Origin of the sequence: Acidiphilium sp. AL (assembly GCF_025499445.1) — a bacterium.
Classification (GTDB): Bacteria; Pseudomonadota; Alphaproteobacteria; order Acetobacterales; family Acetobacteraceae; genus Acidiphilium; species Acidiphilium iwatense.
In genome coordinates, this window is the sequence record NZ_JAIMBZ010000002.1 from 112516 (window position 1) to 169375 (window position 56860).

A 56860-nucleotide genomic window follows, 5' to 3' on the forward strand; every position below is an offset into this window, starting at 1 on the left:
CGAGTTCGCGGGACAGGAATTCCGGTCCGAGTATCTGCGGTCGTGAATCTGAAAGCCATGGCCTCTGCCGTCATCGGGTCGAGGTCGGATGAAACCGAACACAACGGAGGATTCAATGCGTAAACTTCTTCTGAGCAGCACGGCGGCCATTGCCCTTGGCCTGTTCGGCCTCGGCATGGCTCCCGCCATGGCCAAGAACGTCAACCACGGTAATGGTGGTGGTAGTACCAACACGCAGGCGCAGAACGGCGGCAACGCCAATACCGGTAGCGGCTCGGCCAGCAGCACCAAAAACAAGACCGTGACGGTCACGAAGACCAACGCGTCGGGCTCGAGCGCCAATGGCGGCGGCGGCGCGTCGGCGAGCCAGGACAGCGCGGCCAATAGCGGCACGCTGGGCAGCAACAACGGCAACGGCAACACCAAGACCGTGACGGTCGCGAAAGAAGGTGGCAACATCAATAGCGGCACGCTGGCGGAAAAGGGCGCCAACGCCAATAGCGGCGCCCAGCACAGCTTCAACACCCACATCAACACATCGGCTGCAACCGTCAATGGCGGCAGCGGCGCGGCGGCGAGCCAGGACGGCACGGCCATCGCGAACAGCTTCAACTCGGCTGACGCTGATGGTCTGGGCAGTGCTGCGGTCAGCAATGGCTCGCTTGCGGCGACCAGTTCCTTCAACCAAACCAGCATCGACGTGACCCTGGCCTCGTCCCATGCGGGCGGCAGCCTGGAAGGCCACACCAGCAACAACAACGATAACGACAACAATAACGCCGCGGCCGAGAGTTCCGCCGCCGGCAGCCATCAAAACAAAGGCAACCATAACAGAGGTGCGGCCGCCTCCTCCGCTGCCGCCGCCGCCGGCAACGACACGAACACCAACTACAACGGCTCGACGGTGGGCGGCAACAATGTCAGCGGCAATATCGGCGTGATCACCGCCGGCTTCAACGGCAACGGCCTGATGCAGCAGAACGTGTCGGTCGCCGCGACCGGCATCGACAATGGCGGGAGCATCCTGGGTAACCATTAACTCGGAACTTTTTCTCGAATTTCGGGAACCGCACCGTCCGGCCAAAACCGGGCGGTGCGGCCGATTATGATCGATGGCGTCCGGGAGCTGCGCCGGACGCGAGGGAGGAAGCGATGAGGAAAGCGAGGATCAGTATCGCCGCAACCGTTCTCGTGACGGCTGCGGCGTTCTGCGTGAACGGAACCGCTTTCGCGGGCGGGTCGGCGGGACCGGGCAAGGCCACCGACAATCCGTTCAGCGCGCTGGCGGGCAAACAGCTTTCGACGGCCAAGCTCGGCACCACGCGCGGCGAGGGCGGGGTGAACCTGACGAATGCGTTCAACACCACCAATAATCAGCTCAACGTGACATCCACGAGCAGCGGCACGCTGAACGGCAAGGTTTCGGGCGGTTCCACCACCGGCGCGGTGATCGGCGGCGAGATCGGCGGCAATACCGGGTTCACAAATGTGTTCTCAAACACCGGCAACAATGTTATGATGAACTCCAGCGTATCGATCTTCATCAGCGCCCAGTAGGGAGGGAGCGATGTGCCGCCAACCCACGACCCGCCGGTTCTGGCGGAGTGTCGGTTTGATCGCGGCGAGCTTGGCGGTCTGGCTCGGCGTGGGCGGACTTTGCCTGAGGGCGCGCGCGGCTCCGCTTCAGATCAGCGGCGCGATCGCGGGGCTTCCGGGGATTTCACCCCACATGCGGGTGCAAAGCTTCCAGGCGCGGCGGTTCGGCACCGTCATTCCACAGCATTTCGACTATTCGTGCGGGTCGGCCGCGCTCGCCACGCTGCTGACCTATAGCTACCACATGCCGGTCAACGAGATGACCGTGTTCCGCAGCATGGTCATTCACGGCAACAAGGCGCTGATCCAGAAATATGGATTCTCGCTGCTCGACATGAAGCTTTATCTCCAGCGGCACGATCTGGCCTCGGGCGGGTTCCGCGCGCCGCTTTCGAAGCTCGAGAAGGTTGGGGTGCCGGCGATCGTGCTGATCAACGAGTATGGCTACCGGCACTTCGTGGTGATTACCGGGATCGAGGATGGGCGCGTGCTGATCGCCGACCCGGCGGTGGGAATGCGCAGCGAACGCATCGGCGTGTTCGAACACCAGTGGAGCGGGATTTTCTTCCTGATCCTGGCGCATCCGGCGGTGGCGCGGGCAAGCTTCAACCGGGGGCGCAATTGGGCAACGTCGCCGGAAGCGCCGCTCTCGCTGTCGCGATTCATGGTCGATTTTTCGACCCTGCGCCAGATCGGCGCTGGGAATCCAACGTTGTTTTAAGATTTAGGGAGAACGCAGATGGATAGATGCGAGACGGGACGGCACCGGATGCCCGGTACCGCGCTCGCCGCGTTCCTGCTGGCGAGCGTGGCGTTTCCCATTCTGGCTTCAGGCCAGCCGGTCATGGCGGGTGCCGCTTCCGGCGGGGTCGGTGCTGCAATCGTGGCGCGTGCCGGCCTTCAGCCTTACGCGCTGAGCGATGCACAGCTCGGCACGATCCGGGGCGGGATGAGCCTGCCTGGCGGGATCAATCTGACCTTCGGGTTCCAGCAGCTCACCACCGTCAACGGCACGATGGTGCTGAGCATCATGGTGCCGCAAATCTCGATCACGAACAGTACGACCAGCCTTCCCGTCTATGTCTATTCGGCGACGAGCACACCGCAGGTTTCCCAGTCCGTCACCAATACGCCGAACGTGCCGGGCGGGAACGACCCGGCGACGACCACGACCAGTTCGACGAGCAATACGAATACGTCATTCCAGGAAACCAACAACACGCCGAGCGGCACATTGACCAGCACGCCGACCGGAACGCAGATCACCGTGCCGATTGCCACCCCGGCGATTACCAGCAGCACGCCGACCGGAAATAAATACTATGTGCCGGTCGCCGACCCGACGACGACCGTGCTGACCACCAGCACGAGCGGCAACGGGGCAACATCGGTCCAGACGATGTTCAGCGGAGGCGGGATCATCAATGGCATCAGCAACAGCCTGAGCAACCAGATCATCGAGCAGACCACGCTGATGAATATCGGGGTGACCGGGCTCGCCGAATCCAACATCGCGGCGCAGACGACGAACCGCGTTCTGAACAACGTGACGCAAGGGTTCGGGGTTCCCTGATTTCGCATCGGCTAGTGTGGTGGTGCGCGGGGCAGGAACAACGACGTAATCGGCTCGCCGACATGCACCGGCGGGTGGGTTTGTGCGCCATGAGGGCAGGAACCGATCCGCGGGCCGTTCGAAGCCCGCGTGGCCGATAAGTCACATGTTGCGAATTCCTGTTCGCCCATTCGGAATTCATTGCAGGCAAGCATTTAAAAAGTTTGTGATCGGGCGAGTGGATATGTTATCGTATTTTCAATCAGCGCCGAATGTTAGTGCCCCAGCGCACGATCGGGATGTTGATTGCTGCACCAATCCTGCAGGGAGGAACAGAATGCTCACCGAACGTCGCTTTCATGTCGCGGAAAGCATCGTCCTTCCAACCGGCAGCAGTCTCTCGCGGCAATCTTTCCGCTTATGGCACGCGGCACTTTTCGGAACGATCTGCCTCGCCGGACTGTCCGTGCCGGCCCATGCCCAGTCCGACACGCAAACCGCCGGGCAGTCGATTACGCCACAGGAAGCGGCGAGGCTGCGTGCCGAAATCCTGAAGCAGCAAGCGCAGATCAAGGAACAGCAACGGGAGTTGCGCCTTCAGAGCCTGCGGCTCAACGACGAGCAGAACCTGCTCGACACCGAACTCGGCAAGCTGCGCGGCACCGGCACCGGCACGGCGGCCAACGCGCCCGAACCGGCGGCCACACAAACCGGAACCAGTGTCGCACAAGCTTCGGCGGCAAGCGCACCGGAAGCCGCGCCGATTACCGGGCCGAGCCCGAGGAAGCAGGAAGCGCGGCGGGTGCTGCAAACCGCGCAGGAGCTTTCCAGCACGGGCGGCGTGCTGACCCCGAAAGGTGCTTTCGTCGTCGATCCGTCCTTCGAGTACGACTACTACAACGAGAACCAGGTCAATATCAGCGGTTTCACGATCATCCCCGGCATTACCTTCGGCAACATCAATGTCCAGCGCGTTCAAGCGAACTACGCGACCACGGCGATGACATTCCGCTACGGCGTCACCAATCGGCTGGAGCTGAACCTGCGAGTTCCTTTGGTCTACGCGACAGGTTCGACCACGACTCAGCCACTCGGGCCAAGTGCCCAGGTGTTTTCGCCCGGCGCGAACGCATTCAGCATCGGCGACGTCGTGGTCGGCGGAAGCTACCAGATCAACAGCGGCAATAATGGCTGGCCGATCCTGATCGGCAATCTCCTGTTCAAGACGACCACGGGCACCAGCCCGTTCTCGGTTCCGATCTATACGACCAAAGATCCGAACGGGATCTACATTGCCGGAATCGAGAAGAAACTACCGACCGGAACCGGCTTCTATACGCTGGAACCGAACATGACGATTCTGATCCCGACATCGCCAGCGGTCCTGTTCGCCAATATTCTCTACGGGGTCAATTTCGCGCGCGGGGTGCGAATCGCGAATCGCGGCGGCGGGCCTTCGACGCCGGCCACGATCGGTCCCGGCAACTACCTCTCGGGAACGTTCGGCGTCGGCTTCGCCGTGAACAACCGGACCTCGATGACGTTCAGCTACCAGCAGGAACATGTATGGCCCGCGACGGAGAATGGCGTGGGCATCGCTGGTTCGTCGTTCGATTTCGGCACGTTCAATTTCGGGGTGGGGCTCACGCTGACCAAGAACATCACCCTCAATATCGGTGCGGGGATCGGCGTCGGGCCGAACAGCCCGGTCGCGAAGGTTCTTTTCGAGGTGCCAATCCGGTTCCGGCCCTGATCCCGGCAGCGGATTTTCGATCCGCCGTTTCGGGGTGCCGCGAGTCATGCCAAATTCCGACGGCAAGAATCGTCATTGCGAGATCGTGCAACGATCGAAGCAATCCAGCGATCCGCATAGACCGGACAGCTTCATCCGCGCGTGCGAATCTACGCTTCGCGCGGCATGGCCAACAATGGCGCGCGGACGGGATTTATGCCGAATCCGACAAAAACCCGCTTCAGCGCGCCAGGTTGATGGTCAACGTCTCCGACGCCTGGGTCGTGATCACCCTCACGGTCGGAACTTCGTCCCAAAGTTTTATGGTTCCGTTGCCTGGTTTCGGCACCACGGTGCCCGGCACCTCGCTGGGTATGCCCTTGCCCGCCTCGCTTTGCAGTTGATTGGCCGAGAGCGGCACAAGCTCGAAGCTGAGAACCTTGACGGTTGCCTGCTGGGTGGGTGGCCCGTTCGCTCCGTAACCGGGCGACCGGGCAAAAGCCGTTGGCGGCAGCGCGAGAATCGCGATCAGGCCAGCCGCGATGCTCCATCGGCGCCTGCAACCCGCTGAGAAAACCACTGTGGAACGCATTGTCTCGATCACGATTGCCTCATGCCAACGATAAGTGAATGCGATTGTGGATTGCCTGACGATCTGGAGCAAGCGGTTTCATGGCCCGGCCTCCGGTTGCGCATGACCCTCCTGGCGACTTGCGGCAACGCGATCGACCAAGCCGAACTTTCTGACCATCCGGTATATCGAGACCCGCGTAATTCCGAGCGCCGCAGCCACCTGCGTCAGATTGCCGCCACATCGGTCGATCGCATCGATCAGCGCTTCGCGCTGGGTTCCTGCATTCTGCCTGCGCTTCGGCACGCGGGGCGCGATCACTTGCTTTGGCGTCGCCGACGGGTGGTCCGACAGATCGAGATCGTCGACCGCGATCCTGTCGGCATCGGTAATGACGACCGCACGCTGAATACAGGCCATCAATTCCCGGACATTTCCGGGCCAGCAATGCGAACATAGCCGCTCGATTGCCTGGGGCGCAAATCCCGTCAGGGTTTTTCCGGCTTCCGCCGCAAACCGGCCGAGAAAGAACCGGGCGAGCAATTCGATGTCCTCGGGCCGCTCACGGAGCGGCGGCAGATGAACCGTAAGGACATTGAGCCGGTAAAACAGGTCGGCGCGAAATGCCCCGACCGCGATGACATCGTCGAAGTTCACGTTGCTCGCGGCGATGATCCGAACATCGACCGGAATCTGACTGATCCCGCCGACCCGCTGAATCGTCTTTTCCTGCAGAAAACGCAGCATGTAGCCTTGCAGATCGCTTGGCAGATGGCCGATTTCGTCAAGAAACAAGGTGCCGCCCTTGGCGGCCTCGACAATGCCCGTCTTGCGGCCGACCGCGCCGGTGAACGCGCCTTTTTCGTAGCCGAACAATTCCGAGGCGATCAGCGTCGGCGGAATCGCCGCACAATTCACCGCCTTGAACGGTCCGCTCGCCCTGGTTGATTTCTGGTGGATCGCGTTCGCGACCAGTTCCTTTCCCGTGCCGGTTTCGCCGACGATGAGGACCGGCGCATCCGCGCACGCGAATTTGCGAATCGTCACGAACAGCTTGCGCATCGCCGGACTTGTGCCGACGACAAACCGATCTTCCCTGGGTGCTGCAAGGGCCGTGGCGAGCTTTGCCGCATCGGCGACAGATCGAGACCGGTCGTGCAAAATACCGTTGCCGGCGGCGTCATTCCGCCCCCCCGGCTCGACATGATTCCTGGACGGTTCACTTACGTTATGAGAAAACCGCCCGCCGCCGATGATTTTCAATGACTTTTGTGAAATCACGGAATTTCCTCACCTGTTCTGGAAAAGGAATTCTCTCAAACGAAGCAGTATTTGATAAGTATACAAACACGCTGACAAAATCAACGTACTTTTACTAGAGATTAATTTTGAGACTGCAACCTGGGCGCGCGAACAAACCATATCCAGACATCACTGCTTGCGAGCGAAGCAAAAAGAAATCAGTGCAGAAATCCTGACCATATCGCTTCGAGATTGCGCTCACCACAAAACCGAACCTCGTTAGCTATCCTCCCGCGGCACCCTGGGTATTCACATACAGCGCATAGACCGAATGGCTCGCCGCCATGAACAGCCGGTTGCGCTTCGCACCCCCGAAACAGATATTGGCGCAGCGCTCCGGCAATGCGATCCGGCCGATCGCCTCGCCCGCCGGATCGAACACGACCACCCCGTCCAGCTCCGGCGTGCCCATGCCCCAGCCGGCCCAAACATTGCCGTCGATATCGCAGCGTATGCCGTCCGGCGTGCCCGGCCCGGCATCGACGAATACCCGTCCGTTCGCGAGCTTCACCCCATCCACCACGTCGAACGCCCGGATCTTGCGGTTCGGCACGCCGCGCGATTCCACGATGTAGAGCAGGCTCTCATCGGGCGAAAACGCCAGCCCGTTCGGTCCCAGAACGTCGGCGGCCACAATCGTCGCCGCTCCGGTGCGTCCGTCGATCCGGTACACGTTCGCACCGATTTCCGGCTCGGCGATCGCGCCCTCGTAGTTCGACAGCAATCCGAACGGCGGGTCGGTGAACCAGATGCTGCCGTCCGATTTCACGACGACATCGTTCGGTGAATTGAGGCGCTTGCCCTCGAAGCGATCGAGCAGCACGGTGATCCGCCCGTCATACTCGGTGCGGACCACCCGCCGCCCGCCATGCTCGCAGGTGACCAGCCGCCCCTCACGGTCGCGCGTATTGCCGTTGGCATAGCCGGAGGGCTGGCGAAACACGCACACCTGCCCGCTTGCCTCGTCCCATCGCATCATCCGGTCGTTCGGAATGTCGCTCCACAGCAGATACCGGCCGTCGCCGAACCATACCGGCCCCTCGGCCCAGCGCATCCCGCTTGCCAGCCGCTCGACCGATGCGCTGAAAAGCCGATACTTCGCGAAGGAGGGCTGAAGTATCTCAATCGCCGGATCGGGGTAACGCTCGGCTTGCTGCCACATGAAACGGCCTCCCATTTGTCGTTCGCCGATTCATAGACGCCGATCCGTATCGCGAAAAGAGGCCACATTTCGGCCGAAAGATGGACTTGAGTATCCAATCGGTACTGCCTCTATGCGGAGCGCGAGCAAAAACCACGCCCGAACCTGGCTGCCAAAATATCGCCATCCTGTCGGCATTGATGATCCGCACCGGATGTGAATAGAACGCCTTGCGAAGGCGATGGGGGGGGGTTGGAGAATTCATGGTGATCATGGTCAAATATCGGTTGTTCGAACCGCGCTTGGCGCCTCGCCGGACCAAGCTCGAGGTCCCCGGCTGGGCAGGCGAGCCGCAGCCGCGCCGTGACGGTTCGCGCGAACAGGCCTGGCACTGCATGCCGTTCGTCGAAGGGGCGCAATACGGCATGGAACTCATCTATCCGTACGATAACGAGTTGCATGTATCCAAACGCGGCGGGCGCATTGTGCTTGAGGGAGATTTCGGCCCAGACCCCGCAACCGGCATCCAGTGGCCGCCATTCCGGTCTTTTGGTGAAAATTACTATACCTATCAGCTTCTCCTCGATCTCGATGCTGATGAGGATATCGCGGTGCGCACCGAACCGCACCCACGCTTTTACACGAGCGACGCTGATGACGTGCCGATCGCCGTTCCCGCATTGCTGCACACGAGTTGGTGGCCGATGATCTCCTTCGTCGTGTTCAAGGCACCGCCCGAGGGGCGCACGCACATCTTCAGGCCGGGCGAGCCCTTCATGCAATTGCTGTTCTTACCGGGTTCGTGCGATTTCGAATTGGCGCCGATGGCGGAAGACGAAGCCGCCGAACGCGAATTGCGCGGGCGGCGGATCCACGCCAGCCGGGAGACGCTGGGACGGGATTCCCGTTGGCTCTCGTCGACTAACACCGTGTTCGATGCGACCTATCGCCGCCTGCTGCGGGCCGCCAGGGAAAAGGCAAAAAAGCGGAGCGCCTGATTCCCCGGTGCATCGCCACATGTCACCGACGCCACCCCCCTGTCCCTGGGATCGGCCGCCCGTCGCCTTGCTACCCCTGGTAGTAGCCGTGGTGATGATGGTGATGGTGGTGATGATGGTGGTGGTGGTGGTGGTGGTGGTGGTGGTAATAGGGGTAGGGATAGGAATAGGGATACGGATAGGGGCTGGAGTAAGGCGGCGGCGGACCGTACTGGAATTGCAGATAGGCTTGCGCCAACTCGACATCCTGCGCCGGCGCCACCGTTTTTTGATCGGCGCGCGCGGCATCTTCCGCCCTGAGCATGGCGGCGGCATTCGGAATCGGTTCCAGCAGATCAGCGTAGGACGATGCGTCGAACGCGCTGCGTAAATCCGGCGCATGGGCCGTGGAGGCCTGCGCGGAATTGACCGCGGCGAGTCCTGCTATTGCGCCAAGCAAACCAACTGTCTTTTTGTCCATGATCTTCCTCCGTTCGAGGTCCGCATTCCAATGCACGCGCAAGCGCGGCAATTTTGTGGCCGGCCGTCGGCGATTTTGTGCAGCGGGACCTTGAGCTTGCGGTTCTCCTCCTCGAGGCTCTTCAGCCGCCGGGCGCCCGACACTTCCGTGACGCCATAGCGGTTACGCCAGTTGTAGAAGGTCGCGTCCGAGATCTGTGCTTGCGGCATAGCTCCGCAGTGGGAATCCTCGCCCGGTGCTCCCTCAGGACACCGAATGATCTGTTCCTCGCTGAACCGGCTCTTCTTCATCTCCGTCTCCTTTCGACGGAGTCCGGTTCAACCTGCAACCGCCGGCTGCCATACATCGGGAAAATATCGCACCATTAAAGTCCGGGATCAAACACCTAATTCACGGACTAAATCCAAAAATTAATCCAGGACGGATCATGCAAGTCCTTGAAAACAGTGGTGCTGTCAGAGGGAATTGAACCCTCGACCTCCTCATTACCAATGAGGTGCTCTACCCCTGAGCTATGACAGCGCCGAGTGCCGCGCGGGTATATCCAATGGGATTGGGCCGTGCAAGCGTGACCCCTCTTGACGCGGCACGAGCAAAGAAGCTTTGTCCGGCCATGGACGGCAAATCCCCCCACCGAACCCAGGACGCCAAGGTGGCGGCCGCGGCGCGGCGCGACCGCGAGGCCGAGGCGCTGCGGACGAATCTCGCGAAACGCAAGGCGCAAAACCGCGCGCGGGCCGAGGCGCCGAAACCGGAAAGCCCGGCAAAATCATGCCGGTAATGCCCGATCGGTGGATCCGGGAGCAGGCGCGTGACTTCGGGATGATCGACCCCTTCGTCGAGACCCAGAAGCGCGCCGGGGTGATCTCCTACGGGCTGTCGTCCTACGGCTATGACGCGCGGGTTGCCGACGATTTCAAGATTTTTACCAATGTCGATTCGGCGGTGGTCGATCCCAAGGATTTCTCGCCGACCAGTTTCGTCGATCGGACCGGACCGGTCTGCATCATTCCGCCCAATTCCTTCGCGCTGGCCCATACGATCGAATATTTCCGCATCCCGCGCGATATTCTGGTGATCTGCCTGGGCAAATCGACCTATGCGCGGTGTGGCATCATCGTGAACGTCACCCCGCTGGAGCCGGAATGGGAAGGTCAGGTGACGATCGAGATTTCCAATACCACCCCCCTGCCCGCCAAGATTTACGCCAACGAAGGCATCTGCCAGTTCCTGTTCCTGCAAGGTGCCGGCCCGTGCGAGGTCAGCTACGCCGACAAGGCGGGCAAATACATGCGCCAGCGTGGCGTTTCGCTCCCCAAACTGTAAGGCCGAAGACCGCATATCATGGATAGAATTCGGATCAGGGGCGGCCGGCCGCTCGAAGGCACCATCGACATTTCGGGGGCCAAGAACGCGGCGCTCAAGCTGATGGTCGCCGGGCTGCTCACCGACAAGCGGCTGATCCTGGATAACGTGCCGAACCTCGCGGATGTCGAGACCATGGCGCAACTGCTCGCCCAGCACGGCATCGCGGTCGATCGGCCCACGCCGCGCCGGCTCTCGGTGGGTGGTGCGATCACCAATACCGAAGCGCCCTATGACATCGTGCGCAAAATGCGTGCTTCTATTCTCGTGCTCGGCCCGCTTTTGGCGCGAACCCGCGAGGCGCGGGTGTCGCTACCCGGCGGCTGCGCGATCGGCACCCGCCCTGTCGATCTGCACCTCAAGGGTCTGGAAGCGATGGGCGCCGCGATCCGGCTCGATGGCGGCTATATCGACGCGACCGCGCCGCATGGGCTGCACGGCGCGGAGATCACCTTCCCGTTCGTGTCGGTCGGGGCGACCGAACACTTGATGCTCACGGCGACCCTGGCGGAGGGTGAAACCACGCTGATCAACGCCGCGCGGGAGCCGGAAATCGGCGACCTCGCCACCTGCCTGAACGCCATGGGCGCCAGCATCACCGGCATCGGCACCGATCGGCTGAGCATTCTCGGCGTGAAATCGCTCCATGGCGCAAACCACGCCATTCTGCCGGACCGGATCGAAACCGGCACCTATGCCTGTGCCGCCGCGATCACCGGCGGCGCCATTTTTCTTCGCGGCGCGCGCCCGGCTGATCTCGGCGCCGTGCTTGTCACCCTGTCCGAAGCGGGCGTCGATGTCAGCGAAACCACGGAGGGAATCCAGGTCAGCCGGCGCAACGGGCTGCACGGCACTGACGTGATGACCGAACCCTTCCCCGGCTTCGCCACCGATATGCAGGCGCAGTTCATGACCCTCATGGCGGTCGCCGAAGGCGCCTCGATGATCACCGAAACCATTTTCGAAAACCGCTTCATGCACGTGCCGGAACTCAACCGCATGGGCGCGCGCATCAACGTCCACGGCGCCTCGGCCATCGTGCGCGGGGTGCCCGCCCTGTCCGGCGCGCCGGTGATGGCGACAGATCTGCGCGCCTCGTTCTCGCTGGTGCTGGCGGGGCTCGCGGCGAAGGGCGAAACCATCGTCAACCGCGTCTATCACCTCGATCGCGGCTACGAAGCCGTGGAACGCAAACTCGCCGCCTGCGGTGCGGACATCGAACGCATCGCGGGGTGAAACCCAGCTTTATGCGGTCTGCCGGCGAGATGCGCGCTCGGCGTCGATCATGTAATCGCGGGTCAACGGCGCGGCGTCCTGTTTGCGGGCGAGCTGGATCTGGAACACCATGTGGTCCTGCACCCGGAAGGCCAGCTCCGAGCCGGCGAGGTAGAACTCGAACATCCGGCAGAACCGTTCGTCGTAGAGGGAGGCGATGGTGTCGCGGTTGGCGGCGAAGCGTTTGCGCCAATGAGCGAGGGTTTTCGCGTAGTGCAGGCGCAGGATTTCGATATCGGTGCTGCGCAGGCCGGAGCGTTCGAGGGGGGCGAACACCTCGGACAGCGCGGGCGAGTAGCCGCCGGGGAAGATGTATTTGGCGAGCCAGGTGCTGGTTGCGGCCGGCCCGTCGAACCGGCCGATCGCGTGGAGCAAAGTGACGCCGTCGGGTTTGAGGCAGCGCTTGATGGTTTCGAAGAAGGCCGGATAGTTCGGCAGGCCGACATGCTCGAACATGCCGACCGAGACGATGCGGTCGAATTGCTGGTCCATCGCGCGGTAGTCGAGCAGTTCGAAGCGTACGCGGTCGGCGAGGCCCTCGGCTTGGGCGCGCGCGCGGGCTTCGGTGAGCTGTTCGGCCGAGAGGGTGATGCCGGTGACGCGGGCGCCGTAGTCGCGGGCAAGGGTGAGGGCCATGCCGCCCCAGCCGCAGCCGATGTCGAGGACGGTGAGATCGGGCCGGTCGAGCAGGAGCTTGGCGGCGATGTGGCGTTTCTTGGCGGCCTGGGCTTCATCGAGGGTTTCGTCGCCGCGCGGGAAATAGCCGCAGGAATATTGCCGGTCCCGATCGAGGAACAGGGAATACAGCCGGCCATTCAGATCGTAGTGATGGGCGACGTTGCGGCGGGCTTTGCGCGCGGTGTTCATCTGGACCAGCGGGCGGGCCATTCGATGGACCGCCGCTTGCAGCCGCAGCATCGGGATGCGTTTCTCGACCAGTTCGACACTGGCGAGCAGGACGTGGAGCACGTCGTAAATCGAGCAATCGACCGGGGTCAGCGTTTCATCCATGTAGCATTCGCCGAACGCCATACCGGGTTCCAGCGCCAGGCGCCGGATGATCGCCGGGTCACGGATGGCGATGGTGGCAGAGGGGCCTGGCGCGCCGGCATAGTGGCTGGCGGTGCCATCGGGCCAGATCACGTCGAATTCGCCCTGGACAACCAGTCGTTTGAGAAGCTTGTCCAACATCGCGCGCATGATCGACCCCTTGCCGGAAGGTTAACCTTCCGCATTATTTAGGGAGGTCGTGCGGTCAGAAAAAGAGGTCAGAACGGTATAGGTGCTGTCCAAAACGAAAGCACCGGCCTTTCGGCCGGTGCATGGCTTTGGATGAGACGTAGAGAATCAGGCTTGTTCGGCCGTCTCCGTCTCGTCGAACGCCTCGGGTTCATCCTCGGCGTCCTCGTCGCGGGTGATGGCCTCGCCGCGTGCCTGTTTCTCGGCTTCCTCGGGGCTGCGGGCGACGTTGACCGTCACCTTCATGACCACCTCGGGATGCAGAGCGACCCGGACCTGAGTGAGTCCGAGCGTTTTGATCGGGTGTTCGAGCAACACTTGGCTGCGTTCGATCGTCAGGCCCGAAGCGGCGCAACCATCGGCGATGTCGCGCGCGGTGACCGAGCCGTAGAGCGAACCAGCATCGCTCGCCTGACGGATCAGGACGACCGAGAGTCCGTGGACGCGCTCGGCGACCCGTTCGGCCTCCTCGCGGCGCTTGAGGTTCTGCGCCTCGAGCTGGACGCGCTCGCGCTCGAACCGCTCGCGGTTGTTCTTGGTGGCGCGCACCGCCTTGGCCTGCGGGAGCAGGAAATTGCGGGCGTAGCCGGGCCTGACCTTCACGATCTCGCCCATCTGGCCGAGCTTTTCGACACGCTGGAGCAGGATCAGTTCAACGTTTGCCATGATGCGCGCTCCTCAATCGACCACGTAAGGCAGCAAAGCAAGGAACCGGGCGCGCTTGATCGCGCGCGCGAGTTCGCGCTGCTTTTTCGCCGAGACGGCGGTGATCCGGCTGGGGACGATCTTGCCGCGTTCGGAGAGGAAGCGCGACAGCAGGCGAACGTCCTTGTAGTCGATCTTCGGCGCGTTGGGGCCGGAGAACGGGCAGGATTTGCGCCGGCGGTAGAACGGGCGGCGGGCGCCGACGGCGGCACGCCGTGCGGCGGGGTTGACGTCGCTGTTATCGGGGCTGTTATCGGGGGTGGTGTCCGACATGATCAATCCTCCTCGACCAGATCGTCGTCGCGATCGGTGCGGAACTCGTCGCGGGCACGGAACTCCTCGCGGTCCTCAGGGCCGCGACGGCGGCCGCTGTCGAACCGTCCGGCGGGCTTGGGCCCGCGGAAACCGCGCTCACGGTCGCGATCGTCACCCCGGCGGGACAGCGGCGCGGACGGTGCCTCGTCGATTTCCTCGACGCGCAGGGTCATGAAGCGCAGAATGTCCTCGTTGAGGCCGAGTTGGCGCTCCATTTCGTTGACCGATGCGGGTTCGGCATCGAGCCCGAGCAGGACATAATGGCCCTTGCGGTTCTTTTTGATGCGATAGGCAAGATTGCGCAGACCCCAGTATTCGCGCTTCTTGACGGCACCGCCCTCGCCTTCGAGCTGGGCGGTCACGCCGTCGGCGATGGCGTCGACCTGCTGTTGCGTGACTTCGCTGCGTGCGATGAGCACGCATTCATAAAGCGGCATTGATACCCCCTATGGGTTGCTTCAGCCCCGGTGCAAAGCACCAATTTCCCCCATGGAAACGGGCATAGCCGCGTGCGATGCCACGCACACGGCAGGAGAACGGCGCATGTGACACAAAGGCGTGGCGGGAGCAAGGCGGGTTCAGGCGGCACAGCCGCGCCATTGGCTCAGCAATTATGTCATCGCGCGCTGCGCCATTGGCTCAGCACGACGCTCCCCACGATCATCGCGCCGCCGAAAACCTGCGCAGCCGCGAACATCTCGCCGAAGGCGGCGCCGATCAGCCCGGCCCAGACCGGCTCCATCGCATAGATCAGGGTTGCGCGATTCGCGGGCACGCTGCGCTGCGCCCAGTTCTGCGCGACCATGATGAAGGCGGTGACCAGACCAAGACCGAGGACGGCACCGATCGCGAAGGGTGCCGTGGTGAGGATGCGCCCGCCGCGTACGAGTTCGGTGGCGAGCGCCAGGACCGCGACGGTGGTGAGCTGGACCAGAGCGATGCGGCGCGGATCGGTGTGCGTGGAAAATCGTCCGATCAGCACGATCTCGACCGCGGCGGCGAGCGCGCCGCCCAGGGTGAGAATTGCGCCGGCGCCGAGCGCCAGATTGGACGGCGTGACCCCCGAGATCAGGACCAGGCCCGCGAAGGCGAGGATCAGCCCGACGAGAGCGGCGAGTCCCGGTTTGCGACGGAACAGCAGGAATTCCAGCATCGGCACCATCGGCACGTAGAGCGCGGTGAGGAAAGCGGACTCCCCGCTCGCCACGGTGCGCAGCCCGTCGGCCTGTAACCCGTAGCCGAGGAACAGGATAACCCCGATCACCACCCCGCCGACGAGTTCCCGACGCTGAAAACTGGCCGGGTGCGGCCGCACCGCGAGCGCGACCGCGATGGCGGCAACGGCGAAGCGCAGCCCGACGAAGCCGAACGGCCCGACGAAATGCAGCGCAATGCGGGTGACGAGGAACGTGCCGCCCCAGAGCATGGTTACCAGCACCAGCACCAGCACAGGGGATGGCAGACGCATCGATCCGGCGCGCGGGCGGGCGATCTCGCTCATGGCGCTTATCAACGCGATCGCGCGGGGCAGAGCAACCCATGCCGACGCAAGGCTGGCCGGGTCCGGACCGATCAGGCGAGCGGGAGCCGCACCTCCACCACATCGTCCTCGCCAGGCAGCCGGCGCACGGCAAATCCGAGCTTGCGGACGAAGGCGAGCATCGGCGTGTTGGCGGCCAGCACCTGACCGACGATTTCGGCGACACCTTCGCGGCGCGCCCAGACGATCAGCCGGTGCATCAGCGCCGAGCCGAGCCCCACCCCTTTCGCCGCATTCTCGACCAGCACGGCGAATTCGCCTTCCGTGCCATCGGTGTCCGAGCGCACCAGGCGGGCGACGCCGGCGGTCTCGCCGGTCGCCTGATCGACGCCGATCAGCGCGATCTCGCGCCCGTAATCCACCTCGGTCATCCGCACCACCTGTTCCGGGGTCAGGGCGCGCACCGCCGAGAAGAAGCGGAACCGGACATCTGCTGGTGTCAGCCGCTCGAACAGGCGGTGATGCGCTTCGGCGTCTTCTGGGCGAATCGGGCGAATCAGGAAACGTTTGCCGCGCAGCTCGACCGCCTCGGCGAGTTCCGCCGGGTAGGGTGCGATCACCAGCTCCGCGCGGCGCTCGCCGGCGGGACGCAGGGTGATGCGCGCGCTGGCCGCCGATGCTCCGTGTTCAGTCGCGAACAGCGGGTCGATATCGAGGGCCGCGATATCCGGCCAATCGACGATCAACTGGCTGACCCGCACCAGGGTCGCCTCGACCGCGCCGCGATGCGCCTCGCCCAGCCCGCGCGCGAGCCGCAGAATCGACGCGGCGCCGGCGCGTTCGACCAGCGCGTTCGCGAGGGCGAGGTTGAGCGGCGGCAGATCCACCGCGAGGCGTCCGACTTCGCCGAGATCGCCACCACCGGGGCCGAAGCCGATGGTCGGACCGACGATGATATGTTCGGCGACGCGGATGCGCAGTTCGCGCGCGCGGCGGATTTGGCGCTGGACCAGGAAATTCGCATCCTCCGGCCATTCGCCGCGGCTGCGCAGGCGCGCGGTGATCATGCCCGCCGCCGCCCGCGCCGAGGCGGCATCCGGCAGGTCGAGCGCGACGCTGCCCTCGGGCCGGGCTGTTGCGAGATCGGGATGCGACAGCTTGACCACCACCGGAAACCCGATTGCCGCGGCGGCTTCGGCCACCTCGTCCTGGGTCGCGGCGATCCGGGAGTCCAGAACCTCGATCCCGTAGGCGCGCAGAACGGCGAAGGCTTCCGCCTGGGTCAGCGTGGCGCGGTCCTCGGCGCGGGCGCTCGCCAGGACGGCGGCAACCGATTCACGGTCGGGCGCCATGTCGAGCACCGCCGATTGCGGCAATTCGCGTGCCGCCGCCCTGATCCGCCGGTGGCGCAGCAGATCGGCGAAGCCGCTGACCGCGTCCTCGGGCGTTGCGAAGGCGGCGACGCCGGCTTCCGCCAGCCGGCGTCGCTGTGCGGTGCCGGTGGTTTCGCCCGGAATGGCGGCGAGCAGCGGTGCCTTGATCGCGCCGGCGCAGGCGATCAGCCCGGCGATCGCCGCGTCGTCCGCCGGGCCCGAAGGCGCATGGATGACCAGAACGCCACCGACCTCCGGCGCCGCGGCGAGCATGGCGGCGATATCGGCGAGTTTAGTGCCGGGTGCGCCCGGCAGGGCGATCGGCGCGTCCGGCGCGGGTTCGGCGCCGATCATCATGCCCAGGACGCGGCGGGTTTCGGGCGCGAGGGTGGCGAGCGCAACTCCCGCCGCCAGGGCGGCATCGGCGGCGAGCAGGCAGCCGCCCCGGCTGTTGCCGAGAATGGCAAGGCGATCGCCACGCGCCGGGCGCGCCCTGGTGAGGGTTTCGGCGGCGGCGAAAAACTCGCCGAGGCTGGTGGTAAGCAGCACGCCCGCGCGGGCCAAGGCCGCCTCGAACGCGGCCAGCGCGGTAAAACTCGGATCGGCGAGCCGCGCGCCGGGCGCCAGGGCGACGATGGGCCGCAGCCGCGCGGCGGCCCGCGCCGCCGAGAGGAACAGCCGCGGATCGCGCAGCCCGGCGATTTCCAGCAGGATCGGCCCGGTGCCGGGGTCGCGCGCCAGATGGTCGAGCACCCGGCCGAAGCCGATATCCGCGTTGCCGCCGATCCCGACGATATGGGAAAATCCGATGCCGTTGGGTTCCGCCCAATCGATCACCGCACGGGCGAGCGCGGGCGACTGGCCGAGCAGGGCCACCCTGCCCGGTTTCGGGGCGATATGCGCAAGCAGCGCGTTGAGGCCGAGTCCCGGCACCGCAAGGCCGAAGGAATGCGGGCCGATTACCCGCACGCGGGCGGCGATCGCGGCGGCGCGCAAGCCCGGCGGATCGGAATAGACGATCGCGGCGCCGCGCAGCTTTCCCGACAACCGGGCGAGAATCGCCGGAACGCGCTCCGGCGGATCGGCGATCAGCGCGAGGTCGATCGACGGTGTTTTGCCGATAGTCTCGGCGATCCCGCCTTCGAACGGCGCCGAAGCGAGGGTTTCGCGCAGCCTTGCGCCAAGCGCGGTTGCACCGCCGGAGAGAACAACGGTTTTGGGCCGGAACAGCGCCTCCGGGTCGAAACGATTGACCGGGGAATAGCCGACGGGTTTCATGTCTGCGCCTTATACCTGCGTTTGCGGGGATAAGGGCGGGTCGGCCGATTACGGCGCCGGGCCGATGATCGTCGGTTCCGGCAGGGCGGCGCCCGAGCCGGTATAGGCCGGGTTGGAATCGTTCACGCAGCGATTGATCCGGTCCTGCCGGTCATGGATCTGGGCGAGCTTGTTGCTCAGATAGCGCGGATTCGGAGTACCGGCGAACGGCGTGGCGAACTGGTCGGTGCGCGACAGATAGGCGTAGTGGCGCGCGGCGTTGATCTGATCGGCCCGCTGGGTGCAGGCGGCGAGATCGGCCCGGTCGGCGGCGGATTCCGCCGGCGGCGTCCCGAAACTGCACGAAGCGAGCGGGAGGGCCACAGCCGTCATCATCAGGGTCAGGCGGAGCATGAGACGGATTCCTTATGAACGCTGCGGTCGAGCATGGCGCGCAATTCCATCTCATCGAGATCGCCATCCTCGGTCAAGCGGGTGCGCGCGGCGGCGGCGAGCAGGGCGCCATCGAGCGCGGCGCCGTCGCGCCGGATCGTCACGAATCGGGCGATCCAGGCGGCATCGGCGATCAGCGCGACGAGGCCAAGCAGGCGCAGGCAGACCGAGACGCCGTGCGCGGTCGAAAGATCGGCGATCCGGTCGACCGAGGCGGCCCAGGCGCGGGCATCGCGGTCGCGGAGCAGGACATCCGGGCCGCCGGCGAAGCGGAAACCCCGGCACGGACCGTCATGGCCGGCCTGTGCGGCGTCGTGCGCCGCTTCCCAGGCCCGTTCCAGGTCGCGCTTGGCGACCCTGGGCAGGCGCGGCGGCTGGATGGGGACGAGATGCAGTTCGGTGCCGTCCTCGGCGACGGCGCGAGGAAAGGGTTGCGCCATATCGGTCAGATGGCGACGCGAACGCCGAGTTCCACGACCCGGTCGGACGGGATCTGAAAGAATTCGGTCGCCGAGATCGCGTTGCGCAGCATAAACAGAAAAATCGTCCGGCGGATCAGCCCGAGCTTCGGCACCATGGCCGGCACCACCGTCTCGCGGCCGAGGAAATAGCTGGTCTGCATCGGGTTGAACGGCAGCCCCTGTTCGCGCAGCAATTCGAGCGAGCGCGGCAGATTGGGGCTGTCCATGAACCCGTAGCCGATGCCGACCCGGTAGATGCCAGAGGCGAGTTCCTCGCAGCGAATCCGGTCCTCGGGGGCGGCGATCGGCACGTCGAGATTGCGTACGGTGACGAAGAACACGGTCTCGTGCAGCACCTTGTTGTGCTTGAGGTTATGCAGCAGCGAGGCCGGGGTGTATTCCGGGTTGCCGGTCAGGAACACCGCGATGCCCGGCACCCGCACGATGCGCGACTGCGGCAGGCGGCCGAGAAACGAGGCGAGCGGCAGGCTGTCCTGCTGCCAGCGGGCGAACAGCAGGCCCCGCCCGCGCCGCCACGTGGTCATCAGCACCACGATCGACAGGCCGATGGCGAGCGGCACCCAGCCGCCTTCCACGATTTTCAGGATGTTCGCGCTGAAGAACGCCGCGTCGATCGTGAAGAACGCGCCCCAGATCAGGATGGTTTTCCAGCGCGACCAGTTGAAATGGCGATGGAACACCAGGGCCGCGAGGATATTGGTGCAGAGGAACGTGCCGGTCACCGCGATGCCGTAGGCGGAGGCCAGGGCGTTCGAGGAGCGGAACCCGAGCACCAGGACGAGCACGCCGATCGCGAGGGCGATATTCATCTGCGGCACGTAGATCTGACCTTCCTCGGTCAGGCTGGTGTGGCGGACTTCCATGCGCGGCAGCAGGCCGAGCTGCACGCATTGGCTGCCGACGGTGAAGGCGCCGGAAATCACCGACTGGCTCGCGATGATGGTGGCGATGGTCGAGAGAATCACCATCGGGATCAGCAGCGCGTGCGGCATCGTCAGATAGAACGGATTCGAGGCCGCTTTCGGATCGGCGATGACCAGCGCGCCCTGGCCGAAATAATTCAGCACCAGCGCGGGCAGCACGAAGAACATCCAGGTCAGGCGGATCGGTCTGCGGCCGAAATGGCTCATATCGGCGTAGAGCGCTTCCGCCCCGGTCACCGCCAGCACGACGGCGCCAAGTGCGATGAAGGCGAGGAACTCGTGCCGGACGATGAAATGGATGCCGTAGCTCGGTACCAGGGCGCGCAGCACTTTCGGGTCGAGCACGATGCGATAGAGGCCGAAACCGCCGATCGTGATGAACCAGACCGTCATGATCGGCCCGAACAATTTGCCCACCGCGCCGGTGCCGCGCCGCTGCACCAGGAACAGCCCGACGATAACGGCGACCGCGATCGGCAGCACCAGTCGGTTGAACGCCGGCGAGGCAACGCCGAGTCCCTCGACCGCCGAGAGCACCGAAATCGCCGGGGTGATCACGCCATCGCCCAGGAACAGCCCGGCGCCGACGATGCCGACCAGCATCAGCACGTAGCGCGTGCGCGAGGTGCGGGCGACCCGCTGCGCCAGGGCCATCAGCGCCAGAACCCCACCCTCGCCGTTATTGTCGGCGCGCATCACGAAGGTGACGTATTTCAGCGTGACGGTGACGATCAGCGCCCAGAAGATCAGCGACAGCAGGCCGAGCACGTCGATGGTCTTGAGGCCGCCCTTGGTGACGTAACCGAGACAGGCCTGCAACGAATAGAGCGGCGAGGTACCGATATCGCCATAGACCACACCGAGCACGCCGACCAAAGCCGCGAGCTTGAGCTTTTCGGTCTGGCTGGTTGCGATCGAGCTGGTTTCGGATGAACTGGCTTCGGACATGAGGGCGTTCAGTCGCGCGCCATGCCGATCGGCGGCAGATCGTGATGCATTCCGGCCAGAACCTCGACGACGTGGCGCACCGCGACGGGCCGCGCCCCGGCGGTTCTGGCCTCGCGCGAGAGCTTGCCCGCCATGTTGAGCAGGCAGCCGAGATCGCCCGCGAGCAGCAGGTCAGCACCTGTCGCTGCCGCGTCGGCCACCTTGTCGCCCGCCATGCGCGCCGAGATGTCCGGGTATTTGACGCAGAACGTGCCACCGAAACCGCAGCAGATTTCGGGTTCGGCCATTTCGACCATCGTGAGCCCTTCGACCTTGGCGAGCAGGGCGCGCGGCTGCGCCTTCACCCCCAGTTCGCGCAGGCCGGCACAGGAATCGTGGTAGGTCGCGGTCGCGTCGAGCCGGACCGGCAGACCTTCGAAGCGCATCACGTCGGTCAGGAAACTGGTCAGCTCCCAGCATTTCGCCGCCAGCGACTCGACGCGGCCGCGCAGATCGGGATCCTGATCGAACAGGCCGGGCATGTGCCGGCGCAGCATTCCCGCACAGGAACCCGAGGGGGCGACGATGTAGTCATAGGCCGAGAAGGACGCGATCAACCCTTCGGCGAGCGCGCGGGCGGTGGCCCGGTCACCGGAATTGTAGGCTGGCTGGCCGCAGCAGGTCTGCGCCCTGGGCACCTCAACCGTGCAGCCCGCGGCTTCCAGCAGCTTGATCGCGGCGAAGCCCACGCTCGGGCGATAGAGATCGGCGAGGCAGGTGACGAACAAAGCGACGCGCGGCTTCGGGTTGACGGCCTCACTCATGAGGTTGGCCCACCGGCGGATGTGGCCGAAGCCGATGCGATCGGCCGCGGCAGCAGCACGAACAGCCGGCCGGTGTCGTCCGTCGCTCCGGCGAGGGTCGCGGCATTGCGGCCGATGCCGAAGAAGATCTGGGCACCGGCAGCGCCCTTGGCGCCGACATCGATATCCTGCGCGGTCATCAGCCGGTCCATCGTGTTGGCGGCGACGAAGACCGGCGCACCAAGGGGAATCGCCTTTTCATCGACCGCGATCGAGCCTTCCGGGGTCAGCGGCACGCCGAGCGCGCCAGGCGCACCCAGACCGTCCGGCACATCCCGGACGCGTTTCATGAACACGTAATTCTTGTTGGCGTCCATCAGTGTGGACGCCTCGGCCGGGTGAGCGCGCAACCAGGCGCTGATCGATTGGATCGACACGTCATTGGCCTGGAGATAGCCCTTCTGAACCATCAGCTTACCGATCGGGGTATAGGCCCGGCCGTTGGTGCCGTCGAATCCGAGATCGATCAGGGTTCCATCCGGCAGGCGCAGACGGGCCGAACCCTGAACCTGGACCATATAGGTATCCACCGGATCGCGCAGCCAGGCGACCACATGCGCCTCGCGGGCGATCGCGCCGCGTTCGATGCGCGCGCGGCTGTAGAACGGCACCAGCTTGCCGTAGCGCAGGCGTCCGACGATGCGCTGATGCCCGGTGCTGTCGCGGAACACGCCGAGATTGGCGCGGACGAGGTTGCGCGGCTTGCCGTAGAGCGGGATGGCGTAGCCGCGCAGCCGGATCTCCGATCCCGCGTAGACCGGCTCGAAATAGCCGGAAAACCGGGTCGGGCCCGCCGCCTCGTAGGGCACGAAATAGGTTTGAAAGAAGGTCTGCGCCGCCGCGGGATCGCCGGGGGAAACCGCGCGGGCGGCTGCACAGACGCCGCGCCACAGCCCCGCCTTGCCGGCGAGGCGCGCCGCGACGCCGTCGCCACCGAGGGTCTGGTCTTCCGGCATCACGGCGAGCGCGCGGCAGGAGCGCACGAAGCTGGCCAGCCCGGTCTGGGCGATAGCCGGGCTCCAGCCCGGCAGTGCGGTGAAGGCGACCGGGCTCAGCCCCGCCGCGCCGGGTGCGACGACCCCGGTATTCGGGGCCTTCATCATGCAACCGGCGAGCAGCACAGGCAGCAGCGCGGCGCGGAGGCGAGCCCGCCTCGACAAAAAACCGGGCATGGGTCTCAGCCGCTGCGCGCCGCCGCGAGCCGCCAGACCGGATCGCTCGCGTTGATGGTGTGCTCGAAGCTCCACAGATCGACGATTTCGGTCACCGCCTCGGTTCCGGCAACGAGCTGGCCCTGGCGGTCGCGGGTGAAATTCTCCTGATCGGAGACGAACCGCACCACGATGATCGCATGATCGCCCAAGGTTTCCGCTTCGTCGATCGTCGCTTCCACGATCTGCTTGATGTCGGTCTGCTGGGTTTCGCCCGCTTCGGTCCGCATCGCGATGGCGTGCTCGAAGGTGGCGAACACGCTGGGCGTGAGAAGGTTGCGCAGCGTCGTCAGGTCGCCGGCGGCGAAGGCGGTGACGATGCGGCGGAATGCGGCTTCCGCGCCGTCAAGGAAACGCACCGGATCGAAGCCGCGATCGGCGGCGGCAATCCGCGCCAGCGCCTGGCCCAATTCGGTGTGCGGCGGCGGAATTGGCCGGCCGGGCTTGGGGCGCACCGGCTCGGCGATTCCATCGATGACCGGAGCCGTGGGGCCGCGCAGCCCGACGCTCTGCTGGTCCGGCAAAGGCGGCCGCTCGTAGCCGGTGCGTTTGCCGAGCACGCTGCGCAGGCGCAGCACGAGAAACCCGGCCACCAGGGCGAGCAGAATGATATCGATGGGAAATCCGGCATGCATGTCCGACGGCAACCTATATCCGGTAGGAAAGTCCAAGTGAGGTGATAGGCCGAGCCAGCCCGCACCGCAACCACCGCGCGGCAGCTCCGCCCGGTTTGCCGGGGTGCACGCCGCGCGGTATCGCTGCCGCATGATCCTGCTTCGCCACGGCCAGAGCGAATTCAACCTGCATTTTTCCGCGACCCGCCGCGACCCCGGCATCGAGGATCCGCATCTGACGCCGGAGGGCCGCACCCAGGCCGAGGCGGCCGCACGGGCGCTGGCGGATACGAAACTGACTCGGCTGATCGTCTCGCCCTATACGCGTGCATTGCAGACGGCGGCGCCGTTCATCGCCAGCCGCGACCTGACTGTCGAGATCGAGCTGCTGATCCGCGAGCGCTACGCCTTCGCCTGCGATATCGGCAGCGCGCCCGCGGTGCTGGCGGAATCGTTTCCCGATCACGATTTCGCGCATCTGCCGGACCGCTGGTGGCCGGAAGGCCGCGAGGAGGAAGCTTCGGTGATCGACCGCGCCGCCCGGTTCCGCGCCATGATGGCGGCGCGGCCCGACCAGCGCGAGACGATCGTGGTGAGTCACTGGGCGTTCATTCTGGCGCTGACCGGCCAGTCGCTGATGAACGGGCAGTGGATCGGCTACGATCCCACAAGCGCCCCGCCCGGCGCGCTGCGCTGGACCCCGTGACGCTTCCGTATTTCGCGCCATCGTGCAATGCGGCTGTTACAATCGGCCGCTATGACGGCCCGTTATGACGAGCGGCAGGAATGAGGAGCGCCGGCAAGGATGACTACCCGGTGACGCGGATTCGGCTGGCCGCATCGCTCGTCAGCACCCTGACGCTTGCCGGCTGCGTGGTCGGGCCCTCGTTCCATGCGCCGAAGCTCGCGGTGCCGACCGGCTTCGTGTCGCCCGCCGCGGCGCCGCCCGCCTGGCCCAAGCCCGGCTGGTGGCGATATTTCGGATCGCCGGAGTTAGACCGGCTCGTCGCCGCCGCAAAGACCCATAATTTCTCGGTGCGCGAGGCGATCGACCAGCTCGAGGCGGCGAATGCCCAGATCGAGATCTCCGGCGCGCCGCTGCTGCCGAGCATCACCGCGACCGGCAGCGGCAATTTCCAGCAGGCCGGCGCCAGCGCGGCGGGGGCGTCCTCGGCGTCGAATTTTTCCAGTTTCGGCGGCGTCGGCACCAGGAAGAACATCGACAGCCGGCATTTCACCGCCGCGTTCCAGGCCTCCTACCAGCTCGATTTCTGGGGCAAGAATTACGACGCGCTGCGCGCCGCCCAGGCGAACGCCGCCGCCGCGCAGTTCAACGCCGCGACCGTGGCGCTGACCGAGGAGGCCGCGGTCGCCACCACCTATTTCCAGACCCTCGCCTATCAGGACGAACTCGGAATCGCCAAACGCAACCTCGCCGCGGCCCAGGGCCTGCTCGACCAGCTCCGCGCCGAATTCAGGGCCGGGGTGGTCGATGCGCCGTCGGTCGCGCAACAGGCGGCGCTGGTCGCCTCGGAGCGGGCGAACATTCCCAACATCACCTCCGAGATGCGCCAGCAGGCGATCGGGCTCGGCATTCTCACCGGCAGGGCGCCGGAATTCCTGCGCATCCACGGCGGCACGCTGAGCGCGATCCATGTGCCGCGCATCCGCCCCGGCCTGCCCGCGCAGTTGCTGACCCGCCGGCCCGATATCGCCGAAGCGGAGGCCACGCTGATCGGGGCGAACGCCAATGTGCGCGGTGCGATCGCGTCGTTTTTCCCGTCGATCTCGCTGACCGGCTCGGCGGGCTGGCAGAGCACGGCGCTGAACACGCTGTTCGCGCCCGGTTCGATGCTGCTTTCGGCCGCGACATCGCTGAGCCAGCCGATTTTCGAGGGCGGCGCGCTCGAGGGCACGCTGAATGTCGATCGCGCGACCTATCGCGAGGATGTGGCGAAATACGAACAGGCGGTGGTGCAGGCGTTTACCGATGTCGAGACCGCGATGACCGCCCTGCATTTCGCGACGCGCCAGGAGCGGCTGCAGCGCATCGCGGTGGAGCGGGCGCGAGCGGCGCTTGACGGTGCGAAGGCGCAGTTGCAGGCCGGAGTGGTCGATATCAGCACCGTGCTGAACGCCGAACAGACGCTGCTGTCCGACGAAAACACGCTGGAGCAGGCGCGGCTGACCCGGCTGGATGCGGCGGTCAATCTCTACAAGGCGATGGGCGGCGGCTGGATACTGCCCAAGGACGAGGTGCAATAGCGATGGCGAAACGACGCGGACGGACTATCGTTCTGGTGATCGTGATCGTGGTGATCGCGATCGTGCTGGTCCGGCTGTTCGGCGGGCCGGCCAAGCCGAAATCCACGAAGTCCCAGACGATTCCGGTCACCGTTGCAAAAGCCTCGGTGCGGGACGTGCCCGTCTATCTCGATGCGCTCGGCACGGTGGTTGCCTATCGCACCGTGACGGTGCAGCCGATGATCACCGGACCGCTCGAAAAGGTTCTGTTCCACGAAGGACAGTTCGTGAAGCAGGGTCAGTTGATCGCCGAGATCGACCCGGCGCCTTATAAGGCGTCGCTCGCCCTGGCCGAGGCCAAGCTGGCTCAGGACCAGGCAAGCCTCGCCAATGCGGAATTGCAGGCGCGGCAATATGCGTCGCTGGTCGCACGGAACTATACGTCGAAGCAGCAGGCGGCCACCGCCGAGGCGACCGCGGCGGAGGATCGCGCGCTGGTCAAGCAGGACGAAGCGACGATCGAGACCGACAAGATCAACCTCGCTTACACGAAAATCCGCGCGCCGATTTCCGGCCTGACCGGAATTCTCCAGGTGAATGCCGGCAATATCGTCAATCCCAACATCACCGGCGGGATCGTGGTGATCAACACGCTGCAGCCGATTTCGGTGCAGTTCAGCCTGCCCCAGCAGGATCTGCCGCAGATCCGCCGCGCGATGGACGCGGGAGCGGTGCATCTGATCGCCACCGCAGAGGGCAACCCGGTGACCGCGCCGGTGCTCGACCACGGCGTTCTCTCGGTGCTCGACAACACGGTCAACGCGAATACCGGGACGCTCACCCTGAAAGGCAAATTCCCCAACCCCAAGCTGGAGCTCTGGCCGGGTTCCTATGTCAATGTGCGCACCCTGGTGCAAACCATCGGCCACGCCGTGACGGTGCCGCCGGTCGCGGTACAGCAGGGGCCGAACGGCAGTTTCGTGTTCCTGGTCAAACCCTCCGCGAACGCCAAGGACCCCGCGACCGTGACCGATCAGCCGATAACCATCGATTATGAAAACCAGTCGGTCGTGGTGGTCGCCAAGGGGCTCGCCGCCGGCGATCAGGTGGTCACCGAAGGTAATTCACGGCTCAAGGCCGGCTCGAAGGTGACCATCGTGGCGCCGCCCAAGGCGGGTGCGCCGTGAACATCTCGGCCCCGTTCATCGCGCGGCCGGTCGCAACCTCGCTGCTCGCGATCGCCATTCTTCTGCTCGGCATATTGGGCTACCGGTCCCTGCCGGTCTCCTCCCTGCCGCAGGTCGATTTTCCGACCATTCAGGTCGTCACCAAGCTGCCCGGCGCCTCGCCGGATACCGTCTCGAAGCTGATCACCGCGCCGCTGGAGCGTCAGTTCGGCGAAATCGCCGGGCTCGCCGCGATGAGTTCGATTTCCAGCCAGGGCACCAGCGCGATCACGCTGCGATTCCAGCTCAGCGTTTCGCTCGACACCGCATCGCAGGACGTGCAGGCGGCGATCAACGCGGCGTCCGGCACGCTGCCGCCCAATCTGCAATATCCGCCCACCTACACCAAGGTGAACCCGGCCGATGCGCCGATCATCAGCCTTGCACTGACCTCGAAGACGGTACCGCTCTACGCCATCGCCAATGCCGCACAGACTGAGATATTGCCAAAGCTTTCCGAGATCAGCGGGGTCGGACGGGTGACCATCGAAGGCGGGATGCGCAAGGCGATCAGGATCGACGTCAATCCCGCGCGCCTCGCCGCTTACGGCATTTCGCTCGAGGATGTGCGCAATGCGATTTCCAATGCGAACCAGACCGGCGCGAAAGGCGCGTTCAACGGGCTCGATCAATCCTACACGCTGGGCGCCAACGACCAGATCACTTCGGCAGCGGAGTACCGCAACGTCATCGTCGCCTATCAGAACAAGGCGCCGGTGCGTCTGTCGGCGGTGGGATCGGTCACCGAGGGGCTGGAAAACAACCAGGAGCTGGCGAGCTACAATGGAACGCCGGCGGTCGTGCTCGATATCCAGCGCGAGCCGGGGGCCAACATCGTCAGTACCGTGCAACGGGTTCAATCGGCCCTGGAATCGCTGCAAACGACCCTGCCGCCCGGAATCGACTTGACGGTTGCCGCCAACCGCACCGGCACGATCAAGGCCTCGGTGCGCGACGTGCAGATTACCCTGATCACCGCAGCGCTTCTGGTCGTACTGGTGATTTTTCTGTTCCTGCCCAACCCCCGCGCGGTGCTGATTCCCGCGGTGGCGCTGCCGCTTTCGATCATCGCCACTTTCGCGGTGATGAGCGCGCTTGGCTATCAGCTCGACAATCTCTCGCTGATGGCGCTCACCGTCGCGTCGGGATTCGTGGTCGACGATGCCATCGTGATGATCGAAAACATCGTCCGCTTCATCGAGAATGGCGAAACTCCATTGCGCGCAGCCTATCTCGGGGCGCAGCAGATCGGTTTCACCATCGTCTCGCTTACCGTCTCGCTGGTCGCTGTGTTCATTCCACTGCTGTTCATGCCCGGCGTGATCGGCAGGCTGTTCTCGGAATTCGCGGTCACGCTGGCCGTGGCCGTGGTGATCTCGGCGGTGATTTCACTGACACTGACGCCGATGATGAGCGCGCGGCTGCTGCGCCCGGCGGCATCCGAGCGGCCAGGGCGGATCGCTCGCAGTGCTGAAGCATCGCTCGTCGCCGTGCGGGAACGTTATCGGCGCGGGCTCGACTGGAGCCTTGCCCATCAGCGCCTGATGCTGGCTGTTTTCGCCGCGACCGTGGCGATCACCATCATTCTGTTCGCCGTGGTGCCGAAAGCGCTGCTACCGCAGGAAGATACCGGCGCGATCGTCGCGGTGACCGAGGGGGCGCAGAGCATTTCGCTCGATGCGATGCAAAAAATTCAGAACCAGGCGATCGCCGCGATCCGGCACAACAAGGCGGTTGCCGGCGTGATATCCCAACTCGGTTCGGGTCTGACCAATCCGACGCCGAACACCGGCCGGCTGACCATCACGCTCAAACCGTTCGGCCAGCGCGCCGGGATCGCCACGGTGATGCGCCAGTTGCAGGCCTCGCTCACCACCATTCCCGGTTTGCATTTCTACATGCAGCCGGTGCAGGACATCACGCTCTCATCGCGCGTCTCGCCCACGCAATACCAGTACACGCTGACCGACACCAACCAGGTCGAACTCGATCTCTGGGCGCGGAAAATCCAGGCCGAACTTGGGAAGTTGCCACAGATCACCGATCTTGCGAGCGATCAGCAGAACCAGGGTCTGCAGACCTATATCGATGTCGATCGTGCCGCTGCCGCACGGCTCGGCATCAGCATGGCGACGATCGAGAACACGCTTTATGACGCGTTCGGCCAGCGGCAGGTTTCCACCATCTATACCCAGAATGCCCAGTATCGCGTGGTGTTCGGCGTCGATCCCTCCTATGCGACCTCGCCCGAGGCACTCGCGCATATTTTTCTTCCCACCGGCAGCCTTGCCGCCAGCACAAGCACGACGGCGCTCGGTCCCGGCGGTGCGGTGAGCGGTAGCAGCACGACCACCACCGGCGCCGCGAGCACGACGACAAGTACGACTAACGCGAGCAGCGTGCCGGCGCAGGTGCCGCTGCTTGAGATCGCGAAAATCGAGCGGAAATACGGCCCCCTCGCGATCACCCGCGAAGACCAGTTCCCCTCGGTCACGCTCAGCTTCAACCTCGCGAACGGCGCATCGCTGGGCGCGGCCGAGGCCGCAATTCAGAAGGCGGAGCAAAAGCTCGGCGTGCCGAATTCCATCACGGGCACCTTTTCGGGTGCCGCCGCGGAGTTCCAATCCTCGCTCGCCGAGGAACCCTGGCTGATCGCGGCCGCTCTGGTGGTGATCTACATCGTGCTCGGCGTGCTCTATGAAAGCACGATCCATCCCGTCACGATTCTGTCCACCTTACCGTCCGCCGGTATCGGCGCGCTGCTTGCCCTGATGCTGACCGGCACCGAGTTCACGCTCGTGGCACTCGTCGGCATCGTGCTGCTCATGGGCATCGTGAAAAAGAACGGCATCATCATGGTCGATTTCGCGATCGAGGCGGAGCGCACGCGCGGGGTCACGCCTGAAGCGGCGATCACCGAAGCGGCGATTTTGCGCTTTCGCCCGATCATGATGACAACGATGGCGGCACTGTTCGGCGCAATTCCGCTGGTGCTTGAAGGCGGCGCGGGATCGGAGCTGCGCGCGCCGCTCGGCATCACCATCATCGGCGGGCTGCTGGTCAGCCAGTTGCTGACCCTGTTCACCACGCCCGTCATCTATCTCGCGATGGACCGGCTGCGCCCGAGCGCGCGCCGCCTGAGCCAGCCGGCGCCGGCGGAATAGCGATGAGCTTCTCGGCCATCTTCATCAAGCGGCCGATCGGCACCACCCTGCTCGCTCTCGGCATTCTGCTCGCCGGCGGCCTTGCCTACCGCCTGCTGCCGGTTGCCGCCGTGCCCAGCATCCCGATCCCCGCCATCGTGGTGTTCGCCTCGGAGCCGGGAGCCGACCCTTCGATCATGGCGAGCACCGTCGCGGCGCCGCTGGAACATACGCTCGGCACCATTCCGGGCGTGGATGACGTGCATTCGGTGAGTTCGACCGGCTCGACCTCCGTGGTCATGCTGTTCGACACCGGCACCGACATCAACGCCGATGCGCACGACGTGCAGGCGGCGATCAACGCCGCCCTGCCCAACCTGCCCTCGGCGATGCCGAGCCGGCCTTTCTACAAGGAGTTCAACCCCGCCTCGCGGCCGGTTCTGACCATGTCGCTCACCTCGAAAACCATGAGCCTGGGCGCGATCTACGACACCGCGGACACCATTCTGGTGCAGCGGCTTTCGCAGGTGAAGGGCGTCGCCCAGGTCAATCTCTATGGTGGCGGCTCGCCGGCGGTGCGCATTCGGCTGAACCCGCGGGCGCTTGCCGCGGCCGGACTTACCGCGACCGATGTGTACAACGCGGTGCGCAGCGCGAACGACATCGCTCCGCTCGGCGTTCTGCAGGGCAAGCGCCGCGCGCGCATCATCGCGATCAACGGGCAGTTGCACGACGCCGCGCAATACCGACGCATCGTGCTGAAGGCGAAGAACGGCGCGCTGCTGCGCCTGTCCGATGTCGCCTCGGTGGTCGACAGCATCGCCAATACCCAGTTGGCCGCGACCGATGGCGATCAGCCCGGTATCGTCGTCGCGATCACCAAGACCGCGCAGGCCAACGTGATCAAGACCGTCGAAGGGATCAAGCGACTTCTTCCCGATATTCGCAAATGGCTGCCACCGGGAATCCATCTTTCGATCCTCACCGACCGGACCACGACAATCCGCGCCAGTGTCGCAGACATTCAGCTTACGCTGCTTATCACCATTCTGCTCGTGCTTGCCGTGGTCACGCTGTTCATGCGCCGGCTGACGCCGACCATTGCCGCCGGCGTGACCGTGCCGCTCTCGCTCGCCGGAACCATCGCCGCGATGTGGGCGCTCGGCTTTTCGCTCGACAATTTCTCGCTGCTCGCCCTGACGATTTCGGTCGGCTTCGTGGTGGACGATGCGATCGTGATGATCGAGAACATCGTCGCCCAGCACGAGCGCGGTTTGACCGGCATCGAGGCGGCACTGGTCGGCGCGCGCCAGATCGGCTTCACCGTTTTCTCGATCACCGTCTCGCTGGTCGTGGTGTTCCTGCCGCTCACCTTGATGGGCGGTATCATCGGCAGCCTGTTCTATGAATTCGCGATGACGCTTTCGGTTGCGATCATCATTTCCGGGATCGTCTCGCTGACCGTCACGCCGATGATCTGTGCCCATTTCATGGGCCGCACGCCGAAAATCGGCCGGCAGTCGCGCCTCGCGCGCGGGATCGACCGGCTCTACCGCAACGGCCTCGCTGCCTATGCGCGCAGCCTCGACTGGGCGCTCGCGCATCGCTGGCTGATGCTCGCCTCTTTCGCGATCACCCTGGTTCTCACGATATTTCTCTACGTCAAGGTACCCAAGGCGTTCATCCCGGAGGAGGATACCGGACTCATTCTCGGCCAAACCATCGCGGCCCCGGATGTCTCGTTCGACCGGATGCAGCGCCTGCAGGCGCGGGTCGTGCACGTTATTTTAGCAAACCAAGCGGTCGCGACGATCAGCTCGCGTGTGGGAGTCGCCAACGGCTTCTCCACCGCCAATCGCGGCCATATGTTCATCGGGCTCAAGCCGCTGTCGCAGCGAACCGTTTCCGCGCAAACGGTAATCCGGCAATTGAACGCAAAGCTCGACACAATTCCAGGCATCACCACCCAGATGCAGGTTGCGCAGGATATTTTCATCGGCGGCCAGTCGAATGGCGGCGAATATAGTTTTTCGGTGCTCGACCCGTCGCTGTCCGAGCTGGATCACGTCACCCGCGACATCGAGGCGAAATTGCGCACGCTGAAATCGATCAACAACATCTCGACCGACCAGGACAAGGCGCAGACCGAGATCATGATCGAGATCAACCGCAACGCTGCCTCGCGGCTCGGCGTGTCGATCGCGGCGATCGATGCGGCGCTTGCCAATGCCTATGCGCAGCGCCAGGTTTCGCGAATCTATCAGGCGCAGAACCAGTATGCCGTGGTGATGAAGGTGCCCGCAGCGCTCGATCGCGCGCCGAGCCAGCTCGACCGCATTTTTGTCAGCGGCACCAAGGGACCGGTGCCGCTACGCCAGCTCATCACCGTCATCCGCAGTACCGCGCCGCTTTCGGTCACTCATGTGAACGGCATTCCGGCCGGCACGATCAGTTTCAATGTCGGCAAGGGTGTTTCGCTCGGCACCTCGATCACCGACGTGAAGCAGGCGATCGCCACGATGCCCTTGCCCGCCGACGTCAAAATCCAGTTCGGCGGCAACGCCAAGTATTTCCTGAAATCGATCGACCAGGAACCGATCCTGATTCTTGCAGCGCTGATCGCGATCTATATCGTGCTCGGCGTGCTCTATGAAAGCCTGACCCAGCCGCTGACGATTCTCTCCACCCTGCCCTCGGCCGGCGTCGGCGCGCTACTGGCGCTTTTGATCACCGGCATTCCGATGTCGGTGATCGGCGTGATCGGTATTTTCCTGCTCATGGGCATCGTGAAGAAGAACGGCATCATGCTGGTCGATTTCGCGCTCGATGCCGAACGGCGCGGCGATATGTCGCCGCAGGAGGCAATTCGCGCCGCCTGTCTGGAGCGGTTCCGGCCGATCATGATGACGACGATCGCCGCCATGCTTGGTGCCTTGCCGTTGGCCTTCGCGGTTGGCACCGGCTATCAGTTGCGCCGGCCGCTCGGCGTCGCGGTGATCGGCGGCCTTCTCGTCTGCCAGGCGCTCACCCTCTATACCACGCCGGTGATCTATCTGGCGCTCGCCGGCTTCGGCAAGCGCCGCGCGCGGCGCATCGCGACGATGCCCGCCGAATGACTATTTGTTAGTTCACGAGTGATCGGTATAATGCCGCATAGCGGCGTGCCGGCTGTGTCCAGGATACATCGAGCGCCATGGCGTTGCGCTGCATCCGCCGCCAGGCCGGCTTGTCCGCAAAGAGCGCGGCGGTGCGGCGCAGCCCCAGGGCCAGCGCGTCGGCGGCGACCGGCGCGAACTGAACGCCGGTCGCGACGCCGGCGGTGAGACCGACCTCGTTCGCGTCGATCACCGTGTCGGCCAATCCGCCCACCCGCGCGACGACCGGGATCGCGCCATAGCGTTGCGCGGAAAGTTGCGTGAGCCCGCATGGCTCGAAGCGCGACGGCACCAGAATCGCATCGGCACCGCTCTGGATCAGATGGGCGAGCGCTTCCTCGAAGCCGATCGTCGCGGCAACCCGGCCCGGCCGCATCACCACCGCCGCGCGCAGCGCGCGTTCGATGGATGGATCGCCAGCACCCAGCACCACGAGTTGCGCCCCCAACGCGTCGATAACCGGAAGAGTTTCGATCACGAGGTCGATGCCTTTTTGCGATGCCAGCCGGCTGACCAGGCCGAACAGCAACACTGCCTTGTCCTGATCGAGTCCCATGCGCGCCTGCAACGCTTGTTTGTTGGCGGCGCGTCCGGCGAGGGTGCGGGATGTGAATTGTACCGCGAGCGCGGCATCGGTGGCGGGATTCCACACCGCGGTATCCAGACCGTTCAGGATTCCGTGCATCGCGGACGCGCGCGCGCGGATCAGCCCATCCAACCCCATGCCGCCTTCGGGGGTTGCGATTTCCGCCGCATAGCTCGGCGAGACCGTGGTGATCGCATCGGCGAGTTGCATTCCGGCCTTGAGGAATCCGATCGCGCCGTAATGCTCGACCCCGTCGATGGTGAAGGCGCGCGCGGGCAGGCCGAGTGTGCCGAGCAGATAAGCCGGAAATTGCCCCTGATAGGCGAGGTTGTGAACCGTCATCACCGTGGGCGGCGCCGGACGCTCGCCGAACCGCAGATAGGCGGGCAGCAATCCCGCCTGCCAGTCATGCGCATGGACAACGTCCGGGGCGAAACCGGCGACAGTACCTTGCGCGATCATCGCCGCCGCCCGGCAGAGGGCCGCGAAACGCTGCGCGTTATCGGGCCAGTCCATCCCGTCCGGGCCGAGATAGGGATTGCCCGGCCGGGCGAACAGATGCGGCGCATCGAGCACGAAGAGCGGCAAACCCTGCGATTCCGCCGAGATGATGCGTGCATCGCCGCCGAACAGAGCGGGGATGTCGAGTGCGGGCTGGGTTTTCGTCAGCCCGGCCAGCACCGAGGGATAGCCGGGGATCAGTGCGCGCATCGCGATTCCCTCGGGCGCCAGCGCCGCCGGCAGCGCGCCCATCACGTCGGCCAGTCCGCCGGTCTTGACCAGCGGGTAGAGTTCCGACCCGACCGAAAGAACCTTCATGCTTCAGGTGTTTTCCAGCCGGCTGATCATCGTCTGGGTGATCAGGCACACGCCTTTTTCGGTGCGGCGGAATCGCCGCGCATCGTCTTCCGGATCCTCGCCCACCACCATGCCTTCGGGAATCCGCACGCCGCGATCGATCACCACATTGGTCAGCCGCGCGTGCCGGCCGATATCGGCATCCGGCAGGATCACCGCTGCCGTGATCTGCGAAAACGAGTTCACCCGCACGCCGGTAAACAACAGCGAGCGCCGGAGCGCCGCGCCCGAAACCACGCAGCCGCCGCACACCAGCGATGAAACCGCGAGGCCGCGCCTGCCTTCTTCGTCATGGATGAATTTCGCCGGCGGCGTGCCTTCGGTATAGGTCCAGATCGGCCAGCCCCGGTCGTAGATATCGAGGGCCGGGATGAAATCGGTGAGGTCGATATTCGCCTCCCAATAGGCATCGATCGTGCCGACATCGCGCCAATACGGTTCGGCCTCCTTGCTCGATCGCACGCAGGATCGCGAGAAATGATGAGCGAAGGCGCGGCCGTGACGCACCAGATGCGGGATGATGTCGCGGCCGAAATCATGCTGGGAAGCGGTGCTCGCGGCATCGCGCCGCAATTCCTCGATCAGGAATTTGGTGTCGAACACATAGATCCCCATGCTCGCAAGGGCGAGATCAGGACGGCCGGGCATCGGCGGTGGATTGGCCGGCTTTTCCAGAAATCCGATGATTCGGTCGTTCTCGTCGATATGCATCACGCCGAAACCGCTCGCTTCCGCCAGCGGTACTTCGACGCAGGCGATTGTCACATCAGCTTTCTGCGCGACATGCTGCTGCAGCAGCACTTCGTAATCCATTTTATAGATATGATCGCCGGCGAGGATGATGATGTATTGCGGGCCGGTGCTCTCGATGATCTCGATGTTCTGATATACCGCGTCGGCGGTGCCGAGATACCATTTTTCTTCCGATACGCGCTGGCTCGCCGGCAATATGTCGAAACTCTCGTTGCGCTCGCGGCGAAAGAAGGTCCAGCCGAGCTGCAAATGCCGGATCAGGCTGTGGGCCTTGTATTGCGTCGCGACGCCGATATGACGGATGCCGGAATTCAGCGCGTTGGACAGGGCGAAATCGATGATCCGCCACTTGCCGCCGAAATGCACCGCCGGCTTCGCCCGCTTGTCGGTCAGATCGTACAATCGCGAACCGCGGCCGCCCGCCAGCACATAGGCCATCGCGTTGCGCGAGAGCGGCTTGGTCAATCCGTTTTCTCTGGCCATTTTTCGTTCGCTCCCCTGATTGCGCGGCGTAGGAACTTCAGAACCGCCACACTAGTGTCCCGATTCGGAAGTTCGTTTGTGCTGGCCGAGGTGTCTTACGAACTTCCGAATCGAGCAGGACACTAGTAAGCATTTGATTTTAGTGTGGTTTATGGTTCTGAAATTCCCAAAATCGCTGCCACAAGCATATTAGGAATTTCAGAACCGCCACACTAGCGCATCATGTGGTCTCCAGGCTGGTCGTGCGCCAGATGTCGCGGGCATAGTCGGCGATCGCGCGATCCGACGAAAAATATGCCATGCCGGCGGTATTGTTGATCGACATGCGCCACCAGGCCTCCTGATCGAGCCAGAGCCGATCGACCGCGCGTTGCGCCTGCGCATATGAATCGAAATCGGCGGTCACCAGAAAACGATCTTCGCCGCGCAGTTCCCGCGCGATCGGATGGAACCGCGCCGCGTCGCCCGGCGAAAATACACCGGACTCGATCGCGTCAATCACCTCGCCGAGCGCGGGCGATGCCGCGATCGCCTCCGCCGGCCGCCAGCCTTCGGCCTTGCGCGCCGCGACCTCCTCGGCGGTGAGACCGAAGATGAACATGTTGTCGGCGCCGACATGGTCGCGGATCTCGACATTGGCGCCATCGAGCGTGCCGATGATCGGCGCGCCGTTCAGTGCGAATTTCATGTTGCCGGTGCCGGAGGCTTCCATCCCGGCGGTCGAAATCTGTTCCGAGAGATCAGCGGCGGGAATGATCATTTCGGCGAGGCTGACATTGAAATTCGGCAGGAACACGACCTTCAGCAGCCCGCGCACCGTGGGGTCGCTGTTGATCGCGCGCGCCACGTCGTTGATCAGCTTGATGATCAGCTTGGCCTGATGATAGCTCGCCGCCGCCTTGCCCGCGAAGATTTTCACCCTCGGCACAAAATGCGCGGTCGGCCGCGCGCGGATCGCATCGTAGAGCGCGATGGTTTCCAGGATGTTCAGCAACTGCCGCTTGTATTCGTGAATGCGCTTGATGTGGACATCGAACAGCGCGTCCGGGTCGAGCTTCACCCGCAGATGGTCGCGCACCCAGCGGGCGAGCCGCACTTTGTTGTCGCGCCGACAGGCGGCGAACCGGCCGCGAAACCCGGCATCCTGTGCGAGATCGCGCAAGCCCGCGAGTTCGGCGGGATCGTCGCAGACCTGCTCGCCGAGGGCCTCGACCAGCAAGCGCATCAGACCGGGATTCGCCTCGAACAACCAGCGCCGGAAGGTGATCCCGTTGGTGACGTTGGCGATGCGGTCGGGAAACATTCCGTGCAGCTCGCGAAAGACCGTGCCGCGCATCAGCTCGGTGTGCAGGGCCGAAACGCCGTTGACCCGATGCGAGCCGATGAAGGCGAGCGTGCCCATGCGCACGCGCCTGCCGTGGCTTTCATCGATCAGCGACAGCGTGGCGAGGCTGCCGTCGGTAACGTCTTCCCGTGCCCGCGCGCGCTCAAGATGCTCTGCATTGAGCAGATAGATGATCTGCATATGGCGCGGCAGCAGCCGCTCCATCAGCGGCACCGGCCAAGCTTCCAAAGCCTCGGGAAGCAGTGTGTGGTTGGTGTAGGAAAACGTGCCCTGGGCGATCTCCCACGCCTCGTCCCACAGCAATCCATGCACATCGACCAGCAATCGGATCAGTTCGGGAATCGCGATCGAGGGGTGAGTGTCGTTGAGCTGGATCGCGACTTTCTCAGGCAGGATGCGCAAATCGCCGTAATGGCGCAAATGCCGGCGCAGCATGTCCTGCAATGTCGCGGAAGCGAAGAAATATTCCTGGCGCAACCGCAGCTCCTGGCCGGCCGGCGTTGCGTCCGACGGGTAGAGCACGCGCGAGATCGATTGGGCCCGCACATCCTGCGCCAAGGCGCCGACATAATCGCCCAGATTGAACGTATCGAGCTGCAGCGGATCGACCGCTCGGGCCGACCACAGCCGCAGCGAATTCACGTGCCGGCCGCGCCAGCCCACCACCGGCGTGTCATAGGCAACCGCGCGCACCACTTCGCCTGGATGCCAGACATGGCTGATCTCGCCTTCATCGTCGCGCACCGCCTCGACACGGCCGCCGAATGCGATGTCATAGGCGATTTCCGGGCGTTCGAATTCCCAGGGGTTGCCGACCGAGAGCCAATCCTCGGGAAATTCGTGCTGCCGCCCCTCATGGATCGCCTGACGAAATAACCCGTTATCGTAACGAATTCCATAGCCATAGCCGGGAATCGCGAGCGTGGCCATGCTCTCCATGAAGCAAGCGGCAAGCCGGCCGAGCCCGCCATTGCCCAGCGCCGCATCGGGCTCCGTCTCGCGCACGCGATCGAGATCGACGCCGAGATCGGCGAGGGCGGCACGGGTGATGTCGACCATGCCGAGATTGGTCAGCGTGTCGAACAGCAGCCGGCCGATCAGGAATTCGAGGGAAAGATAATAGACCCGCTTATGGCCGCGCTCGTAAATCGCATTGGTGCTCGCGATCCAGCGCTCCACCACCCGATCGCGCAGCGCGAAGGCAAGAGCGACGAACCAGTCGCGTTCGCTCGCGGTGAAAACATTCTTGCCGACACCGTAGATCAGCTTGGCGACGATGGCGTCGCGCCAATCCTGCGCCGAGCGGATCGGCGGCAGCGGCGGCGGAACGGCGGCCAGGGGTTTCGTGTCGCGACGAGTCTGGTCCGGCCGGTCCTGTGTCGGTGTATCGTTCATCAGGGCAGCCTTTTCATTCTTGGCGGTCAGACTGACATGAAACCCGGCTTCGCTGCAACGCAACTTTACGCCGCGCAATTCAGCATCCAGCGCGGCCGGCACGGTGCGGCAAGCGGATCGGACGGCGAACCGGCGCGCATCCGCTCGATCGCCGCCCATGCGACCATCACCGCGTTATCGGTGCAAAGCCGCAGCGGCGGTGCGATCAGGCTGCGCCCGTCGCGGGCCGCGACATCGGCCAGAGCCGAGCGGATCGCGCCATTGGCCGCGACTCCGCCGGCGACAACCACCGCCGTGCAGCCGGGCATCATCGCGAGCGCGCGACCCAGCCGGTCGGCCATCGCCTCGACCACCGCGCGCTGGAACGATGCAGCGAGATCGGCGGCGAAGGATCGCGAAAGCGCCCCCGGCGGCGTGGCGGCGACGCGCTGCGCCACCGCCGTCTTCAGCCCCGAGAACGAGAAATCGCAGCCCAGCCGGCCGAGCATCGGGCGCGGCAGGGCGAATCGCGCGGCATCGCCCTCGGCGGCGAGACGTTCCAGTGCCGGTCCGCCCGGATAGGGCAGGCCGAGCAGCTTGGCGACCTTGTCGAAGGCTTCGCCCGCCGCGTCGTCCAGAGTGGTGCCGAGCCGGCAATATCGTCCAACCCCCTCCACCGCGATCAGGGCGGTATGGCCACCGGAGACCAGCAGCAGCAAATAGGGGAATTCCGGCACCGATACGTCGAGACCGGACAGCCGCGCGGTCAGCGCATGGGCTTCCAGATGGTTGATCGCGAAAAACGGCGCGCCGGTGGCGATCGCCATGCCCTTGGCAAAATTCGCCCCCACGATCAGGCCGCCGATCAGCCCCGGTCCGGCGGTCGCCGCGATCGCCGCGAGATTTCCGGCGCTCACTCCCGCTTCGCGCAAGGCCGCGCCCACCATCGCCGGCAGAATGTCGAGATGGGCGCGCGCCGCGATTTCCGGCACCACGCCGCCGAACGGCGCGTGATCGGCGATCTGGCTGGCCAGTTTTTCGGCGCGGATCGCCCCGCTCCCGTCGAGCACCGCGCAGGCGGTCTCGTCGCAGGAGGTCTCGATGCCGAGAATCAGCGCGGCGGCGCCGGGCGCGCCAGGGATCGCGGCTTTTCTTTCCATGACGATGCTTTTAAGCATCGCCGATGGACCAGGAAAGGACGCCGGCGCCGAAAGTGGCGCCGCATAGCGGGAAGCTGCCATTGCGGGTGGGCACGCGGGGCTCGCCGCTCGCCCGGCGCCAGACCGAGCTGTTCCTCGCCGAGCTGCGCGCGGTCTGCCCGGCGCTCGGCTATGCGCCGGAGGCTTTTGCCCCCGAGATCATCAGCACCACCGGCGACCGGGTGCAGGACCGGAGGCTGGCCGAGATCGGCGGCAAGGGGTTGTTCGCCAAGGAAATCCACGAGGCGCTGCTGGCACGACGGATCGATTTCGCGGTCCATAGCCTCAAGGATCTGGAAACCACACTGCCCGAGGGCATCATCCTCGCCTGCACCATGAAGCGCGAGGATGCGCGCGACGCGCTGATTCTCGCGATCCGGCACGATATCGTCGATCGCGCCGATCGCGGGGCAGCCGACATCTGGGCTGCCCTGCCGGCGCGGGCGCGCATCGGCACCTCCTCGGTCCGCCGGCAGGCGCAATTGCTGCATGCGCGGCCCGATCTGCGGATCAGCCTGCTGCGCGGCAATGTCCGCACCAGGCTCGACGCCACGCGCAACGGCACGCTGGACGGTACGCTGCTCGCCCTTGCCGGGCTGCGGCGACTCGGCTTCGAGCATGAGATCGCCGCGGCGCTCGACCCCGAGGCCATGGTGCCCTCGGCCGGCCAGGGTATCGTCGGCATCACCGTGCGCGCGGAAGATCACGCCCTCGGCGACCTGCTCGCGGCGATCGAAGACCCCGAAGCGAAGGCGGTGTCGACCGCCGAGCGCGCACTGCTTGCGGCGCTCGACGGCTCCTGCCGCACCCCGATCGGCGGCCATGCGCGGCTGCTGCCCGATGGCACGCTGCATCTGACCGGCCTGACCGCCCGCGCCGACGGCAGTTTCCTGCTCAAGCGCAGCGAGATCGCGCCGGTTTCCGACGCGGCACGGCTGGGCACCGAGCTTGGTGCCTCGCTGCGGCGCGACAGCCCCGCCGATATCTTTCTTGACTGAAGCCCCCCTCACCGTCCTGATCACCAGGCCGGAGCCGGGCGGCTCGGCAACCGCCGCCGCCCTGCGTGCGCGCGGCCATGTGCCGGTGCTGGCTCCCTGCCTCGACATCGAGACGCTGCCCGCGGCACTGCCGGCTTCCTGCGATGCGATCGTGGTGGCGAGTGCTCAGGCGCTGCCCGGCCTGCCGCGTGAGCTGCACCATCTGCCCCTGTTCGCGGTGGGCGACGCGACCGCCGCTCGCGCCATGGCGACGGGCTTCATTCAGGTGGCGAGCGCTTCAGGCACCGCCCGCGAGCTTGCTGCGCTGGTCGAAACCCGGATGCCGTCCGGCGCGGCGCTGCTGTTGCCCTGTGGTGCCGGTCAGAGCCGCGATCTCGCGGTCTCTTTGCGCGCATCCGGCTTCAGGGTGAGCCGCCGTGTGGTGTATCGCACCCGGCCGGCCGAAACCCTGCCGGAAGCCGCGATCGCCGCGTTGTCGGCGCGGGCGATCGACCGGGTGATGGTGTTTTCGCCGGCGACCGCGCGGCATTTCGCGGCACTCGTCGAGCGTGAAGGGCTTGAGGCCGCACTCCGGGACGCCGTCGGCATCGCGATCAGCCCCGCGGCGGCGGCGGCGCTCGCGCGCCTGCCGTTCCGCGCGGTGCGCGCGGCGGTTTCACCGGATCAGGATCACATGCTAGCGATATTATCATGAGCGAGCACGACACTTCGTCCCCCGAGCCGGCATTGCCGGAACGCCCCTCCGAGCCGGCCGCGACGGCGCGGAGCTCGTGGCGCACAACCTTTCTGGTCACCGCCGGCGTGATCGTCGCCGTGCTGCTCGCCGGCGGCGAAACGTTCCTGTTCCGCGCGCAATCGGGAATGCCAAACCAGACCCGCCGGATCGCCACGCTGGAGTCGCAGGTCAACGCGCTGCAATCCAAGGTGACGTCGTTTGATCGGCGGCTCGCCGAACTGGCCGCTCGCCCGCAACCCAAGGCGGCGCCGCCGAAAGCGATTGCCGAAAACCAGATTCCTGCCGCGCTCGACACCAGGCTCGCCGCCATGCAGGCGGGCCTTGCCGCGCTTTCAACCACGACCGTTGCCGATCATGCCGCCGTGGTGACCTTGCAGAGCAACGCCGCCAGCCTGCCGAAACTGGTGGCCAAGGCGCAAACGCTCGCGCGCATCGCCCAGGCGAGCCTTGCCCTGCAGAACGGCGACGCGCTCGGGCCGATCCCGAACGCGCCGGAAGCGCTTGTCCGCTATGCGAACGCGAAACCGCCGACTCTCGGGGCGCTGAAATCATCCTTCCCCGCCTATGCGCGCAAGGCCGTGCGGGCCGGCGGCAGCGTCGCGGCCGATGGCGGATTCTGGCAAAAACTGCGCTTCCGGGTCGAGAGCCTGGTCACCGTTCGCCACGGCGGCAAGGTTCTGGTCGGCAGCCGTGCGCAGGGCATTCTCGCGGCGGCGCAGCGCGATCTCGGCAATGACGATCTCGCCGCCGCGCTCGCCAGCTTGAAGACGCTGCCCCCGGGCGCGCAATCGGCGATGACGCCCTGGACCAGACAGGCGACGCATTTGCTCGCTGCGCGCGCGGCCCTGGCCGACATGGCGGATCATTCCTGATGCTCCGCGCCTTCCGCTTCGCGATCGTCGCGATCGTCCTGCTCGGCATTGCCTGGTATGTCGCCACGCTGCCCGGCCATGTCACGCTCGATTTCGGCGGCTACAGCGCCACCGCCTCGACACCGGTGGCGATTATTCTCCTGGTGGTCCTGGCCGGCATCGTCATGCTCATTCTGGCGATCATCCGCGCGCTGGTCCGCGCGCCGGGCCGGCTCGCCGCACGCCGTGCGCTGGCCTGGCGCAACGCCGCCGATTCCGCTTCGCTGCGGGCGCTTTCGGCGCTCGCGGCGGGGGATGTGCGGGCCGCCGGCAGCCATGCCCGAATCGCCCAGCGCCACGCGCCGGATGCGCCGCTCACTCTCTATGTGGCCGGCGAAACCGCACGGCGCGACGGCGACCATGCGATCGCGGACGCGCATTTCACCGCCCTCGCCCGCCACAAGGATGCGGGGTTCCTCGGCTGGCGCGGGCTGCTGCATCACCGGACCCAGAATCTGGCCGACGCCGCGACCCTGGCCGAAGCCGAAGCTCAGGCCCGCCAAGCCGCCGGCGCCTATCCCAACTCGGCCTGGCTGCGCGACCGGCGGGTTCAACTTGCGATGGGCCAGGGACGATTCGCCGAGGCGGCACGGCTCGCCACCGGCAAGCCGGAGCACGCCGCCCTCGCGATCATGGCGTCGCGCGACGCCGAAACCGCGCGCCTCGCGATCGACTGGGCGAAGGAGGCGGTGCGCGCCGCACCCGGCCTCGCGCCCGCTTATCTCGCGCTGTTCCAGTCCCATGAGCGCGCGGGCCATCCCTGGCGGGCGAAACGTGCCCTGCTGCGCGGCTGGAAAGCGGCGCCGCATCCCGATCTGGCAACCGCGTGGCTCGCCCGCATCACCGCGCCTTTGGAGCGCGCCCGCGCCGCGCATAAACTCGCCAGCGCCAATCCGGGCCACCCGGAAAGCGAGGCACTGCTCGCCCGCACCGCGAAAGCCGCCGGTCTCGAAGGCGAGGCGAAGCGTCACGAGATGCTGGCGGCGGACGCCGCGGGGATCGGCTGGGTCTGTGCCGCCTGCGAAACGCCGCACGAGGAATGGCAGGCGGCCTGCCGCAAATGCGGCATGATCGGCAGCCTCACCTGGGTCAAGGCTCAACCGGCCATCGGCGTCACGGCGCGGCTGCCGGCGCCGCCGCCTGGAGTGAACGGCGGCGCTGCCGCATAAAGCGGCGCTCGACCGCATGGTGCAACAAGGCCGCAAGGCCGATCGGCACCGCGAGCGCGAGCCCACCCCAGAGCAGGGCGAATTGCGCCGGATCGGCACCGCCGAACAGCAATGCCAGTGTGCGCTGCACCGGCTCGTTGGCCAGATAGAGCGGATAGGAAATCGCCCCCAGCCAGAGCAGAACCGGATGGCCAAGCACGCGCGCAAACGGGCGGATGAGCCGGTTTGCCGGAGCGCGCTGGGCAACGATGGCGAGTGCCCAGGTCAGCGGCGGCAGCGCCTTGCCGATCGCGCCCGAACCCGTGCTATGGCTGAGGCCGAGTCCCATGGCGACCGCCAGGACGACGAGGAACAGCCGCGTCCCGTCTGAACCGCGCCAGAGCCGCGCGGCGGCGATGCCGAGCGCGAAATAAGCCGCCTGATTGGGCAGGAAGGCCCGGCCGAATTGCCAAGATGGCGGTGCCAAGCCGGCATAGGCCCGCCCGGCAAGCGCCAAAGCGAGAAATATGACCGTCAGGCGGGCAAGACCGCGCCGATCGTTGCCGATACGGGTCATCAGCAGGGCGATGAGCGCGTAGAATTGCCATTCGGTCGAAAGGCTCCAGGCCGGGCCGAGCAGCGAAAATTCGGCATCGGGCAGCATCGCGCGGGGGAGTGCGCCCTGGATCAGGGCGAGATGGAGCGCGATATGCGCGGCGAGCGGGTGCGGCAGACCCACCTCCCAGATCTGGTGCGCCGCGTCGCCCGGATGCAGCCAGGGCAGCAAGGCGAAGGGCGATCCCGCGGTGAGAATCGGGATCGACGCCGCGAGCACCACGAGATAGATCGGCAAAAGCCGCCGCGCCCGCGCGGCGAAGAAGGGTGCCGTCCGCCCTTCGAACCGCGCCATGGATTGCACGATCACCAGACCCGAAAGCGCGAAGAACAGATCGACCGCCGCCATGCCGTGGCCGACCACTGCCTCGATGAATGGACCGACACCCGGCGGCCAGCGGATGAACGGAGCGGCATGACCGAGCATGACATAAACGGCGAGAACGCCGCGCAGCCCATCGAGCCGGGTCAGCCGCCCGATCGGCGCTTCGGGAAATGTGCCATGGCCACGTGCCGTCACGACACGCGGTTATCACAACTCCAGATTGTATTGAAGCTAAATCAGAGTCTGCGGCGGCCCATGACCGCGTGGTAGATCACCAGCACCACCACGGAGCCGATCACCGCGACGAACAGGCTGTAGAGGTTGAACCCGGTGATCGGCGCGGCGCCGAGCAGAGAAAAAATCTCCCCGCCCACCAGCGCGCCGACGATGCCCAGCACCATATCCAGCACTGGTCCCTTGCCGGCGTTATCGACGATCAGACTGGCGATCCAGCCCGCGATCAGTCCCAGCACGATGATGGCGAGCAACCCCATGACGCGAACTCCGCAATTGTGAACTTTTCCTAACCGATAATTTTGGCATCCCGGCGATGCGATGCAAGAATGTCAGCCGAGATCGCTCGAAACCGGCTGCAGCCGCCGCGCCTCGATTCCCTGCCAGACCAGCAGTACCGGCACGGCGATGATCAGATCCCGTGCCCGGCGCAGCAGCGAGACCGACAGCGCGATATCCGGCGGAATCCCGAACACCGAGCCGAGCAGCGTGTAGGCCGCCTCCTGCACGCCGATCCGGCCCGGCACGAAGAACCCTGCCGCCAGGATCGCATGCAGCAGCGCCTCGATCGCCAGCGCGTCGGTCAGGCTGATATCCGCACCAAGCGCATGAAACGCCACGTAGGAGGCAACCCCGGTGCCGAACCAGCAGACCAGATGGAGCGCCCCGGCGCCGAGCATCCGCGCGGGGCGCGCGTAGATCGCATCGAGCGCCGCCTGCAACCGTTCCATGCGGATCGAGGCGGACTCCGCCGACCGCCCGGCGATGCGCATGGCAAGGCCGCGAAACACCCGCGCGCCGCCCTTCTGGACGAACAGAAACCCCGCCGCGCCGAACATCGCGACCACGAGGCCAAGGGTGACCGGGACGAGTAATGTGCTCTTGGGCGCAAGGCCGACGAGCAGGACGAGACCCACCGCGATGAACACCAATTCGGCGAGGAATTCCACCGTCACGTCGGCAAGGGTCGAGGCGGCTGCGTCCGCGAAGGTGACGCCGCCGAGCGCGATGGCCCGGCCGCCCAGGATAAAGCCGCCGACATGGGAGAATGGCAGGAATTCGCCCGCCGCATCGCGAACCAGCCGCCCCCAGTAGAGCAGGGCGAAGCGCCCGCCGCGCCGATGCCGCAGCAGCAACCGCCACGCGCCGGCGAGGCCCGCCATGATGACCAGTTGCACGCCGAAATAGATCGCGAATCCGCCGATGCTCACCCGCTCCAGCGCGCGCATGATGCCGTCCCAGCCAAGCCACGCGATGGTGCCGGTGAACAGGGCAAGGCCGAGCAGCGCGAAGGCCGCCGGCCAGACGCCGAGGCGGCGCATCAACGCCCGTGCCTGCTCTCCATATTCGGATCGCCCCCCGCGCGATGCCTTTCGTATCAAATCGTCTCTCCGTGTAACGGCGCATCCCTTACCAAATCCCCGCGCGGTCCGATACGGGCGATTTTGCAGCGTCGCGGATTTGCCATTAGTGTCCTGCTCGATTCGGAAGTTCGTAAGACACCTCGGCCAGCACAAACGAACTTCCGAATCGAGCAGGACACTAGTAAGCATTTGATTCTAGTGTGGTTTATCGTTCTGAAATTCCTAAAATCACTGCCCCAAGCATATTAGGAATTTCAGAACCACCACACTAGGACGCTATCCGAGGCATCCGAACGGCACCGCATGACGAGCGAGCGAAGCAGCAATCCCGATCCTGCGCCAGACCCGCGCCCGACCCTGGTGACCGGAGCGACCGGCTTCATCGGCGCCGCCGTGGCCCGCACCCTCGCGCGGCGTGGGCATAGGCTGCGCATCCTGCACCGGCCGTCGAGCGATCTCGCCAATCTTGCCGGTCTGCCGGGCGAGCGCATTATCGGCGATCTGACCGACCCCGATTCGCTCGCCCGCGCCACCGCCGGCTGCCGCTACGTCTTCCATGTCGCCGCCGATTACCGGCTGTTCGTTCCCGACCCCGCCGCGATGCGGCGGGTCAATATCGACGGCACCCTCGCCCTGCTCCGCGCGGCGCAGGCGGCGCGCGTGGAGCGTGCGGTCTATACCAGCAGCGTCGCGGCACTCGGTCTCACCCAGGATGGCAGCCCGGCCGACGAGGCCACGCCGAACGCGCCGGAGGATCATGTCGGTCCCTATAAAAAATCGAAATACGAGGCAGAGCTGGCGGTGCGGCTTCTCGCCGCCAATGGGCTGGACGTGGTGATCGTCAATCCCTCGGCACCCGTCGGCCCCGGCGACATCAGACCGACGCCGACCGGGCGCATGGTGCTGGACGCCGCGCGCGGCCATATGCCGGCCTATGTCGAGACCGGAATGAACATCGTCCACGTCGATGACGTTGCCGAGGGCCATATTCTGGCCCTCGAACATGGCCGCTCCGGCGAGAGCTACATTCTCGGCGGCGAAAACCTGATGCTCTCCGAGATCGGCCGGATGATCACCCGGCTCGCCGGCCGCTCGCCGCCGCGCATCAAGCTGCCGATCGGTCCGCTGATGCCGATCGCCGCGCTGATGGAAGCCTGGGCGCGGATTTCCCGCCACGAACCGCTGATGACGCGCGACATGCTGACCATGGCGCGCCGGCGGATGTTCTACAGCTCGGCCAAGGCGATGCGCGAACTCGGCTACGCGCCGCGCCCGGCGGAACAGGCGGTGCGCGACGCGCTGGCCGATTTCTGCCGGCGCGGCAAGCTTGCGAGCCTCGCCTTCGACCCGGCCGTGGTGCCCGCCGCATGATCCTCGCCGCGATCGCCACTCTGATCTGGCTGTATCTCTATTTTCTGCACGGGCATTTCTGGCACAGCGGCCCCGAGCTGCTGCCGGCGCGGCCGGTTACCGCTCCTGCCGTCGATATCGTGATTCCCGCGCGCGACGAGGTGGAGACCATCGGTGCGGCGATCGCGTCGCTTCTGGCGCAGGATTATCCGGCGCCGTTCCGGGTCATCCTGGTCGATGACGGCAGCACCGACGGCACCGCCGTCCGTGCGGCCGAAGCCGCCGGAAGCGATCCACGGTTTCTGCTGGTTTCCGGTGCAACGAAACCGGCCGGCTGGTCCGGCAAGCTCTGGGCGCTGGATCAGGGCGTCGCACGGAGTGGCGCGGAACTGCTCCTGTTCACCGATGCCGACATCACTCACGATCCGCGCCATCTCGCGACCCTGGTGGCGCGCATGGGAACGCCGGAGCGCGGCGCGAGACTCGACATGGTCTCGGAAATGGTGCGGCTCAATTGCGAAAGCCGGGCCGAGCGCGCCTTGATTCCGGCTTTCGTCTATTTCTTCCAGATGCTCTATCCGTTCGCGCGGGTGAACGATCCGCTGTCCGCCACCGCGGCGGCGGCGGGTGGCACCGTGCTGATTCGGCGCGCGGCGCTCGAGCGGATCGGCGGCATCGCCGCGATGCGCGGCGCGCTGATCGACGATGTGACATTGGCGCGCCTGGTGAAGCGCGGCGGCGCGATTTTCCTTGGCCATTCCGGCCTCGCCCGCTCGATCCGCCCCTATCCGCACCTCGCCGATACTCGCGCGATGATCGCCCGTACCGCCTTCACCCAGTTGCGCTATTCCGCCGCGCTACTGGCGTTGACCCTGATCGGCCTCGCCCTGGTCTGGCTGGTGCCGCCGCTCGCGGTGATTTTCGGCGGCGGCTGGAGCTTTGTCCTCGGCCTCGTCGCCTACCTGCTTGCCGTATTGTCCTATCGGCCGACACTCAGGCGCTATGGGGTTTCCGGTTTCTGGAGTCTCGCGCTTCCGGGTATTGCGCTGGTCTATATGGAAGCGACGATCGCCTCCGCCCTGCGCCATTGGCGCGGCACCGGCGCACAATGGAAACGCCGCGACTACGGAGCGGGACCATGAGTGCCGATCTCGCCGCGCCGAACGTCGAAACCTGGTCGGGCAAGGACCGGGGCGACGAGAATTTCCCGGTCGGCTCCTGGCTGATCCGGGCGGATCTGCGCCGCCATGTCCACGCCTATTACGCATTCGCCCGCAATGCGGACGACATTGCCGACCACCCGGACCTTGCGTCCGCGCAAAAAATCGCCCGACTCGACGCGATGGAGGCGGTGCTGACCGGAGCGGCGGCCGAAGGTTCGCCCTCGGCGGCGCGGCTGCGCACCAGTCTTGCGCAAACCGGGGTATCGGCGGTTCATGCCCGTGAATTGCTGATCGCCTTCCGCCAGGACGCGGTGAAACGCCGCTATGCCGATTGGGGCGAACTGATGGACTATTGCCGCTACTCGGCGGCCCCGGTCGGGCGCTACGTGCTTGACCTGCATGGCGAGAGCGAGGCGACCTGGCCTGCTTCGGACGCGCTTTGCGCCAGTCTGCAAGTGATGAACCACCTTCAGGATTGCGCCAAGGATTTTGCAGAACTCGACCGCTCCTACCTACCCGGCGCCTGGCTCGCGCGCGAGGGGGCGACAGCCGAAGACGTGCGCGCGCCGAAAACCGGCCCCGGCCTGCGCCGCGTGTTCGACGCAATGCTGGCGGAAACCGCGCTGCTCAACGATCAGGCACGCGCCCTGCCCGGCCTGGTGCGCGCGCGCCGGCTTCGGGTGGAAACCGCGATCATCTGCGGCCTCGCACGGCGGCTCCACGCACGGTTGCGGCGCGGCGACCCGCTGGCCGCGCGGGTGAGGCTGCGCACGCCGGATGCGATCGGCGCGATTCTCGCATCGCTGCCCCGGTTCGCCTGATGCTCGCGACGGTCCCGACCATGGAGGACGATGCGCGTGCGGTCGCCGCCGCGACGCGCGCGGCCGGCACCTCGTTCTACCGGGGCATGGCGGTGCTGCCCGCACAGCGCCGCACCGCCATGTACGGTATTTACGCCTTCTGCCGCGCGGTGGACGACATTGCCGACGCGGACGCACCATTCGCCGCCAAACGCCGGGGGCTGGACGACTGGCGCGCCCGGATCGACGCGCTGCACGCCGGCGGCGCGGACGATCCGGTCACTCGCGTGCTGTGCTGGGCCTCGCTGCGCTACGCGCTGCGGCGGGAGGATTTTCACGCGATCATCGACGGCATGGAAATGGATGCCGGCACGCCGATCGTCGCTCCCGACGCAGCGTTGCTCGATCTTTATTGCGATCGCGTCGCCTCGGCGGTCGGGCGGCTTTCGGTCCGGGTGTTCGGCGAGGCGTCGGCAACCGGGGATCGGGTCGCGCATCATCTCGGCCGCGCGCTTCAGCTCACCAATATTCTGCGCGACGTCGCCGAGGATGCGGCGCGCGGCCGGCTCTATATGCCGCGCGAGGCACTGGACCAGGAAGGCGTGGCCGCCGATCCCGCCACCATCCTGCAGGCACCCGGCCTGAAGCGCATTCTCGCCACGATCGCGGCGCAGGCCGAAAGCCATTACGCTGAAGCCGAGGTGGCGATGCGCCTGTGCGATGCGCGTGCGATGCGCCCGGCCCGGATGATGGCGGCGGCCTATCGTCCCCTGCTTGCGGCAATGCGCCGCGACCGGTTCGCCCACCCGGAGCGCCGACCGCGCCTGCCTCTCTGGCGCAAGGTGGCGCTCGCCGCGCAGCTTCTGCTCCTCGCCGATCGCGGGTCATGATGGCCGGGCGGGTCCATGTGATCGGCGCGGGCATGGCCGGACTCGCCGCTGCGACGTCGCTTGCCAGCCGTGGAACACGGGTGGTTCTGTACGAGGCGGCGAAATGGGCTGGCGGGCGCTGCCGCTCCTATGAGGATGCGAGCCTCGGCTGCCGGATCGACAACGGCAACCATCTGCTGCTCTCCGGCAATCACGCGACCATGGCCTATCTCGCACGGATCGGCGCGGCGGACAGCCTCACCGGGCCGAACCGGCCGGTCTTTCCCTTCATCGATCTCGTCTCCGGCGCGGCCTGGACGCTGCGGCTCAATCGCGGCCGGCTGCCCTGGTGGGTGCTGCGCAAATCCTGGCGGGTGCCGAATACCAAAGCGCGCGACTATCTCGCGCTGCGCCGTCTCGATCGCGCACGGGCCGACGATACCGTTGCCGCCCTGCTCGGCGATCTCGACCCGCTCTACGACAATCTGCTCGAGCCGCTGGCGATCGCCGCCCTCAACACCAAGCCCAGGATCGCCGCTGCGGCCCCGCTCGCCGCGGTCATTGCCGAAAGCCTCAGGCGCGGTGGCAGGGCGTCGATGCCGCGCTTTCCGAAAATCGGCCTTTCGGAAAGCTTCGTCGATCCCGCCCTCGCCTATCTCCGCGAGCGGGGCACCGAACTGCGCTTCGGCACCCGCATTGCCGGAATGACGGTCTCCGACGACCATGTCACCGGCCTGGTCGGGCCGAACATGGACGAGATCATCGCACCTGATGAACGCGTCGTGCTGGCAACCCCCCCTTGGGTTGCCGCCGACCTGCTGCCCGGCCTGACCGTGCCGGACGCGTTCGAGGCGATCCTGAATCTGCATTTCCGCGCCGGGATCGATGCCGGCGAGGCCGGGTTCTACGGGCTGCTCGGCGGGGCGGCGGAATGGGTTTTCGAGAAGACCGAGGTCGTTTCGGTCACGATCAGCGCGGCCAATGACCGCATCGACACCGATTCCGACGCCCTCGCGCTCGAAGTCTGGTCCGATCTGCGGCGGGCGTTCGGCCTGCCGCGCACCGTGCCGCCCTATCGGGTGGTCAAGGAAAAGCGCGCGACATTCGCGGCAACGCCCGAACAGCTCGCGCGCCGGCCCGATGCGGCGACACGGTTCAAAAACCTCGTCCTCGCCGGAGATTACACCGCGACCGGCCTGCCCGCGACGATCGAGGGTGCTGTTCGCTCGGGCGAGACCGCAGCCACCTTCGCTTAATTTTGGATTTTCCCAGGCGTCTGCCTGCGCCGCCAGAGCGAGAGCGGCAAGGCCATCGTCGCGTCAATTCCCCTTGACAGGGTTGATGGATTTATTATTCTAAAATACGAAAAATAAAGAATTGAAATTCCGAACGAGGCCGGGTCGATCTTGCGCGGCATGTGAAGCGCGGTTTGTTCGGCTGCACGGCGCCTTAGCTCTTTGTAAATTTGCAACACCTGAAGATCTTTTCAGACCCATCCCGATTGTTCCGAAAAACATGCTTGACCCTGCTGCGGGGCGGCGTGATTTTGCAACAAAATTGCAAATAAAAATCGCAACTTGGATCGTTCGGTCGCGGATGCGGCCGGCGGCCAAACCGGGGGAACCATATTGGGCGGCTTCGAATACGGGCGGTTATTGGCCGATGGGCATGCGGGCGGAACGCTATTTCGTCCGTCGCCCGGATTCGCGCGGATGGCCAAGCCGGACCGGAGGATCGTCGAGAAATTGTTGCAGCGCCAGCGCGATACCCCCCATCGGCGCGGCGTGGTCGCCCATCACCGAAACCACGAGTTCGACATCGTGCCGGATCGCCGCCAAGGCGTTCTCGTCCAGTGCCCGTGCGGCGGCCGGCAGCAGGAACGGCGCCAGCCTGGCCAGGCTGCCGCCGAGCACGACACGGCGCGGACTCATGATGTTGATGAGATTGGCGAGGCCGAGGCCGAGATGCGCGCCCGCTTCGGCGAGCACCGCAAGGACGGTCTTGTCGCCATCGCGGCAGGCGGCCAGAACCGCATCGACATCCCGCGCGGGGTGGCCCTGCGCGGCAAGTTCCGCCAGAATCGCGCGCTCGGAGGCATAGGCCTCGAAGCAGCCATGCCCGCCGCAGCCGCAAAGCCTGCCGCCCGGCACGATCTTCATATGGCCGATCTCGCCGGCAAGCCCGTGCGGGCCGCGATAGAGTTCACCCATGAGATGAAGCCCGCCGCCGATGCCCGACCGGCCCATCACGTAGACGAAATCGGTGATGTCGCGGCTCGCGCCGAACAGATGCTCGGCAAGCGCCGCGGCCTTCACGTCGTTCTCCAGCCGGATCGGGCATTTCAGGCTCTGCCGCAGACCTGCGGCGAAATCGAGATCGCGCCAGCCGAGATTGGGTGCGAACACCACCTGACCGTCGAGCGAAACCAGGCCCGGCAGCGCGATGCCGACCCCGAGAAGCGTACTGCGCCGCGCACGAACCATGCGCAGCGCGCTAGCAAGCCCGGCACGCGCCGCTTCGCGCGCCGCTTCAGGATCGAGGCTGCCGGGAACGATGAGATCGGCGCAGCGCGCGCCGTCGATCGTGGCGAGAACGATGCGGATCGCGTCGGGTTCGATGCCGATGCCGGCAAGATAGCCGGCGCGCGCATCGATGCTCAGCGCGGAGGTCGGACGGCCGGCGCGGCCGGTGGGCGCGTCGATCACCCGGCGCACGATACCCGCGGCTTCGAGATTGTTGATGATGATCGAGATGGTCGCCGGATCGATTCCCGAGACGTGCGAGAGTTGCTGCTGCGAAATCCCGGCATTCTGGCGAATGATGTGGAACAGCCTTCCGGTATTGATGCGCCGGATCAATGCGGAATTGACGCGCGGCTTGGTCATGCCGGGCCCCTGATCATCATGTTTGCCATGTTACTCCGGCGGCCGCGGCCTTGCCAGCACGATTTCGTATTGACACCAATCACGCTCCTCTTTATGGGTTTATTAAAGAGTAAAAATAATTCGCGCAAGCGGGCCATTCCAATCTCGCTGTGCAAACCGACTGGAAAAGGAAACCCAAGAGTGAGGCAGGAACTTTGTCTCGCCGTCCCTTTTGCCGCCGACGATATGGGGCCGCGTTCAGGCGTTGGGCGCACGTTATCATGCGCCGATCGTGCCGAGAGGCCGTTCTACCCTCGCGCCGGGCGGAGTCGTCATCGCGGCAATCGCATTTCTAACAAAAGGAACCAGGATCGCCGACACAGTGATAACAGCACGTTAAACTTGACATCAACCGAACAAGAGAAGGTAAATCTCGTTCAATCTGGGAGACTAGAATGCTGAAAACACAACAGCGCTCCCGCCGCCTGCCCGGCGGCGTTACGCGTACATTCGGCTTTGCCGCGGCGCTCATGGTATCGACCATGTTCCTGGCACCGGCGGCGAGCGCTCAAAGCCTGGAATCCGCTCTCCAGCAGACCACGTTCTCAGGCATGGTCGGGGCTCTCAACTTCGACTATCTCAACCATGGCCATTCGTCCAAGGATAATCATGCCTTCGCGGTCGGCGGCCATCTCGTCGCGCATACCGGCTCGTTCGAGGGTTTCAGCGTCGGACTCGGCGGTTATACGGCCCAGTCGCTCGGCATCTACAATAATTTGCGCGGTTCCACGGAGCTGACAGGCAATTACCACAGCATCCAGTCCTTCCGTCAGGCCTATCTGCAATATCAGAACGACACGGTGGAGATCCGCTTCGGCCGGCAGCTGATCAACACGCCCTGGGCCAACCCGGACTACTATACCTTCAACCCCCGCGCCTTCATGGGTGTGGCGGGCAAGGTCGATGTCATCGGCGGCAAGAGCGGAGGCGTCGATGCCGGCCCTCTGCAACTGAGCGGCAGCGACGCGAAGTTCAGCATATTCGCCGCACGGATGTTCAATTACGACAGCCGCTACAGCAGCAGCTTCATTTCCGGCAACCGCTACACGAGTGCGCCGACCAACGGCTTCATCACGCTCGGCGCGCTCTTCCAGGACGATTTCCAGGGCAACCATATCACCGTCCAGGGCTGGTATTACGATTTCTACCACTTCGCCCAGCTCTTCTACGGCGAAGCGGACGTGACCCATCCGATCTCGCCGAACACCTCGGTCCTCGGCGCGGTGCAGATCGTCTCCGAAGGCAATTCGTCAGGCGACGGCGTTTTCCAGTTCACCGACGGTAACGCCAACTCGGTCGATGCCCATATCTATGGCGGCAAGCTCGGAATGTCGTTCGGAAACGACACGGTCGCGCTGGTCGGCGATTACAGCCCGGTCAACTACAACTCCTACCGGCACGGCGGCCTGGTGCATCCCTATAACGACCTCACCGGCACCGACTTCACCGACACGATGCAAGCCGGCCTTGAGGATCTCGGACCTGGCTATGCCTACGGCATCACGTCGAAATTCGGCTTTCTGAACAACAAGCTGGGTCTCAGCGCCAATTACATCCGTTACGTCGCCCGCTACGGTTTTGGCGGTTCCACCTATTCCTACAATGGTCCTTACGGGTTCCCGGTCGGGACTCCGATATCGAACCAGAAGCTCTGGGCCTTGCAGGTCGGCGCCTCCTACGATCTGTCGTCGATTCTGAAGGGGCTCTATGTCGAGGACGACACGGATATCGAGGTCGCCGAAAATCGTGGCAATATCGGGCCGTATCACAATCCGTATTTCAGCAACCGCTTCTACTTCAAGTACCGGTTCTGATGTCGGGAGAGCGTGACCGGCTTTAGCCGGCCACGCTCTCCTTTGGTTTGACAGGCAAATTGGCCAATTCTGGTTGAACGGAATGGTTCGGTCGGAAGCGGAGGTGGCCGGATCGTCTTTATTGCAGTCGAAACCCCTCGATCAGCGCCGCCAGAAGTGTGGTGCGGCGCGGAATTTCCGCCATGACGACGTGTTCGGTTCGCGCATGGGCACCGCCGACAACCGCCCCGATGCCATCCAGCACGGGAACACCCAGAGCGGCACAGAAGTTTCCGTCGCTGCCACCACCGACGAAAGCCTCGCGCAAATCGATGTCAAGTTCCTTGGCAATTTCTTGTGCTTTTTCGAACAATGCCGCGATCTGCGGCGTGCGTTCCATCGGCGGCCGGTTGGTTCCTCCGGCAATTTTCAGCCGCGCTTTCGGATTCCGTGCCGCGAGGCCCAGAACCGCCCGCGTGATGCGGTTCATCTCCGGTTGGGTCGCCCCGCGAACGTCGATCCCGGCGCGAGCATAGGCCGGTACGACATTCCGCCGCGTGCCCCCCTCGATCAATCCGACGCTCGCCGTCGTGCCGCTGTTTCGATCCGACATGGCCTGAAGCGCCAGGATTTGATCGCGCGGACGACACCGGCCGGGCTGACTTCGGCACGCGCGGCGATATCTTCGATCCGGCTCCACGCGCTCTCGCCGATGTGCCGGGAAAAGCCGGTGCCGTCGACGCCTGCGCTCTGGCCCGCCAAGGCCCTGGCGCTGCTTCGTCAGGGAAATCTGGTTTAATCCGCTGAAAGGCGACGCGAGCCGCGCGACGTCAGAATACGGGGTTCGTCGCAAGCAGGCTTTTGGTTTTCTCGATTTCCTCGAATTGCTGCGGCGGCAGATATTGCGCCAGGACCTCCATCGGGCTGCCCTCGGCGCGGACGCGCCCCTGATCCAGCCAGATCAGGCGCGAGCACCATTGCGCCAGAATCCCGGCCTGATGGCTGGCCAGCACCAGAATATCCGCGTGGCGCACCATCGCCTCGACCCGGTGTTTGGCCTTGTCCATGAACCCGGCGTCGCCGGCCAGAATCCATTCGTCCATGATCAGGATTTCAGGATGCACGGCGGTCGCCATGGCGAAAGCCAGCCGCACGACCATGCCTGAGGAATAATTGCGCACCGGCAGGTCGAGAAACTGGCCGAGTTCGGAGAAATCCTCGACATCGGCTTCCAGCCGGGCGATGTCGGCTTTCCCCATGCCCAGGAAATAGCCGCGCAGCCGGATATTTTCCCAGCCGGTCAGATCGAGATTCATTCCCTGGCCGGGATCGAGCAGGGAGGTCAGCCGCCCTTCCATCGACAGCGAACCGGAAGCGGGCTGATAGATGCCGGACAGCGTCCGCAGCAGGGTGGTCTTGCCGGAACCGTT

Annotated in this window: 51 protein-coding genes and 1 tRNA gene (1 of these 52 cut by a window edge); 24 read left to right on the plus strand and 28 right to left on the minus strand. The window is 65.2% G+C overall.

Annotation, left to right across the window (positions count from 1 at the left end):
• Positions 1-115: 115 nt before the first annotated feature.
• The 5 genes from AiwAL_RS01940 (at position 116) to AiwAL_RS01960 (ending at position 4901) form a co-directional block, all read left to right on the plus strand.
• The gene (locus AiwAL_RS01940) at positions 116-1039 is read left to right on the plus strand and encodes a hypothetical protein (RefSeq protein WP_262311988.1); all 924 of its coding nucleotides are present in this window, start codon (positions 116-118) and stop codon (positions 1037-1039) included.
• 113 nt (positions 1040-1152) lie between these two features.
• Positions 1153-1557 (plus strand): hypothetical protein, encoded by a 405-nt coding sequence (locus tag AiwAL_RS01945; protein ID WP_262311989.1) that lies wholly within the window; start codon positions 1153-1155, stop codon positions 1555-1557.
• Between the two features lie 10 nt (positions 1558-1567).
• Positions 1568-2317 carry a C39 family peptidase gene (locus AiwAL_RS01950; protein ID WP_262311990.1) on the plus strand — a complete coding sequence of 250 codons (750 nt, stop codon included), beginning with the start codon at positions 1568-1570 and terminating at the stop codon, positions 2315-2317.
• 18 nt (positions 2318-2335) lie between these two features.
• Positions 2336-3169, plus strand: coding sequence for a hypothetical protein (locus tag AiwAL_RS01955; protein ID WP_262311991.1), 834 nt, complete (start codon positions 2336-2338; stop codon positions 3167-3169).
• 316 nt (positions 3170-3485) lie between these two features.
• Positions 3486-4901 (plus strand): hypothetical protein, encoded by a 1416-nt coding sequence (locus AiwAL_RS01960; protein WP_262311992.1) that lies wholly within the window; start codon positions 3486-3488, stop codon positions 4899-4901.
• A gap of 220 nt (positions 4902-5121) precedes the next feature.
• On the opposite strand, the gene AiwAL_RS01965 is transcribed toward AiwAL_RS01960, so the two are convergent.
• The 3 genes from AiwAL_RS01965 to AiwAL_RS01975 all read right to left on the minus strand — a co-directional run bounded on the left by AiwAL_RS01965 (position 5122) and on the right by AiwAL_RS01975 (position 7915).
• Entirely contained in the window at positions 5122-5544 is a 423-nt protein-coding gene (locus tag AiwAL_RS01965; protein ID WP_262311993.1) for a hypothetical protein, read from the minus strand.
• Between the two features lie 6 nt (positions 5545-5550).
• Positions 5551-6732: a sigma-54-dependent Fis family transcriptional regulator gene (locus AiwAL_RS01970; protein WP_262311994.1), complete on the minus strand. Its 1182-nt coding sequence runs from the start codon at positions 6730-6732 to the stop codon at positions 5551-5553.
• 244 nt (positions 6733-6976) lie between these two features.
• A complete protein-coding gene (locus AiwAL_RS01975; RefSeq protein ID WP_235702595.1) occupies positions 6977-7915 on the minus strand; it encodes an SMP-30/gluconolactonase/LRE family protein in 939 nt (312 codons plus the stop codon).
• Between the two features lie 242 nt (positions 7916-8157).
• On the opposite strand from AiwAL_RS01975, the gene AiwAL_RS01980 reads away from it, so the two are divergent.
• On the plus strand, positions 8158-8892 hold the full coding sequence (locus tag AiwAL_RS01980) for a hypothetical protein (protein ID WP_262311997.1): 735 nt from the start codon (positions 8158-8160) through the stop codon (positions 8890-8892).
• A 70-nt stretch (positions 8893-8962) separates the two neighbouring features.
• Here the strand turns inward: AiwAL_RS01980 and AiwAL_RS01985 are convergent, their stop codons facing one another.
• The 3 genes from AiwAL_RS01985 to AiwAL_RS01995 all read right to left on the minus strand — a co-directional run bounded on the left by AiwAL_RS01985 (position 8963) and on the right by AiwAL_RS01995 (position 9874).
• Positions 8963-9352 (minus strand): hypothetical protein, encoded by a 390-nt coding sequence (locus AiwAL_RS01985; protein WP_262311998.1) that lies wholly within the window; start codon positions 9350-9352, stop codon positions 8963-8965.
• Entirely contained in the window at positions 9316-9642 is a 327-nt protein-coding gene (locus AiwAL_RS01990) for a transposase (RefSeq protein ID WP_262311999.1), read from the minus strand. Before AiwAL_RS01990 ends, AiwAL_RS01985 begins: the two co-directional genes overlap by 37 nt.
• Before the next feature lie 157 nt (positions 9643-9799).
• Positions 9800-9874: transfer RNA gene (locus AiwAL_RS01995), tRNA-Thr, on the minus strand.
• A gap of 91 nt (positions 9875-9965) precedes the next feature.
• Here AiwAL_RS01995 and AiwAL_RS02000 point away from each other — a divergent pair.
• From AiwAL_RS02000 to murA, 3 genes are read left to right on the plus strand one after another with little or no spacing between them, the layout of a single operon-like run.
• Positions 9966-10133 (plus strand): hypothetical protein, encoded by a 168-nt coding sequence (locus AiwAL_RS02000; protein ID WP_262312000.1) that lies wholly within the window; start codon positions 9966-9968, stop codon positions 10131-10133.
• Positions 10124-10678, plus strand: coding sequence for a dCTP deaminase (gene dcd, locus AiwAL_RS02005; protein WP_235702600.1), 555 nt, complete (start codon positions 10124-10126; stop codon positions 10676-10678). The genes AiwAL_RS02000 and dcd overlap by 10 nt, the downstream gene beginning before the upstream one ends.
• Before the next feature lie 18 nt (positions 10679-10696).
• Positions 10697-11953, plus strand: a complete 1257-nt coding sequence (murA, locus tag AiwAL_RS02010; RefSeq protein WP_262312001.1) for a UDP-N-acetylglucosamine 1-carboxyvinyltransferase — start codon at positions 10697-10699, stop codon at positions 11951-11953.
• A gap of 9 nt (positions 11954-11962) precedes the next feature.
• Here the strand turns inward: murA and AiwAL_RS02015 are convergent, their stop codons facing one another.
• The 12 genes from AiwAL_RS02015 to AiwAL_RS02070 all read right to left on the minus strand — a co-directional run bounded on the left by AiwAL_RS02015 (position 11963) and on the right by AiwAL_RS02070 (position 23867).
• Positions 11963-13192 (minus strand): cyclopropane-fatty-acyl-phospholipid synthase family protein, encoded by a 1230-nt coding sequence (locus AiwAL_RS02015; protein ID WP_262312002.1) that lies wholly within the window; start codon positions 13190-13192, stop codon positions 11963-11965.
• Between the two features lie 147 nt (positions 13193-13339).
• Entirely contained in the window at positions 13340-13897 is a 558-nt protein-coding gene (gene rplI, locus AiwAL_RS02020) for a 50S ribosomal protein L9 (RefSeq protein WP_262312003.1), read from the minus strand.
• A gap of 12 nt (positions 13898-13909) precedes the next feature.
• Positions 13910-14209: a 30S ribosomal protein S18 gene (gene rpsR, locus AiwAL_RS02025; protein WP_262312004.1), complete on the minus strand. Its 300-nt coding sequence runs from the start codon at positions 14207-14209 to the stop codon at positions 13910-13912.
• A 2-nt stretch (positions 14210-14211) separates the two neighbouring features.
• Positions 14212-14688: a 30S ribosomal protein S6 gene (gene rpsF / locus AiwAL_RS02030; protein WP_235702605.1), complete on the minus strand. Its 477-nt coding sequence runs from the start codon at positions 14686-14688 to the stop codon at positions 14212-14214.
• A 179-nt stretch (positions 14689-14867) separates the two neighbouring features.
• Positions 14868-15752, minus strand: a complete 885-nt coding sequence (locus AiwAL_RS02035; RefSeq protein WP_262312005.1) for a DMT family transporter — start codon at positions 15750-15752, stop codon at positions 14868-14870.
• 71 nt (positions 15753-15823) lie between these two features.
• Complete coding sequence (locus tag AiwAL_RS02040) at positions 15824-18382, minus strand: GNAT family N-acetyltransferase (RefSeq protein WP_262312006.1); 2559 nt, start codon at positions 18380-18382, stop codon at positions 15824-15826.
• 48 nt (positions 18383-18430) lie between these two features.
• Entirely contained in the window at positions 18431-18775 is a 345-nt protein-coding gene (locus AiwAL_RS02045; RefSeq protein ID WP_235702608.1) for a hypothetical protein, read from the minus strand.
• Positions 18763-19254 carry a hypothetical protein gene (locus tag AiwAL_RS02050; RefSeq protein ID WP_235702609.1) on the minus strand — a complete coding sequence of 164 codons (492 nt, stop codon included), beginning with the start codon at positions 19252-19254 and terminating at the stop codon, positions 18763-18765. The genes AiwAL_RS02045 and AiwAL_RS02050 overlap by 13 nt, the downstream gene beginning before the upstream one ends.
• A gap of 5 nt (positions 19255-19259) precedes the next feature.
• On the minus strand, positions 19260-21167 hold the full coding sequence (locus AiwAL_RS02055; RefSeq protein ID WP_235702610.1) for a potassium transporter Kup: 1908 nt from the start codon (positions 21165-21167) through the stop codon (positions 19260-19262).
• Positions 21168-21175: 8 nt separating this feature from the next.
• Positions 21176-21970 carry a (Fe-S)-binding protein gene (locus AiwAL_RS02060; RefSeq protein WP_235702611.1) on the minus strand — a complete coding sequence of 265 codons (795 nt, stop codon included), beginning with the start codon at positions 21968-21970 and terminating at the stop codon, positions 21176-21178.
• Positions 21967-23181 (minus strand): murein transglycosylase A, encoded by a 1215-nt coding sequence (locus AiwAL_RS02065; RefSeq protein ID WP_262312007.1) that lies wholly within the window; start codon positions 23179-23181, stop codon positions 21967-21969. The genes AiwAL_RS02060 and AiwAL_RS02065 overlap by 4 nt, the downstream gene beginning before the upstream one ends.
• A gap of 5 nt (positions 23182-23186) precedes the next feature.
• Positions 23187-23867 (minus strand): Tim44/TimA family putative adaptor protein, encoded by a 681-nt coding sequence (locus AiwAL_RS02070; RefSeq protein WP_316044759.1) that lies wholly within the window; start codon positions 23865-23867, stop codon positions 23187-23189.
• Positions 23868-23985: 118 nt separating this feature from the next.
• On the opposite strand from AiwAL_RS02070, the gene AiwAL_RS02075 reads away from it, so the two are divergent.
• The 5 genes from AiwAL_RS02075 to AiwAL_RS02095 all read left to right on the plus strand — a co-directional run bounded on the left by AiwAL_RS02075 (position 23986) and on the right by AiwAL_RS02095 (position 33563).
• Entirely contained in the window at positions 23986-24540 is a 555-nt protein-coding gene (locus tag AiwAL_RS02075; RefSeq protein ID WP_235702613.1) for a histidine phosphatase family protein, read from the plus strand.
• An 80-nt stretch (positions 24541-24620) separates the two neighbouring features.
• Entirely contained in the window at positions 24621-26099 is a 1479-nt protein-coding gene (locus AiwAL_RS02080; protein ID WP_235702614.1) for an efflux transporter outer membrane subunit, read from the plus strand.
• A 2-nt stretch (positions 26100-26101) separates the two neighbouring features.
• Entirely contained in the window at positions 26102-27265 is a 1164-nt protein-coding gene (locus AiwAL_RS02085; RefSeq protein ID WP_262312008.1) for an efflux RND transporter periplasmic adaptor subunit, read from the plus strand.
• Positions 27262-30468 carry an efflux RND transporter permease subunit gene (locus AiwAL_RS02090; protein ID WP_262312009.1) on the plus strand — a complete coding sequence of 1069 codons (3207 nt, stop codon included), beginning with the start codon at positions 27262-27264 and terminating at the stop codon, positions 30466-30468. Before AiwAL_RS02085 ends, AiwAL_RS02090 begins: the two co-directional genes overlap by 4 nt.
• Positions 30469-30470: 2 nt before the next feature.
• Positions 30471-33563, plus strand: coding sequence for an efflux RND transporter permease subunit (locus AiwAL_RS02095; RefSeq protein ID WP_262312010.1), 3093 nt, complete (start codon positions 30471-30473; stop codon positions 33561-33563).
• Positions 33564-33570: 7 nt separating this feature from the next.
• On the opposite strand, the gene glgA is transcribed toward AiwAL_RS02095, so the two are convergent.
• From glgA to tsaD, 4 genes are all read right to left on the minus strand, one after another.
• Positions 33571-35007, minus strand: a complete 1437-nt coding sequence (gene glgA, locus AiwAL_RS02100; protein ID WP_235702618.1) for a glycogen synthase GlgA — start codon at positions 35005-35007, stop codon at positions 33571-33573.
• Positions 35008-35010: 3 nt separating this feature from the next.
• Entirely contained in the window at positions 35011-36282 is a 1272-nt protein-coding gene (glgC, locus tag AiwAL_RS02105; RefSeq protein ID WP_262312011.1) for a glucose-1-phosphate adenylyltransferase, read from the minus strand.
• A 220-nt stretch (positions 36283-36502) separates the two neighbouring features.
• Entirely contained in the window at positions 36503-39022 is a 2520-nt protein-coding gene (locus tag AiwAL_RS02110) for a glycogen/starch/alpha-glucan phosphorylase (protein WP_407932504.1), read from the minus strand.
• Between the two features lie 65 nt (positions 39023-39087).
• A complete protein-coding gene (gene tsaD, locus AiwAL_RS02115) occupies positions 39088-40161 on the minus strand; it encodes a tRNA (adenosine(37)-N6)-threonylcarbamoyltransferase complex transferase subunit TsaD (protein WP_262312012.1) in 1074 nt (357 codons plus the stop codon).
• A gap of 23 nt (positions 40162-40184) precedes the next feature.
• Between tsaD and hemC the strand changes: the two genes are divergently transcribed.
• Genes hemC through AiwAL_RS02135 form a run of 4 tightly spaced genes read left to right on the plus strand, consistent with a single transcriptional unit; the run spans position 40185 to position 44014 of the window.
• Complete coding sequence (gene hemC / locus AiwAL_RS02120; RefSeq protein WP_235702622.1) at positions 40185-41198, plus strand: hydroxymethylbilane synthase; 1014 nt, start codon at positions 40185-40187, stop codon at positions 41196-41198.
• Positions 41191-41892, plus strand: a complete 702-nt coding sequence (locus tag AiwAL_RS02125) for a uroporphyrinogen-III synthase (protein WP_235702623.1) — start codon at positions 41191-41193, stop codon at positions 41890-41892. Before hemC ends, AiwAL_RS02125 begins: the two co-directional genes overlap by 8 nt.
• A complete protein-coding gene (locus AiwAL_RS02130) occupies positions 41889-42806 on the plus strand; it encodes a COG4223 family protein (RefSeq protein WP_262312013.1) in 918 nt (305 codons plus the stop codon). The genes AiwAL_RS02125 and AiwAL_RS02130 overlap by 4 nt, the downstream gene beginning before the upstream one ends.
• The gene (locus tag AiwAL_RS02135) at positions 42806-44014 is read left to right on the plus strand and encodes a heme biosynthesis HemY N-terminal domain-containing protein (RefSeq protein ID WP_262312014.1); all 1209 of its coding nucleotides are present in this window, start codon (positions 42806-42808) and stop codon (positions 44012-44014) included. The genes AiwAL_RS02130 and AiwAL_RS02135 overlap by 1 nt, the downstream gene beginning before the upstream one ends.
• On the opposite strand, the gene AiwAL_RS02140 is transcribed toward AiwAL_RS02135, so the two are convergent.
• The 3 genes from AiwAL_RS02140 to AiwAL_RS02150 form a co-directional block, all read right to left on the minus strand.
• Positions 43959-45128, minus strand: a complete 1170-nt coding sequence (locus AiwAL_RS02140) for an acyltransferase (RefSeq protein ID WP_262312015.1) — start codon at positions 45126-45128, stop codon at positions 43959-43961. The genes AiwAL_RS02135 and AiwAL_RS02140 overlap by 56 nt on opposite strands.
• A gap of 41 nt (positions 45129-45169) precedes the next feature.
• Entirely contained in the window at positions 45170-45427 is a 258-nt protein-coding gene (locus AiwAL_RS02145; RefSeq protein ID WP_235702627.1) for a GlsB/YeaQ/YmgE family stress response membrane protein, read from the minus strand.
• 72 nt (positions 45428-45499) lie between these two features.
• On the minus strand, positions 45500-46489 hold the full coding sequence (locus AiwAL_RS02150) for a flippase-like domain-containing protein (RefSeq protein WP_235702628.1): 990 nt from the start codon (positions 46487-46489) through the stop codon (positions 45500-45502).
• A 345-nt stretch (positions 46490-46834) separates the two neighbouring features.
• Between AiwAL_RS02150 and hpnA the strand changes: the two genes are divergently transcribed.
• The 5 genes from hpnA to hpnE are packed head-to-tail and all read left to right on the plus strand — an operon-like array spanning position 46835 to position 51969.
• A complete protein-coding gene (hpnA, locus tag AiwAL_RS02155; RefSeq protein WP_235702629.1) occupies positions 46835-47902 on the plus strand; it encodes a hopanoid-associated sugar epimerase in 1068 nt (355 codons plus the stop codon).
• Positions 47899-49023: a glycosyltransferase gene (locus AiwAL_RS02160; protein ID WP_262312018.1), complete on the plus strand. Its 1125-nt coding sequence runs from the start codon at positions 47899-47901 to the stop codon at positions 49021-49023. The genes hpnA and AiwAL_RS02160 overlap by 4 nt, the downstream gene beginning before the upstream one ends.
• A complete protein-coding gene (gene hpnC, locus AiwAL_RS02165) occupies positions 49020-49865 on the plus strand; it encodes a squalene synthase HpnC (RefSeq protein WP_235702631.1) in 846 nt (281 codons plus the stop codon). The genes AiwAL_RS02160 and hpnC overlap by 4 nt, the downstream gene beginning before the upstream one ends.
• Positions 49865-50734: a presqualene diphosphate synthase HpnD gene (hpnD, locus tag AiwAL_RS02170; RefSeq protein ID WP_235702632.1), complete on the plus strand. Its 870-nt coding sequence runs from the start codon at positions 49865-49867 to the stop codon at positions 50732-50734. The genes hpnC and hpnD overlap by 1 nt, the downstream gene beginning before the upstream one ends.
• On the plus strand, positions 50734-51969 hold the full coding sequence (gene hpnE / locus AiwAL_RS02175) for a hydroxysqualene dehydroxylase HpnE (protein WP_262312075.1): 1236 nt from the start codon (positions 50734-50736) through the stop codon (positions 51967-51969). Before hpnD ends, hpnE begins: the two co-directional genes overlap by 1 nt.
• 426 nt (positions 51970-52395) lie before the next feature.
• Here the strand turns inward: hpnE and AiwAL_RS02180 are convergent, their stop codons facing one another.
• The gene (locus AiwAL_RS02180) at positions 52396-53598 is read right to left on the minus strand and encodes an ROK family transcriptional regulator (RefSeq protein ID WP_235702633.1); all 1203 of its coding nucleotides are present in this window, start codon (positions 53596-53598) and stop codon (positions 52396-52398) included.
• Positions 53599-54032: 434 nt separating this feature from the next.
• Between AiwAL_RS02180 and AiwAL_RS02185 the strand changes: the two genes are divergently transcribed.
• Positions 54033-55451: a hypothetical protein gene (locus AiwAL_RS02185; protein WP_262312019.1), complete on the plus strand. Its 1419-nt coding sequence runs from the start codon at positions 54033-54035 to the stop codon at positions 55449-55451.
• Positions 55452-55569: 118 nt separating this feature from the next.
• On the opposite strand, the gene AiwAL_RS02190 is transcribed toward AiwAL_RS02185, so the two are convergent.
• Both AiwAL_RS02190 and AiwAL_RS02195 read right to left on the minus strand, forming a co-directional pair.
• Entirely contained in the window at positions 55570-56130 is a 561-nt protein-coding gene (locus AiwAL_RS02190) for a M20/M25/M40 family metallo-hydrolase (RefSeq protein ID WP_408851114.1), read from the minus strand.
• A gap of 130 nt (positions 56131-56260) precedes the next feature.
• On the minus strand, positions 56261-56860 hold the 3' portion of the coding sequence (locus AiwAL_RS02195) for an ABC transporter ATP-binding protein (protein ID WP_235702636.1). It continues 198 nt past the right edge of the window; the window shows 600 of its 798 coding nt (coding positions 199-798); its start codon lies beyond the right edge, outside the window — the gene reads right to left on this strand; it ends in the stop codon at positions 56261-56263.

What these genes read in the sequence shown, in the direction of transcription:
- AiwAL_RS01940 (WP_262311988.1), top strand. Translation starts at nt 116, where the DNA reads ATGCGTAAACTTCTTCTGAGCAGCACGGCGGCCATTGCCCTTGGCCTG.
- AiwAL_RS01945 (WP_262311989.1), top strand. Translation starts at nt 1,153, where the DNA reads ATGAGGAAAGCGAGGATCAGTATCGCCGCAACCGTTCTCGTGACGGCT.
- AiwAL_RS01950 (WP_262311990.1), top strand. Translation starts at nt 1,568, where the DNA reads ATGTGCCGCCAACCCACGACCCGCCGGTTCTGGCGGAGTGTCGGTTTG.
- AiwAL_RS01955 (WP_262311991.1), top strand. Translation starts at nt 2,336, where the DNA reads ATGGATAGATGCGAGACGGGACGGCACCGGATGCCCGGTACCGCGCTC.
- AiwAL_RS01960 (WP_262311992.1), top strand. Translation starts at nt 3,486, where the DNA reads ATGCTCACCGAACGTCGCTTTCATGTCGCGGAAAGCATCGTCCTTCCA.
- AiwAL_RS01975 (WP_235702595.1), bottom strand. Translation starts at nt 7,915, where the DNA reads ATGTGGCAGCAAGCCGAGCGTTACCCCGATCCGGCGATTGAGATACTT.
- AiwAL_RS01980 (WP_262311997.1), top strand. Translation starts at nt 8,158, where the DNA reads ATGGTGATCATGGTCAAATATCGGTTGTTCGAACCGCGCTTGGCGCCT.
- AiwAL_RS01985 (WP_262311998.1), bottom strand. Translation starts at nt 9,352, where the DNA reads ATGGACAAAAAGACAGTTGGTTTGCTTGGCGCAATAGCAGGACTCGCC.
- AiwAL_RS01990 (WP_262311999.1), bottom strand. Translation starts at nt 9,642, where the DNA reads ATGAAGAAGAGCCGGTTCAGCGAGGAACAGATCATTCGGTGTCCTGAG.
- AiwAL_RS02000 (WP_262312000.1), top strand. Translation starts at nt 9,966, where the DNA reads ATGGACGGCAAATCCCCCCACCGAACCCAGGACGCCAAGGTGGCGGCC.
- dcd (WP_235702600.1), top strand. Translation starts at nt 10,124, where the DNA reads ATGCCGGTAATGCCCGATCGGTGGATCCGGGAGCAGGCGCGTGACTTC.
- murA (WP_262312001.1), top strand. Translation starts at nt 10,697, where the DNA reads ATGGATAGAATTCGGATCAGGGGCGGCCGGCCGCTCGAAGGCACCATC.
- AiwAL_RS02015 (WP_262312002.1), bottom strand. Translation starts at nt 13,192, where the DNA reads ATGCGCGCGATGTTGGACAAGCTTCTCAAACGACTGGTTGTCCAGGGC.
- rplI (WP_262312003.1), bottom strand. Translation starts at nt 13,897, where the DNA reads ATGGCAAACGTTGAACTGATCCTGCTCCAGCGTGTCGAAAAGCTCGGC.
- rpsR (WP_262312004.1), bottom strand. Translation starts at nt 14,209, where the DNA reads ATGTCGGACACCACCCCCGATAACAGCCCCGATAACAGCGACGTCAAC.
- rpsF (WP_235702605.1), bottom strand. Translation starts at nt 14,688, where the DNA reads ATGCCGCTTTATGAATGCGTGCTCATCGCACGCAGCGAAGTCACGCAA.
- AiwAL_RS02035 (WP_262312005.1), bottom strand. Translation starts at nt 15,752, where the DNA reads ATGAGCGAGATCGCCCGCCCGCGCGCCGGATCGATGCGTCTGCCATCC.
- AiwAL_RS02040 (WP_262312006.1), bottom strand. Translation starts at nt 18,382, where the DNA reads ATGAAACCCGTCGGCTATTCCCCGGTCAATCGTTTCGACCCGGAGGCG.
- AiwAL_RS02045 (WP_235702608.1), bottom strand. Translation starts at nt 18,775, where the DNA reads ATGCTCCGCCTGACCCTGATGATGACGGCTGTGGCCCTCCCGCTCGCT.
- AiwAL_RS02050 (WP_235702609.1), bottom strand. Translation starts at nt 19,254, where the DNA reads ATGGCGCAACCCTTTCCTCGCGCCGTCGCCGAGGACGGCACCGAACTG.
- AiwAL_RS02055 (WP_235702610.1), bottom strand. Translation starts at nt 21,167, where the DNA reads ATGTCCGAAGCCAGTTCATCCGAAACCAGCTCGATCGCAACCAGCCAG.
- AiwAL_RS02060 (WP_235702611.1), bottom strand. Translation starts at nt 21,970, where the DNA reads ATGAGTGAGGCCGTCAACCCGAAGCCGCGCGTCGCTTTGTTCGTCACC.
- AiwAL_RS02065 (WP_262312007.1), bottom strand. Translation starts at nt 23,181, where the DNA reads ATGCCCGGTTTTTTGTCGAGGCGGGCTCGCCTCCGCGCCGCGCTGCTG.
- AiwAL_RS02075 (WP_235702613.1), top strand. Translation starts at nt 23,986, where the DNA reads ATGATCCTGCTTCGCCACGGCCAGAGCGAATTCAACCTGCATTTTTCC.
- AiwAL_RS02080 (WP_235702614.1), top strand. Translation starts at nt 24,621, where the DNA reads ATGAGGAGCGCCGGCAAGGATGACTACCCGGTGACGCGGATTCGGCTG.
- AiwAL_RS02085 (WP_262312008.1), top strand. Translation starts at nt 26,102, where the DNA reads ATGGCGAAACGACGCGGACGGACTATCGTTCTGGTGATCGTGATCGTG.
- AiwAL_RS02095 (WP_262312010.1), top strand. Translation starts at nt 30,471, where the DNA reads ATGAGCTTCTCGGCCATCTTCATCAAGCGGCCGATCGGCACCACCCTG.
- glgA (WP_235702618.1), bottom strand. Translation starts at nt 35,007, where the DNA reads ATGAAGGTTCTTTCGGTCGGGTCGGAACTCTACCCGCTGGTCAAGACC.
- glgC (WP_262312011.1), bottom strand. Translation starts at nt 36,282, where the DNA reads ATGGCCAGAGAAAACGGATTGACCAAGCCGCTCTCGCGCAACGCGATG.
- AiwAL_RS02110 (WP_407932504.1), bottom strand. Translation starts at nt 39,022, where the DNA reads ATGAACGATACACCGACACAGGACCGGCCGGACCAGACTCGTCGCGAC.
- tsaD (WP_262312012.1), bottom strand. Translation starts at nt 40,161, where the DNA reads ATGGAAAGAAAAGCCGCGATCCCTGGCGCGCCCGGCGCCGCCGCGCTG.
- hemC (WP_235702622.1), top strand. Translation starts at nt 40,185, where the DNA reads ATGGACCAGGAAAGGACGCCGGCGCCGAAAGTGGCGCCGCATAGCGGG.
- AiwAL_RS02130 (WP_262312013.1), top strand. Translation starts at nt 41,889, where the DNA reads ATGAGCGAGCACGACACTTCGTCCCCCGAGCCGGCATTGCCGGAACGC.
- AiwAL_RS02135 (WP_262312014.1), top strand. Translation starts at nt 42,806, where the DNA reads ATGCTCCGCGCCTTCCGCTTCGCGATCGTCGCGATCGTCCTGCTCGGC.
- AiwAL_RS02145 (WP_235702627.1), bottom strand. Translation starts at nt 45,427, where the DNA reads ATGGGGTTGCTCGCCATCATCGTGCTGGGACTGATCGCGGGCTGGATC.
- AiwAL_RS02150 (WP_235702628.1), bottom strand. Translation starts at nt 46,489, where the DNA reads ATGCGCCGCCTCGGCGTCTGGCCGGCGGCCTTCGCGCTGCTCGGCCTT.
- hpnA (WP_235702629.1), top strand. Translation starts at nt 46,835, where the DNA reads ATGACGAGCGAGCGAAGCAGCAATCCCGATCCTGCGCCAGACCCGCGC.
- AiwAL_RS02160 (WP_262312018.1), top strand. Translation starts at nt 47,899, where the DNA reads ATGATCCTCGCCGCGATCGCCACTCTGATCTGGCTGTATCTCTATTTT.
- hpnC (WP_235702631.1), top strand. Translation starts at nt 49,020, where the DNA reads ATGAGTGCCGATCTCGCCGCGCCGAACGTCGAAACCTGGTCGGGCAAG.
- hpnD (WP_235702632.1), top strand. Translation starts at nt 49,865, where the DNA reads ATGCTCGCGACGGTCCCGACCATGGAGGACGATGCGCGTGCGGTCGCC.
- hpnE (WP_262312075.1), top strand. Translation starts at nt 50,734, where the DNA reads ATGGCCGGGCGGGTCCATGTGATCGGCGCGGGCATGGCCGGACTCGCC.
- AiwAL_RS02180 (WP_235702633.1), bottom strand. Translation starts at nt 53,598, where the DNA reads ATGACCAAGCCGCGCGTCAATTCCGCATTGATCCGGCGCATCAATACC.
- AiwAL_RS02185 (WP_262312019.1), top strand. Translation starts at nt 54,033, where the DNA reads ATGCTGAAAACACAACAGCGCTCCCGCCGCCTGCCCGGCGGCGTTACG.